Annotated in this window: 54 protein-coding genes (1 of these 54 running past the window's edge); 18 read left to right on the top strand and 36 right to left on the bottom strand. The window is 66.5% G+C overall.

Features of this window, described 5'->3' with window-relative positions:
• The 3 genes in view from EAH76_RS22345 to EAH76_RS22335 are tightly spaced (each overlapping or abutting the next) and all read right to left on the bottom strand, a layout consistent with a single transcriptional unit that may run on beyond the window.
• Positions 1–885: the 5' portion of a tartrate dehydrogenase gene (locus tag EAH76_RS22345; RefSeq protein ID WP_140852472.1), read on the bottom strand. 192 nt of this gene lie to the left of the window's left edge; the window shows 885 of its 1,077 coding nt (coding positions 1–885); its start codon is at positions 883–885; its stop codon lies off the left edge, out of view.
• Positions 882–2,354 carry an NAD-dependent succinate-semialdehyde dehydrogenase gene (locus EAH76_RS22340; RefSeq protein WP_140852471.1) on the bottom strand — a complete coding sequence of 491 codons (1,473 nt, stop codon included), beginning with the start codon at positions 2,352–2,354 and terminating at the stop codon, positions 882–884. The genes EAH76_RS22345 and EAH76_RS22340 overlap by 4 nt, the downstream gene beginning before the upstream one ends.
• Entirely contained in the window at positions 2,354–3,211 is an 858-nt protein-coding gene (locus EAH76_RS22335; protein WP_140852470.1) for a GNAT family N-acetyltransferase, read from the bottom strand. The genes EAH76_RS22340 and EAH76_RS22335 overlap by 1 nt, the downstream gene beginning before the upstream one ends.
• Before the next feature lie 327 nt (positions 3,212–3,538).
• Between EAH76_RS22335 and EAH76_RS22330 the strand changes: the two genes are divergently transcribed.
• Genes EAH76_RS22330 through EAH76_RS22315 form a run of 4 tightly spaced genes read left to right on the top strand, consistent with a single transcriptional unit; the run spans position 3,539 to position 8,665 of the window.
• Positions 3,539–5,116, top strand: coding sequence for an ABC transporter substrate-binding protein (locus EAH76_RS22330; RefSeq protein WP_241659845.1), 1,578 nt, complete (start codon positions 3,539–3,541; stop codon positions 5,114–5,116).
• A complete protein-coding gene (locus EAH76_RS22325) occupies positions 5,113–6,075 on the top strand; it encodes an ABC transporter permease (RefSeq protein ID WP_140852469.1) in 963 nt (320 codons plus the stop codon). Before EAH76_RS22330 ends, EAH76_RS22325 begins: the two co-directional genes overlap by 4 nt.
• A complete protein-coding gene (locus EAH76_RS22320) occupies positions 6,072–6,875 on the top strand; it encodes an ABC transporter permease (protein WP_140852468.1) in 804 nt (267 codons plus the stop codon). The genes EAH76_RS22325 and EAH76_RS22320 overlap by 4 nt, the downstream gene beginning before the upstream one ends.
• On the top strand, positions 6,872–8,665 hold the full coding sequence (locus tag EAH76_RS22315) for an ABC transporter ATP-binding protein (RefSeq protein ID WP_140852467.1): 1,794 nt from the start codon (positions 6,872–6,874) through the stop codon (positions 8,663–8,665). Before EAH76_RS22320 ends, EAH76_RS22315 begins: the two co-directional genes overlap by 4 nt.
• A 36-nt stretch (positions 8,666–8,701) precedes the next feature.
• Here EAH76_RS22315 and EAH76_RS22310 read toward each other — a convergent pair whose 3' ends face one another.
• Positions 8,702–9,409, bottom strand: a complete 708-nt coding sequence (locus EAH76_RS22310; RefSeq protein WP_241659853.1) for a cupin domain-containing protein — start codon at positions 9,407–9,409, stop codon at positions 8,702–8,704.
• 298 nt (positions 9,410–9,707) lie between these two features.
• Here EAH76_RS22310 and EAH76_RS22305 point away from each other — a divergent pair, with 298 nt between their 5' ends.
• The gene (locus EAH76_RS22305; protein ID WP_140852465.1) at positions 9,708–11,030 is read left to right on the top strand and encodes an NAD(P)/FAD-dependent oxidoreductase; all 1,323 of its coding nucleotides are present in this window, start codon (positions 9,708–9,710) and stop codon (positions 11,028–11,030) included.
• Between the two features lie 27 nt (positions 11,031–11,057).
• On the opposite strand, the gene EAH76_RS22300 is transcribed toward EAH76_RS22305, so the two are convergent.
• The 12 genes from EAH76_RS22300 to EAH76_RS22245 all read right to left on the bottom strand — a co-directional run bounded on the left by EAH76_RS22300 (position 11,058) and on the right by EAH76_RS22245 (position 19,993).
• On the bottom strand, positions 11,058–11,486 hold the full coding sequence (locus EAH76_RS22300) for a RidA family protein (RefSeq protein ID WP_347233119.1): 429 nt from the start codon (positions 11,484–11,486) through the stop codon (positions 11,058–11,060).
• Positions 11,462–12,631 (bottom strand): alanine racemase, encoded by a 1,170-nt coding sequence (locus tag EAH76_RS22295; RefSeq protein WP_140852464.1) that lies wholly within the window; start codon positions 12,629–12,631, stop codon positions 11,462–11,464. Before EAH76_RS22295 ends, EAH76_RS22300 begins: the two co-directional genes overlap by 25 nt.
• Positions 12,632–12,657: 26 nt before the next feature.
• Positions 12,658–13,347 (bottom strand): haloacid dehalogenase type II, encoded by a 690-nt coding sequence (locus EAH76_RS22290; RefSeq protein ID WP_140852463.1) that lies wholly within the window; start codon positions 13,345–13,347, stop codon positions 12,658–12,660.
• 76 nt (positions 13,348–13,423) lie between these two features.
• Complete coding sequence (locus tag EAH76_RS22285; protein ID WP_140852462.1) at positions 13,424–14,029, bottom strand: hypothetical protein; 606 nt, start codon at positions 14,027–14,029, stop codon at positions 13,424–13,426.
• On the bottom strand, positions 14,026–14,733 hold the full coding sequence (locus EAH76_RS22280) for a HupE/UreJ family protein (protein ID WP_140852461.1): 708 nt from the start codon (positions 14,731–14,733) through the stop codon (positions 14,026–14,028). The genes EAH76_RS22285 and EAH76_RS22280 overlap by 4 nt, the downstream gene beginning before the upstream one ends.
• Before the next feature lie 47 nt (positions 14,734–14,780).
• Positions 14,781–15,158 carry a hypothetical protein gene (locus EAH76_RS22275; RefSeq protein WP_140852460.1) on the bottom strand — a complete coding sequence of 126 codons (378 nt, stop codon included), beginning with the start codon at positions 15,156–15,158 and terminating at the stop codon, positions 14,781–14,783.
• Positions 15,159–15,189: 31 nt separating this feature from the next.
• A complete protein-coding gene (locus EAH76_RS22270; RefSeq protein WP_140852530.1) occupies positions 15,190–15,924 on the bottom strand; it encodes a DUF4198 domain-containing protein in 735 nt (244 codons plus the stop codon).
• 155 nt (positions 15,925–16,079) lie between these two features.
• Entirely contained in the window at positions 16,080–17,000 is a 921-nt protein-coding gene (locus EAH76_RS22265; RefSeq protein WP_140852459.1) for a copper resistance protein B, read from the bottom strand.
• Positions 16,997–18,685 (bottom strand): copper resistance system multicopper oxidase, encoded by a 1,689-nt coding sequence (locus EAH76_RS22260; protein ID WP_170208059.1) that lies wholly within the window; start codon positions 18,683–18,685, stop codon positions 16,997–16,999. The genes EAH76_RS22265 and EAH76_RS22260 overlap by 4 nt, the downstream gene beginning before the upstream one ends.
• 41 nt (positions 18,686–18,726) lie before the next feature.
• The gene (locus EAH76_RS22255; RefSeq protein ID WP_431358013.1) at positions 18,727–19,290 is read right to left on the bottom strand and encodes an RNA polymerase sigma factor; all 564 of its coding nucleotides are present in this window, start codon (positions 19,288–19,290) and stop codon (positions 18,727–18,729) included.
• Positions 19,287–19,727, bottom strand: a complete 441-nt coding sequence (locus tag EAH76_RS22250) for a periplasmic heavy metal sensor (protein ID WP_140852458.1) — start codon at positions 19,725–19,727, stop codon at positions 19,287–19,289. The genes EAH76_RS22255 and EAH76_RS22250 overlap by 4 nt, the downstream gene beginning before the upstream one ends.
• On the bottom strand, positions 19,724–19,993 hold the full coding sequence (locus tag EAH76_RS22245; RefSeq protein ID WP_140852457.1) for a hypothetical protein: 270 nt from the start codon (positions 19,991–19,993) through the stop codon (positions 19,724–19,726). Before EAH76_RS22245 ends, EAH76_RS22250 begins: the two co-directional genes overlap by 4 nt.
• Positions 19,994–20,128: 135 nt before the next feature.
• Between EAH76_RS22245 and copC the strand changes: the two genes are divergently transcribed.
• Positions 20,129–20,500: a copper homeostasis periplasmic binding protein CopC gene (copC, locus tag EAH76_RS22240; protein WP_140852456.1), complete on the top strand. Its 372-nt coding sequence runs from the start codon at positions 20,129–20,131 to the stop codon at positions 20,498–20,500.
• Between the two features lie 3 nt (positions 20,501–20,503).
• Positions 20,504–21,400, top strand: coding sequence for a copper homeostasis membrane protein CopD (copD, locus tag EAH76_RS22235; RefSeq protein ID WP_140852455.1), 897 nt, complete (start codon positions 20,504–20,506; stop codon positions 21,398–21,400).
• Positions 21,401–21,555: 155 nt separating this feature from the next.
• Here the strand turns inward: copD and EAH76_RS22230 are convergent, their stop codons facing one another.
• From EAH76_RS22230 to EAH76_RS22210, 5 genes are read right to left on the bottom strand one after another with little or no spacing between them, the layout of a single operon-like run.
• Positions 21,556–24,783, bottom strand: a complete 3,228-nt coding sequence (locus tag EAH76_RS22230; RefSeq protein ID WP_140852454.1) for an efflux RND transporter permease subunit — start codon at positions 24,781–24,783, stop codon at positions 21,556–21,558.
• Positions 24,780–25,940 carry an efflux RND transporter periplasmic adaptor subunit gene (locus tag EAH76_RS22225; RefSeq protein ID WP_140852453.1) on the bottom strand — a complete coding sequence of 387 codons (1,161 nt, stop codon included), beginning with the start codon at positions 25,938–25,940 and terminating at the stop codon, positions 24,780–24,782. Before EAH76_RS22225 ends, EAH76_RS22230 begins: the two co-directional genes overlap by 4 nt.
• Positions 25,937–27,196: a TolC family protein gene (locus tag EAH76_RS22220; protein WP_140852452.1), complete on the bottom strand. Its 1,260-nt coding sequence runs from the start codon at positions 27,194–27,196 to the stop codon at positions 25,937–25,939. Before EAH76_RS22220 ends, EAH76_RS22225 begins: the two co-directional genes overlap by 4 nt.
• Positions 27,197–27,248: 52 nt before the next feature.
• A complete protein-coding gene (locus EAH76_RS22215; protein ID WP_140852451.1) occupies positions 27,249–27,590 on the bottom strand; it encodes a hypothetical protein in 342 nt (113 codons plus the stop codon).
• Positions 27,591–27,631: 41 nt separating this feature from the next.
• Positions 27,632–28,963 (bottom strand): MFS transporter, encoded by a 1,332-nt coding sequence (locus EAH76_RS22210; RefSeq protein WP_431358012.1) that lies wholly within the window; start codon positions 28,961–28,963, stop codon positions 27,632–27,634.
• Between the two features lie 81 nt (positions 28,964–29,044).
• Here EAH76_RS22210 and EAH76_RS22205 point away from each other — a divergent pair, with 81 nt between their 5' ends.
• A complete protein-coding gene (locus tag EAH76_RS22205) occupies positions 29,045–29,314 on the top strand; it encodes a metal-sensing transcriptional repressor (RefSeq protein ID WP_140852450.1) in 270 nt (89 codons plus the stop codon).
• A 20-nt stretch (positions 29,315–29,334) separates the two neighbouring features.
• Here the strand turns inward: EAH76_RS22205 and EAH76_RS22200 are convergent, their stop codons facing one another.
• The gene (locus tag EAH76_RS22200) at positions 29,335–29,457 is read right to left on the bottom strand and encodes a hypothetical protein (RefSeq protein WP_140852449.1); all 123 of its coding nucleotides are present in this window, start codon (positions 29,455–29,457) and stop codon (positions 29,335–29,337) included.
• A gap of 82 nt (positions 29,458–29,539) precedes the next feature.
• Entirely contained in the window at positions 29,540–31,213 is a 1,674-nt protein-coding gene (locus EAH76_RS22195; protein WP_140852448.1) for an amidohydrolase, read from the bottom strand.
• Between the two features lie 212 nt (positions 31,214–31,425).
• Here EAH76_RS22195 and EAH76_RS22190 point away from each other — a divergent pair, with 212 nt between their 5' ends.
• The 5 genes from EAH76_RS22190 (at position 31,426) to EAH76_RS22170 (ending at position 39,117) form a co-directional block, all read left to right on the top strand.
• A complete protein-coding gene (locus EAH76_RS22190; protein ID WP_140852447.1) occupies positions 31,426–32,013 on the top strand; it encodes an FMN-binding negative transcriptional regulator in 588 nt (195 codons plus the stop codon).
• 64 nt (positions 32,014–32,077) lie between these two features.
• A complete protein-coding gene (locus EAH76_RS22185; protein WP_140852446.1) occupies positions 32,078–33,553 on the top strand; it encodes a PLP-dependent aminotransferase family protein in 1,476 nt (491 codons plus the stop codon).
• 187 nt (positions 33,554–33,740) lie between these two features.
• Positions 33,741–36,008, top strand: a complete 2,268-nt coding sequence (locus EAH76_RS22180) for a TonB-dependent receptor (protein WP_140852445.1) — start codon at positions 33,741–33,743, stop codon at positions 36,006–36,008.
• 81 nt (positions 36,009–36,089) lie between these two features.
• Positions 36,090–38,138: a S9 family peptidase gene (locus EAH76_RS22175; protein WP_140852444.1), complete on the top strand. Its 2,049-nt coding sequence runs from the start codon at positions 36,090–36,092 to the stop codon at positions 38,136–38,138.
• Position 38,139: 1 nt separating this feature from the next.
• Positions 38,140–39,117: an alpha/beta hydrolase fold domain-containing protein gene (locus EAH76_RS22170; RefSeq protein WP_206667921.1), complete on the top strand. Its 978-nt coding sequence runs from the start codon at positions 38,140–38,142 to the stop codon at positions 39,115–39,117.
• Here EAH76_RS22170 and EAH76_RS22165 read toward each other — a convergent pair.
• On the bottom strand, positions 39,106–40,293 hold the full coding sequence (locus tag EAH76_RS22165) for a PepSY-associated TM helix domain-containing protein (RefSeq protein WP_140852442.1): 1,188 nt from the start codon (positions 40,291–40,293) through the stop codon (positions 39,106–39,108). The two genes, EAH76_RS22170 and EAH76_RS22165, sit on opposite strands and share 12 nt — an antisense overlap.
• A gap of 243 nt (positions 40,294–40,536) precedes the next feature.
• On the opposite strand from EAH76_RS22165, the gene EAH76_RS22160 reads away from it, so the two are divergent.
• The 3 genes from EAH76_RS22160 (at position 40,537) to EAH76_RS22150 (ending at position 44,992) form a co-directional block, all read left to right on the top strand.
• Positions 40,537–41,706, top strand: coding sequence for an aminotransferase class I/II-fold pyridoxal phosphate-dependent enzyme (locus tag EAH76_RS22160; protein ID WP_140852441.1), 1,170 nt, complete (start codon positions 40,537–40,539; stop codon positions 41,704–41,706).
• Between the two features lie 183 nt (positions 41,707–41,889).
• Positions 41,890–43,605, top strand: coding sequence for a DUF1800 domain-containing protein (locus EAH76_RS22155; RefSeq protein ID WP_140852440.1), 1,716 nt, complete (start codon positions 41,890–41,892; stop codon positions 43,603–43,605).
• A gap of 1 nt (position 43,606) precedes the next feature.
• Positions 43,607–44,992 carry a DUF1501 domain-containing protein gene (locus EAH76_RS22150; protein ID WP_140852439.1) on the top strand — a complete coding sequence of 462 codons (1,386 nt, stop codon included), beginning with the start codon at positions 43,607–43,609 and terminating at the stop codon, positions 44,990–44,992.
• Between the two features lie 212 nt (positions 44,993–45,204).
• On the opposite strand, the gene EAH76_RS22145 is transcribed toward EAH76_RS22150, so the two are convergent.
• The 12 genes from EAH76_RS22145 to EAH76_RS22095 all read right to left on the bottom strand — a co-directional run bounded on the left by EAH76_RS22145 (position 45,205) and on the right by EAH76_RS22095 (position 55,842).
• Positions 45,205–45,567, bottom strand: coding sequence for a TetR/AcrR family transcriptional regulator C-terminal domain-containing protein (locus EAH76_RS22145; protein ID WP_241659844.1), 363 nt, complete (start codon positions 45,565–45,567; stop codon positions 45,205–45,207).
• Positions 45,568–46,234: 667 nt separating this feature from the next.
• Positions 46,235–46,852, bottom strand: a complete 618-nt coding sequence (gene prfH / locus EAH76_RS22140; RefSeq protein WP_140852438.1) for a peptide chain release factor H — start codon at positions 46,850–46,852, stop codon at positions 46,235–46,237.
• Entirely contained in the window at positions 46,849–47,955 is a 1,107-nt protein-coding gene (locus EAH76_RS22135; RefSeq protein ID WP_140852437.1) for an RNA ligase RtcB family protein, read from the bottom strand. Before EAH76_RS22135 ends, prfH begins: the two co-directional genes overlap by 4 nt.
• Positions 47,952–48,455, bottom strand: a complete 504-nt coding sequence (locus EAH76_RS22130; RefSeq protein WP_194151061.1) for a hypothetical protein — start codon at positions 48,453–48,455, stop codon at positions 47,952–47,954. The genes EAH76_RS22135 and EAH76_RS22130 overlap by 4 nt, the downstream gene beginning before the upstream one ends.
• Before the next feature lie 525 nt (positions 48,456–48,980).
• Complete coding sequence (gene speD / locus EAH76_RS22125; RefSeq protein WP_140852436.1) at positions 48,981–49,382, bottom strand: adenosylmethionine decarboxylase; 402 nt, start codon at positions 49,380–49,382, stop codon at positions 48,981–48,983.
• An 8-nt stretch (positions 49,383–49,390) separates the two neighbouring features.
• Complete coding sequence (locus EAH76_RS22120; RefSeq protein ID WP_140852435.1) at positions 49,391–51,013, bottom strand: flavin monoamine oxidase family protein; 1,623 nt, start codon at positions 51,011–51,013, stop codon at positions 49,391–49,393.
• Positions 51,010–52,548 carry a polyamine aminopropyltransferase gene (locus tag EAH76_RS22115; RefSeq protein ID WP_140852434.1) on the bottom strand — a complete coding sequence of 513 codons (1,539 nt, stop codon included), beginning with the start codon at positions 52,546–52,548 and terminating at the stop codon, positions 51,010–51,012. The genes EAH76_RS22120 and EAH76_RS22115 overlap by 4 nt, the downstream gene beginning before the upstream one ends.
• Positions 52,541–52,750 (bottom strand): DUF350 domain-containing protein, encoded by a 210-nt coding sequence (locus EAH76_RS22110; RefSeq protein ID WP_140852433.1) that lies wholly within the window; start codon positions 52,748–52,750, stop codon positions 52,541–52,543. Before EAH76_RS22110 ends, EAH76_RS22115 begins: the two co-directional genes overlap by 8 nt.
• A gap of 12 nt (positions 52,751–52,762) precedes the next feature.
• Positions 52,763–52,909 (bottom strand): hypothetical protein, encoded by a 147-nt coding sequence (locus EAH76_RS24225; protein ID WP_170208058.1) that lies wholly within the window; start codon positions 52,907–52,909, stop codon positions 52,763–52,765.
• A gap of 11 nt (positions 52,910–52,920) precedes the next feature.
• Positions 52,921–54,192 (bottom strand): DUF4178 domain-containing protein, encoded by a 1,272-nt coding sequence (locus EAH76_RS22105; protein ID WP_140852432.1) that lies wholly within the window; start codon positions 54,190–54,192, stop codon positions 52,921–52,923.
• Positions 54,189–54,860, bottom strand: a complete 672-nt coding sequence (locus EAH76_RS22100) for a DUF4178 domain-containing protein (RefSeq protein ID WP_140852431.1) — start codon at positions 54,858–54,860, stop codon at positions 54,189–54,191. Before EAH76_RS22100 ends, EAH76_RS22105 begins: the two co-directional genes overlap by 4 nt.
• A 7-nt stretch (positions 54,861–54,867) precedes the next feature.
• On the bottom strand, positions 54,868–55,842 hold the full coding sequence (locus tag EAH76_RS22095) for an SPFH domain-containing protein (protein ID WP_140852430.1): 975 nt from the start codon (positions 55,840–55,842) through the stop codon (positions 54,868–54,870).
• A gap of 195 nt (positions 55,843–56,037) precedes the next feature.
• Between EAH76_RS22095 and EAH76_RS22090 the strand changes: the two genes are divergently transcribed.
• Positions 56,038–57,216, top strand: coding sequence for a hypothetical protein (locus tag EAH76_RS22090; RefSeq protein ID WP_140852429.1), 1,179 nt, complete (start codon positions 56,038–56,040; stop codon positions 57,214–57,216).
• A 244-nt stretch (positions 57,217–57,460) separates the two neighbouring features.
• A partial coding sequence (locus tag EAH76_RS22085; RefSeq protein ID WP_170208057.1) for a transposase occupies positions 57,461–57,671 on the top strand: 211 nt, incomplete at its 3' end.

Raw genomic sequence — 57,671 nt, 5'->3', positions numbered from 1 at the left:
GCCCTGCCCGGCGATGTCGGGCGCGGAGCCGTGAACGGGCTCGAACAGCGACGGCACCGAGCGATCGGGGTTGATGTTGCCGCACGGCGCGATGCCGATCGTGCCGGTGCAGGCCGGGCCGAGATCGGACAGGATATCGCCGAACAGATTGGAGGCGACCACCACGTCGAACCGATCGGGGTTCATCACGAATTGCGCGGTCAGAATGTCGATATGATATTTGTCGGTGCGGATTTCGGGATAGTGCCGCGCCATCTCCTCGACGCGCCCGTCCCACCACGGCATCGTGATGGTGATGCCGTTCGACTTGGTCGCCGACGTGAGGTGCCGCTTGGGCCGCTTCTGAGCGAGGTCGAACGCATAGCGCAGGATGCGGTCGGTGCCGTGGCGGGTCATCACGGTTTCCTGCAGCACGATCTCGCGATCGCTGCCGGGGAAGGAAATGCCGCCGATCGCCGAATATTCGCCCTCGGTATTCTCGCGCACGATCATCATGTCGATATCGCCGGCCTTGCGGCCCGCCAGCGGCGAGGGAACGCCGGGCATCAGGCGCGCCGGACGCAGATTGACGTAGAGATCATATTCGCGGCGGAACTGGATCAGCGATTCCCACAAGGAGATGTGATCGGGGACGATGTCGGGCCAGCCGACCGCGCCGAAGAAGATCGCATCGACATCGCCGATCCGCGCCTTCCAATCCTCGGGCATCATGCGGCCATGCTGCGCGTAATAGTCACAGCAGGCGAAATCGTGCCATTGCTGCTCGACCGTGAAGCCATAGGCCTTGCCAGCCGCCTCGAGCGCGCGAACGCCCTCGGGCATCACTTCCTTGCCGATGCCGTCGCCGGGAATGACGGCGATCTTGTAGGTGCGCGGCGCGGTCATGCAAAACCCTTCAATCCGGCCCAATGAAAGGCCTTCGTCTCGAGATATTCCTCGATCCCCTCACGTCCGCCTTCGCGGCCGAGGCCGGAGAGCTTGACGCCGCCGAACGGCGCCATCTCCATCGCGATCGCGCCGGTGTTGAGCCCGACCATCCCGAATTCGAGCGCCTCGCCCACGCGCCAGGCGCGGTGGAGATCGTTGGTGTAGAAGTAGCTCGCAAGGCCGAACGGCGTCGCATTGGCGAGCGCGACCGCATCCTCCTCGCGCTCGAAGCGGAAGATCGGCGCGACCGGGCCGAACGTCTCTTCCTGCGCGAGCCGCATGTCCATCGTCGCATCGGTCAACAAGACCGGCGTCGCGAAGCCGGCACCCGCAAACGGATTGGCCGAGCCCGCCACCGCGGCACCGTGGGCGAGCGCATCCGCGACATGGGCAGCGACCTTTTCCACCGCCGCCGTGTTGATGAGCGGCCCGATCGTGGTGCCTGCCGCGCGCCCGTCGCCGACCCGCAAGCCGCGCACCGCCTCAGCCAGACGCGCGACGAAACGATCGTGGATGCCATCCTGCACGAAGATGCGGTTGGCGCAGACGCAGGTCTGCCCGGCGTTGCGGAACTTGCTCGCCATCGCCCCTGCCACCGCCGCGTCGAGATCGGCATCGTCGAACACGATGAACGGCGCGTTCCCGCCCAGTTCGAGGCTGAGGCGCTTCAGCGTGTCCGCCGATTGGCGCATCAGCAGCGCGCCGATCCGGGTCGATCCGGTGAACGACAGTTTCCGCACGACCGGGCTCGCGGTCAGCGCGCCGCCAATGCCTTCGGGCGGGCCGGTGACGATGTTGATGACCCCCGCCGGCACCCCCGCCCGCTCCGCCAACACGCCGAGCGCGAGCGCGGTGAACGGTGTGAGGTCGGACGGCTTGATGACGACGGTGCAACCCGCCGCGAGCGCAGGCGCGATCTTGCGGGTGATCATCGCTGCCGGGAAATTCCACGGCGTGATGATCCCGCACACGCCGACCGGCTCCTTCAGCGCCAGCACGCGCCGGTCGCGCGTCGGTGCCGGCATGTCGTGGCCGGAGACGCGACGCCCTTCGCCGGCGAACCATTTGATGAACGAGGCGGCATAGCGCACCTCGCCCTCGGCCTCGGCGATCGGCTTGCCTTGTTCGGCGGTCATGATGCGGCCGAGATCGGCGGTCGCGGCGAGCACGAGATCATGCCAGCGCTCGAGCAGCACCGCCCGATCGTCGGCGGTACGGTTGCGCCAGGCGGGGAAGGCGGCCGCGGCGGCGGCGATCGCCTCCTCGGTTTCCGCCGCGCCGCAGGCGGGCACCGTGCCGACGACCGCGCCGGTCGCGGGGTCGAAAACCTCGATCACCTCGCCATCGGTGGCCGAACGCAGCACGCCGCCGATCAGCGCGCGCTCGACGAACAGCGTGCTGTCCGTCAGGTCTGGGATACCCGCCATCAGCCGAGCGACTGACTGACGATCGCGAACGATCGGCTGCTGCCATGCCCGACCGGCGCGGTGCCGCGCACCATCGTCACGACACGGCCCACGCGGACGAGGCCGAGGTTTTCGAGCCAATCGCCCAGCCCCACATCGCCGGGGATATCGAGGCGGGTGAATTCTCCGCTGCGCGCGCCGAGCCACTGCGCGATCAAGGCCTTCGCGCGGTGCAAGTCCGGCGCGACCACCGGCCCGATCACATAGCCCCGCCCGAAGCGGCGAAACACGGCGACGCCAGTGATCGCGCCATCATGGTCCAGCACGATGCCGAGTCCCTTGCCGAACACCGCCTCCATCACCGCATCGCGTTCGAGGCCGGTCGCCTGTTCGACCAGTTCGGTGACCCGCTGTTCGTCCGCCACGCCAAGCGGGCGGATGCGCTCGCCCGCGTCGAGCGGCAACAGCGGCACCTGAAACGCGGCGCCCTGATGCTGGAGGATTTCGGCAACACCGTTGAAGCCGAGCTTGCGATAGAGCGGCAGACCTTCGTCGGTTGCGTTCAGCAGGACGTTGCGATCGCCGATCTGGTCGAGCACGGTTTCGGTGATGATCCGCCCCAGCCCCGCGCCGCGACACGTCCGCGCGACGATCACGGAGCCCAGCGTCGCGTATCGCTCACCGCAGGGCCACCACATCGCCGAGGCGACGATCTCGCCTCCCATTACGGCGACGGTGCCGGTGCCGAGCTCTAGCATGCCGGCAAGATCCTGCTGGCGGTGCGGCCATTGCTCGGCCTTCGAAAGCGCCTGGACGGCGGCGATGTCCTCGGCCGTCATCGCCCGCAACTGGAGCCGGTTATCCGGCAGGGTAGCCATCGATCAATCTCCCTGCGGCACAGCGAAGGTGCACCGCGCGATGCTCCATTTTCTATCCGATGCGGCAAAGCATTCGCTGCCGCGCGCGGCTGAAGAGCGATTGCAATCCTTCGGAATTTCCACGCGATCCGCAATATCCTGCCGCCCCGCACGGTCCGGTCGCTTGCCCGGCATTGCAGATCATCCAGCCCGCGATACCGCAGCGCGCCTTCGCACGGAATGCGGCATTGGCTTCGCGAATCCGCAGCATCCGCCGCGCAGCCGCGTCGATAGACGCGAAAATTTCGTTCCAGGCTGTCATTGTCGTGACATGGAACGCAAACGCGCATGATTGGCACGCTCGCACCGCACGGGGTCGCACCGGACGGGATGGCGCACGGCATCGATCGCCGCGGGCTGCTGCGCGTGGCGGGTGCCGGCGTATTGAGTGCCGGTCTGGCCGGATGCGGCCTGCCCGTCGCGCGCACGCCGATCAAGGGCGGCCGACTGCGCGTGGCGACGGCGACCAGCTCGACGGCGGATACGCTCGATCCGGCGAAGCAGGGCATCGCGACCGATTATTGCCGCGGCGCGATGTTCTACGACGGCCTGACCGTCATCGACGAGCATTCGCGCCCGCAAATGGCGCTCGCCGAGGCGATCGAGACGCGGGACGCGCGCGAATGGACGATCAAGCTGCGCCCCGGCGTGCGCTTCCATGACGGCACGGCGCTGACCGCACGCGATGTCGTCTATTCGCTGAGGCGACACCTCGACCCGGCGGTCGGCTCCAAGGCCCGTGTGTTCGCGCAGCAGATGACCGAGGTCCGTGCGATCGGCACCGATCAGGTGCGGATCACGCTCAGCGGGCCCAATGCCGATCTGCCGATCATCCTCGCCATTCCGCACTTTCTGATCGTCCGGGCAGACACCACCGACTTCCGCCTGGCGAACGGCACCGGGCCGTTCCGCTGCCGCGAATTCGATCCGGGCATCCGCTCCGTCGGCGTCCGCAACGACGACTATTGGGGCACCCACGCGCATCTCGGCGAGGTCGAGATCTTTTCGATCGCGGACGACAGCGCGCGCGTGAACGCGTTGATGTCGGGCGATATCGATCTCATCAACGAGATCAATCCGCGGATCATCAATCAGTTGAAGCGCGCCGGCTTCGGCGTGCTCGAAAGCCCCTCGGGCGGCTATACCGATCTCGTCATCCGGGTCGATCAAGGTCATGGCCGCCACCCGGATTTCGTCACGGCGATGAAGCTGCTGATGAACCGCGAAACCATGCGCGACGCGATCTTCCGCGGCTATGCCAAGATCGCCAACGACCAGCCGATTCCCCCCTCGAGCCCGTACTTCAATCCCACGGTGCCCAAACGTCCGTTCGATCCGGAGCGCGCCGGCTTCCTGTTCCGCAAAGCCGGTCTGGCAGGGGCGACGATCCCGATCGTCACCTCGACCGCCGCCAACAAGTCCGACGACATCGCGGTGGTGATGCAGGATGCCGCGCGCCACGCCGGGATAAAGTTCGACATTCGCCGCGTACCCGCCGACGGCTATTGGACATCGAGCTGGATGAAAGTCCCGGTCGGCTTCGGCAACGTCAACGCCCGGCCGACCCCCGACATCATCTTCACGCAGTTCTTCTCGTCCACCGCGCCGTGGAACGAATCCGGGTGGAAGGACGCGCGGTTCGATCGGCTCCTGCTGCTCGCGCGTGGCGACACCGACGAAAGCCGCCGGCGCCAGATCTACGGCGAGATGCAGCAGATGGTCCACGATCATTCGGGCATCGGCATTCCGTTGTTCGTCAGTTCGCTCGACGCGTATGGCCCCAAGGTCCGCGGCCTGCGGCCGATGCCGGGCGCGGGGCTGATGGGCTATCGCTTCGCGTCGCACGTCTGGCTGGACGGCGCATGACCGCCTCGCTCTGGGTGACGCGCCTGATCGCGGGCCGCATCGCTTCGGCGGTGTTCACCCTGTTCCTCGTCTCGCTCGCCGTTTTCGCGGTATCGCTGCTGATGGGCGGCGACGCGGCCGAGGCGATCCTGGGGCAGAGCGCGACGCCCGAGGCGCTGGCCGGTCTGCGCGCGAGCATGCATCTCGATCAGCCGGCCCCACAACGCTATCTCGGCTGGCTGATCGGCCTGCTGCACGGCGATCCCGGCACCTCGCTGGTAACCGGGCGACCGATCGGCGGGATGATCGCCCCGCGTCTCGCCAATTCGCTGCTCCTCGCCGGATTGACGGCGCTGGTGTCGGTGCCGGTCGCGCTCACCCTCGGTATCCTCGCCGCGGTGAAGCGCGGCGGCACGTTCGACCGCGTCGTCGGTATCGCCACCATCGGCATCGTCTCGGTCCCCGAATTCCTCATCGCGACCGTCGCGGTCCTGATCTTTGCGGTGACGCTCCACTGGTTGCCGGCCCTCTCCTCGCTGCGCGACGTCGATTCGATCTATGAGCTACTGCGCGTGTTCGCGCTGCCGGTGATGAGCCTCGCCTGCGTGACGGTCGCGCAGATGATCCGCATGACGCGTGCCGCGGTGTGCGATGCGCTGACCAGCAGTTACGTCGAGGCGGCACGGCTGAAAGGCGTCCCGCCGCGCCGCCTGGTGCTCGGCCACGCGCTGCCGAACGCGATCGGCCCGATCGCCAACGCCGTCGCGCTCAGCCTGTCGGCGCTGCTCGGCGGCGTGATCGTGATCGAGGTGATCTTCAACTATCCCGGCGTCGCCCGCCTCATGGTGGATGCGGTCGCGACGCGGGACATGCCCTTGGTGCAGACCGTCGCCATGATTTTCAGTGCTTCCTATCTGGTCCTCGTGACGACCGCCGACATCGTGGCGATCCTCGCCAATCCGCGGTTGCGCCACCAATGAGGCGCCCCCGCATCGCGCTCGCGGTCGGCGCGACCCTCGTCGGTGCCGCTTTGCTGTCGGCGCTGGTCGGGCCGTTGCTGGCGCCGCACTCGATCGGCGCGGTGGTCGATCTCGACGTGTTCAGCCCGAGCAGCGCCGCCTTCCCGCTCGGGACCGATTATCTCGGTCGCGATGTGCTCAGCCGCGTGCTGACGGCGACGCGCTACACCGTCTTCATCTCGTTCGTCGCGACGATGATCGCGGCGTCGGTCGGCATCTTCTTCGGCTTGGCGGCGGCGAGCGGCAGCTGGCTCGACATGGTGCTGAGCCGCCTGTTCGATATCGTGATCGCGATCCCCAGCCTGATGTTCGGGCTGGTCGTCATCACCTCGCTCGGCGCGTCGATCCCGGTGCTGATCGGCACGCTGGCGGTGGTGTACACGCCGGGCGCGTTCCGCACCGCGCGCGCGCTGGCGCTCAACGTCGCCGCGCTCGATTTCATCACGGTCGCGCGGTCGCGCGGCGAAGGGCTCAGCTATATCGTGCTGCGCGAGATCCTGCCGAATCTGATCGGGCCGCTCGCCGCCGATTTCGGGCTGCGCTTCGTGTTCGTCGCGCTGCTGCTCAGCGGGCTGAGCTTTCTCGGGCTCGGCGTGCAGCCGCCCTATGCCGATCTCGGCGCGCTGGTGCGCGAGAATATCGCGGGTCTCGGCTTCGGCGCGCCGGCGGTGCTGTTTCCGGCCCTCGCGCTGGCGTCGCTGACGGTCGGGCTGAACCTCACGATCGACACGCTCACCGGCGGACGAAAGGCGACACGATGACCGCTCTGGTGCGCCTGTCCGGCCTGCAGATCGCCGCCTGTAAGGACGGCGGCGTAACATCGATCGTCCGCGATATCGACCTTTGCGTAGAGGCCGGCGAAGTGCTCGCGCTGATCGGCGAGTCCGGGTCCGGCAAGACGACCATCGCGCTGGCGCTGCTCGGCTACGCCCGGCCCGGGTGCCGGATCACCGGCGGCGAGATCGAGGTCGCCGGGCACCGCATCGATCGCATGGACGAGGCGGCCTTGCGCACCCTGCGCGGCCGCGTCGTCGCCTATGTCGCGCAAAGTGCCGCAGCGGCGTTCAACCCGATGCTGACGATCATGCGCCAGGTGATCGAGCCGGCGCTGGTCCACGGTCTGATGGACCGCGCCGCCGCCGAGACCAAGGCGCGCGGACTGTTCCGCGCGCTCGCCCTGCCCGACCCCGATACGGTGGGCGATCGCTATCCGCACCAGGTCTCGGGTGGACAGCTCCAGCGTCTGATGGCGGCGATGGCGCTCATCACCGATCCGGCGCTGGTGATCTTCGACGAACCGACCACCGCGCTCGACGTCACCACCCAGATCGAGGTGCTGAAGGCGTTCAAGACGGTGGTGCGCGATCTCGGCACGACCGCCGTCTATGTCAGTCACGACCTCGCCGTGGTCGCGCAGATCGCCGACCGGATCTGTGTGCTGCGCGGCGGCACCGTGCAGGAACAGGGCAAAGCGGACCAGATCCTGCACGCGCCCGCGCACGCCTACAGCCGCGCGCTGGTCGGCGCCGCCGCGCCGCGCGTTCCGGCCGAACCGATCGCCATGCCCCCGCCAGCACCCGGTGAGGCGCCGCTGCTCGAACTGCGCGATATCGTTGCCGGCTATGGCGGTCTGGATGCCAACGGACGGCCCAAGGCGTGTATTCTCGACAAGGTCAGCCTGACCATCCGACGCGGCCGCACGCTTGGCGTGATCGGTGAATCGGGCAGCGGGAAGAGCACGCTCGCGCGCGTCGTCGCCGGACTGCACTCGGCCGCGCAAGGCTATGTCAATCTGAACGGCGTTCCGCTCGCATCGCGCATCGCGGATCGCAGCCGCGAGGATCTGCGCCGCGTTCAGCTCGTCTTCCAGAATGCCGACACCGCGCTCAATCCGGCGATGCGCGTCGGGCAGACGGTCGGGCGTCCGCTCACCTTCTTCCACGGGCTTCGCGGACGCACGCGCGCGGCGGAAGTGGCGCGGCTATTCGATCTGGTGCGGCTCCCCGCCGCGATCGCCGATCGGTTACCGGGCGAATTGTCCGGTGGCCAGAAGCAGCGCGTCAACCTCGCCCGCGCGCTCGCCGCGCGGCCCGATCTGCTGCTGTGCGACGAAGTGACCTCGGCGCTCGATCCGGTCGTCGCAGAGGCGGTGCTCGACCTGTTGGTCGATCTGCGGCGCGAGCTCGGCGTCGCCTATATGTTCATCACCCACGATATCGAGCGGGTGCGCGCCATCGCCGACGATGTGATGGTGCTCTACGGCGGGTGTCAGATGGAACTCGCCGATGCGCGGGCGCTGGGATCGGGGCCGCACCATCCCTATTCGCGGCTGCTGATGGCGTCGGTGCCGCATCTGAAAGCCGGCTGGCTGGAGACGACGATGGATCCGTTCGCGCCGGTGCCCGGCCAGGCTGGTGCCACGGCCGATGGCTGCCGCTTCTTCAGCCGCTGCGCGCTGGCGATGCCGGGCACCTGCGACTTGGTGCGCCCCGCATCGCTGGTGGCGGACGACCGGCTGATCGCCTGCCACCGCGAGCTTGCCGAGCTGTAGCGATCCGGGGCGGCGCCCGCCGCCCCACCCCGCCGGTCAGGCTGCCGGCTTGTAGTACGCGTAGATCTTGGCGACCTTCACCTGGCTGTCCCAACTGCATTCGGCGCCCTGCTCGATGATGAAGGTATCGCCCTTGTGGAACGTCGCGGCGCGACCGGCCTTGTCGACGAAGCTTACGCTGCCTTCGAGCAGGTGCATCAGCTCACTATGGTGGAAGAAGATCGGCACGCGCTGATAGGGGGTCGAATCCCAGATCCCGCACTTGAACACCGCATCCGCCGACACGAACAGATTGTTCGACCGGCACGCCGGCACGTCGCTCAGCAGCACGTCGAGCGCGGGCGGATTGGAGGGCGAAAGCGGCGCATCGTTGGGGATCGCGACGATGCCCGGCGCCATGCCGGCATTGCCGCCAGGGTAGCGCATGGCGAGCAGGGTCGCCGGCGCGTCGGTCCGCCAGCCGAAGCTGGTGCCGCGCGGTGCGCCGCAGCTTTCGCCTTCCGCCAGCGTGAGATCCGCGCCCATGCTTTCGAACACGACCGCGCCCGACAGCGCGAACAGCCAGGTGTCGCCGCGCGCCTCGGTGGCGGTGCCGTGTCCGGCGGGCAGATCGATGAAAAACACCTCGCATTCGCCAGCGCTAACCGCCACCGGGCGCACCGCGTCGAACGGGTCTGTGCCGTCGAGCGCGGCGCCCGCCCCGGCAAGCGCCCGCAGATCGATGAAGGTCGGGCAATCGGTCATGGTGTTCACGGTTGGATTTCCTCTAGGGCGGGATGGCGCGGCAGCGCCGACCCGCCGATCATCGTCGATTGCGCGCGGCATTCGCCCTCGAAGATCACGCGGGCGCAAGCCGAAGACGCGTAGCGGCGACGAAGCGACGGTAGATGCTGCCGCCGGACAGGAGATTCCGCGACGTTCCGATTTCCCGCCGTCGCATGCTTCAAGTAGGGCGCAGTTCAGCGCAATCTTTCGTGGCAAACCTGCGAATACCAACCTCCACCTATCAGCGCCGACCCTTCGACCCGAGAAAGTTGCTGCCATGTCCCCAGTCGCAGACCGTATCCCCAGCGACGATCGCCTGCCCGAAGCCGTCGACGTGGTCGTCATCGGCGGCGGCATCGTCGGCTCGGCGGCCGCTTACTATCTGGCCAAGCGCGGCCTTTCGGTGGCCTTGCTCGAAAAGGGCTATGTCGGCTGCGAGCAGTCGAGCCGCAACTGGGGCTGGTGCCGCCAGCAGAACCGCGACCCACGCGAGATGCCGCTGTCGGTGCTGGCGATGAACCTGTGGGATCAGCTCGCCGCCGAGATCGGCCGCGATCTGGGTTTCCGGCGCAGCGGGCTGGTCTATACGACCGACGATCCCGCGGTTCTCGCCGGCTGGGAATCGTGGCTGCCGGTTGCGCGCGAGTTCGGCGTCAACACGCGCATGCTGAACGCCGCCGAGGCCACCGATCGCATCCCGGCAACGCGCCGCACCTGGATTGGCGGGATCCATTCGATCGACGACGGCAAAGCCGAGCCGGCCCTCGCCGCGCCGGGCCTGGCGTTCGGCGCCCGCCAACATGGGGCGACGATCCACCAGGGCTGCGCCGCGCGCCGGCTGGAGACTTCGAACGGCCGTATCGTCGGCGTCCACACCGAGCAGGGCTATATCCGCACCGATGCCGTGCTGTGTGCCGCCGGCGCCTGGGCATCGCGCTTCCTGCGGCCCCACGGCGTGAGCTTTCCGCAGGCGGCGGTGCGCCAGACCGCGCTACGCACCAAGCCAACGGTCAACGTCGGCGAGGTGCTCTATTCGTCGGATTTCGCGATGACGCGACGGCTCGACGGCAGCTACACGCTCGCGATCAGCGGCCGCGCCACGCTGGAGTTGACGCCGCAGGGGATACGCTATGCCCGCGAATTCATGCCGCAGTTCATCCAGCGGCTGAAGGCGGTGCAGATGGGGGTCGGCGCCTCGTTTTTCTCCGGCCCCGAATCGCTGTCCGCGCTGCTGACCGACAACGATCGCCTGTTCGAACAAAACCGCGTGCTCGATCCCAAACCCTCCGCCAAGATGGTGCGCAACATCATGGCGAATGTGACAGCCGCGTTCCCGCAATTGGCCGGGCTGGAGATCGACCATGCCTGGGGCGCGTTCGTCGATTGCACGCCCGATGCCGTGCCGGTGATCTCGGCCACGGGGACGATCGACGGCGTGTTTCTCGCAGCGGGATGTTCGGGCCACGGCTTCGGCGTGGGGCCTGGGATCGGGTATCTGGCCGCGCAGCTCATCACCGGGGATACGCCGAGCGTCGACCCCACCCACTTCAAACTGGCGCGACTGACCGACGGATCGAAGGTGAAGGTCGGCTCACTCTGAGGCCTGCGCGAAGCAGATACGGGCGGCTCAGCGTGTCGGCTGAGCCGCGATGGCCTCGATCTCGACGAGATAGCCGTAATGCAGTTCGGGCACCGGCACCACCGCGCGGGCAGGCTTCGCCGTGCCCATCACGCTCGCATAGACGCCGTTGAACTTGGGCCAATTGTCGACCCCGACGATATAGGCGGTCAGCTTGATGACGTGCTCGGGTCCGCAGCCGGAGGCGGCGAGCACGCGCAGCACATTGTCCAGCGCGGCCCGTGCCTGGGCCTCGAACGGCTGGTCGGCGGTATGCGTGCCGTCCGCCAGCGCCCCGAGCTGCCCCGAGACATACACGAGGCCGCCATGGCACATGCCCGCGCTGTAATGGCCCGCCGGTGGCGGTGCGTCCGGCACCACCACGGGCTGCGGCAACAGGCTCTCGTTCATCGTCACCACCCGCGCATCCGTTGCCACTGCGCGACGATCGTCGGATCGTCGCCTTCGATCACCTGATACGCCTCATGCTGCGCGCCGGTGGCGCATGCGTGGTTGGGCAGGATGCGAACCCGCGACCCGATCGGCAGATCGGGAAGCGCCGCCGCGCTTCCCGCGCGCACCGCGAGAATGCCGTGTTCCTGGCTCGCCTGTTCGACGATCAGGTCGGGATAGGGCGTGCCCGCCAGATCGCACACTATGCCATACCCCTGATCGACCGCCTGGCCGCCGGTGCCGCGATCACGCGACATCGCCATCCAGCCGGCATCGACCAGAATCCAGCCCTTTTCGGGTTTGGTGCCGATCACGGTCGCAAGCACCGACACCGCGATATCCTCAATGCGGCAGACGCCGATGCCGTGCATCACCAGATCGAAGACCGTATAGACACCGGCCCGCACCTCGGTAACGCCATCGAGATTACGCGCGAAATGCGCGGTCGGGGTCGAGCCGACACTGACGATCGGGCAATCGAACCCGGCGGCGCGCAACGCTTCGGCCGCCGCGACGGCGGCGGCGCGTTCGCCTTCGGCAGCTGCCGCCAGCGCATCGGGATCGTTCAGCGCGTACGACTCGCCCGCATGGGTGAGCACCCCCGCCAGCGGCACGCCCGCGTCGCGCAACGCCTGCGCGACCGCGATCAGCGCGGGATCGTCCGGCGTCAGCCCACCACGATGGCCGTCGCAATCGATCTCGATGAACGCCGCCGGTCCGGTGCCCGCCGCGCCGAGCGCTTGGGCTTGCGCGACCGTGTCCAGCGTCACCTTGAGATCGACGCCCTCGGCAACGAGCCGGATCGCGCGCGCCGCCTTGCTGGGGTCGAGCCCGACCGCATAGGTGATATCGGTGAAGCCACCCTCCCGCGCGAAATATTCCGCCTCGGCCAGGGTCGAGACGGTAATCGGGCCGGGCGCGTCCGGATACAGCCGACGCGCCGAACCGATCGTCTTGGTGGTCTTGAGATGCGGGCGCGGCGTAACGCCATGCGCCGCAAGCAGCCCGGCGAGCCGCGCGATGTTGCGGTCCATCTTCGTGACGTCGAGCAGCAGCGCCGGCGTTGGCAGCGTGGCCAGGGTCAGCCGCGTATCGTGCGTTGGTCTGTCGAGTTCGGCGAGCACGGTCATTCCTTCATCCTCATCACGCTGGCAGCCTAGAGCCCGACGACGCCCGGCAGGCACCCGATATGCGGGATTTCGATATCGCGATAAAACGCATTCGACGGCTCGTGCCCGCGCCCGACGAACACGCGGCAGCCAAAGCCAAGATCGCTCGCGGTGTTCTGATCATACCGGAAGCTCGACGAGACATGCATCATCACCTCCGGCCCGCAACCGAGCATGTCGAACATATATTCAAACGCCTGCATGCGCGGCTTGTACGCCTGCGCGCTCTCGGCGGTGTAGACCGCGTGGAACGGCGCGCCGAGCATAGCGACATTGTGCGGGATCTGATCGTTCATCGCGTTCGACAGGATGACGAGCGGAATCTTGTCGCCGATCTTGGCGAGGCCGCCCGGCACATCGACATGCGGCCCCCAGGTCGGCACCGCGTCATACAAAGCATCCCCGTCGGCCTCGCGATACTCCACCCCGAACGCCTTGGCGGTGCGCGCCACGGCACTGCGCAGCAGCTCACGATACGGCTGCCACGGGCCGAGCGCCTCGTCGAGGCGATAGCAGGAGAACAGGTGGCACATCCGGTCCATCGATTCGGCAGGAATACGGTCGGCGAAGAACGCGCGCGCCATTTCGGCCATGTGGAAGCGGATCAGCGTGCCGTAGCAATCGAAGCTGATATATTTCGGGGTGAAGCTCGGCGTCTGCGACGTCAGGGAGGTCATCGGATGTCTCGTCCTTTGGCGCGGCGGGATGCCGGCGCGCGGCGTTCATGGGAAATGGCGGCACGCCGCCACGAAATTATTCGACCGGCGGCTGGATCAGCTTTGCGTAGAAACCGCTGGTGTGCAGCGTGATCGTCACCGGACTGTCGGTCTGGTTTCGCCAGTACCAGCCGTGGATGCCGTTGAACGGCGCGGTGAAAGTGCCCTGCGCCGCGGTCAGCCCCTTCTGCTTCCAATAGGTCGTAAAGTCGGACGCGGTGAGCGAGGCTTCGCCGTGCATGTCCATCTTGATCGGGCCGGTCGATTTCCAGGTGAAATTGTAGGAATCGCCGGTGCGCATCTCGGCCTTGATCTCGGCGCCGGAATGCGGCGCGAGCGTCAGCGTGCGTTCGTCGCTGCGGAACGGCGTCGCGCGGATGATGCTGTCGCGCGTCTGCTCGGGCACCTTGAACGCAGTCGCGGTCGCAGCCACGGGTGGCGCTGCCTCGGGGGCATCATCGGCATCGCCGCCGCCGCTCAGTGCGGTAAGGCCGATCGCCTTGCCGACCCCGGTCGGATCGATGCCGAATTCGGCGGGCAGCACGAACAGCGTCAGAATCGCGGCCCCCGCGATCAGCGCGGCGGCCGAGGCGCGGGCGAGCGTCGCGCCATCGGCGCGGTACGGAAGAGCGGTAGGGGTCACGCTGCTTTCTCCATGGCGAAGCCGGCGAGCTGATAGCCGACCAGCACGATGCCGGCGGTCATCAGCAGGGTGTTGGCGACGACGACGCTTCGGGTGAAACTGCGGCTGCGCCGCCAGAACGTCATCACGATGAGGATCAGGCTGAGCGCCAGGAACTGCCCCATCTCGACACCGACGTTGAAGCTGACGAGATTGGCGAACAGCCCGTCGCGCGACAGCGTCAGATCCTGGAGCTTGGTGGCAAGGCCGAAGCCGTGAAAGAAGCCGAAGATCAGCACCGCCGCCTTCTGGTTCGGCTCGAACCCCAGCACCGTCTTGAACGCGCCGAGATTGTCGAACGCCTTGTACACCACCGAAAAGCCGATGATCGCATCGACGATGAACGGATTTGCGTGGATGTTGGCAAGCACGCCGAGCAAGAGCGTGGTGCTGTGGCCGACCGCGAACAAGGTGACATATTTGCCGACGTCCTTGAGCCGGTACAGAAAGAAGATCACCCCGAACAGAAACAACAGATGGTCGTAGCCCGTCACCATGTGCTTGGCGCCGAGATAGATGTACGGGATGATGTGCATCCCCGGATGGGCTTTGATATAGGCCTTGTCGCTCTCGGCGACCCCGTGCGCCCAGGCGGCGTCCGCCAGGAGCGCGGTCGCGAGGATCACCGTGACGGCGATCGCGCAGGCCTTGAATGTCGGTCGCATCGAACGCCCCCGATCCCTGCGGCCAGGCACCGCCCGACCGCACCCGATCATTTGATGATGAAGGTGCCGCCGAGATGCGCCTGGCTGGTCTTGTCGACCACCATCACGCCGACCTTGGCACCGGGTTTCACCCCCAGCGCGGGGCCGTCGAACCGGTTGCCCGCCGCCGGCTTCAGATCAATGTTGCGCGTCTGGCCGGCGACGTTGACGGTCAGCTTGGCGGTCATCGCGGTCGCGGTGACGGGCTCGTCGTCGTCGATGACATAGAGCTGCGTCGAGCCGGGCTTGGCGACCAGTTCGAACAGCGTCTCGCCGCTCATCGCGACGATGCCGCCATGCTGCGGCTTGGTAAGCCCGTGCGCGATGGCGGGACCGGTGGCGAGAAGCGCGGCAATGGACAGTGCGCCGGGAAGCAGGATCTTCATGCTCATGGTCTCCGTGGTTCGAGGTCAGCGGTCATTCGGGCAGATGCGGCAACACGAAGCTGAGTGTCGCGCTGTTTTCGATATGATCGTATCGCTTGGGATTGTCGGTCGGGCCGTTGAACACCGCCTCCAGCACGTTGAGGCCCTGATTGCGGACCTCCATCGTCACCAGCCCCTGCGCATCGGTGCGAACGGGGGTCTGGTCGGGATCGTTGACCAGATCGTTCCTGACCGTCGCGCCGGCGATGGGCTTGCCCATGAACAGCACGCGATAGGTCGCCTTCTGGCCATGCTGTTGCGGGATCGCGCCGACCGGCACGATCTGCAGCACCTGATCAGGCAGCGCGGGAATCGGCTTATCAAGCGGCCCCAGGATGCCGACCGAATATTTGTAGTTCTTCTCGGACAGGGTCGCCTCGGGCATTTCGTCGCGACCCTTCTTTTCGAACTCGCCGGTACCGACGCGCGACCAAATGCCGTTGAAGAAGACGGTCGAAAGGAGCGTCGGCTGCTGCTCGGTATCGACCACCACGATCGGGCCGGCAATGCGCGGCGTCGCCTTGATCGGCTGGTAATTGGCGTCGTAGCCGGTCATTTTCTCGATCTGGTTGAAGCGCTTGACCGTATCGAGATCGTCGGCGCCGACGCCGTAGATCAGCGCGGTCTGCTTGGCGCGCTGCGCGAACCAGACGGCATGGGCGGACAGCGGGGCGGTCGCGACGCTCGCGAGCACGGCGGTCGTTATCAGGGCGGTCAGTTTGCGCATCACGATGGTCTCCAACACGAAAGCGCCCGTCGGGCTCGCCGCCAGACTAAGCGGCGATCGCGCGAAGAATACGTCTTTCTTGGGGGTCACCCCGGCACGGACAGACCGCGAAGCAGGTTCGTGCAGCAGGATATTCCGAGCCCGCCCCGATGCGCCTAGAACCAGGCGCGCACCCCCAGCACCAGCGCCGGGCCGTCCGCGGACTCGCCCCGGGCGCGCGCGTAACGGGCCGTGCCGCCCGCCTTTTTGTCCCAGGAGACACCGACATAGGGCGCAAACTCGCGCTGCACTTCGTAGCGCACCCGCAGCCCCAGTTCGGCGTCGGTCAGGCCGCTGCCGAGCTGCTGGGACGCCACCGTTCGCGCCGAAAAGTTCAGTTCGGCGCGCGGTTGCAGCACAAGACGCTGCGTGATGCGTTGGTCGTACCAGGCTTCCGCGCGCGCCAGCACGTCGCCGCGACTGGACAGGAAGGCGCGGACCTCGGTCTCGAACTGATAGGGCGCCAGCCCCTCGATACCGACCGTCGCATAGGTGCGGCGCGGCCCCGCGCCGAGATCCTGCCGCACGCCGCCCTGCAGGTCGAAATACGGGCCGATCGCGCGCGAATAGAGCGCCTGCACTTCGGCCGACTCCACCGCGCGGCCGAAGCTGCCCTCGCCCTCGCTCTTGACGACGAGGCGGTTGATATCGCCGCCCCACCAGCCCTCGCCGTCCCAGCGGAAGCCATCGCGGCCTTTGCGGATCTGCGCTTCGGCAAGGTTGAAGACGATCTGGTGGAGCCGCATGCCGCCATGTTCATGCTGCAGCATCATCCGCGACGGCATCATCGCGTCGGGGCCCCAGACGGCATCGGCGGCATGATCCGCCGGTGGTGGCGGTGCCGGCCGCGGGCTATCGGACAGCGGCAGATCGGCGGTTTCGTCAGCGGCAGGCGATGCAGGGGACGCGGGAGACGCAGGCGCGGGCGCGGGCGCGGGGGTATGCTGGTGCCCCGACATGTCCATGCCCGGCATCATCTGCGCCTGCGCCGAACCGGCGCACAGCAGCGCGGCGAGCGCGATGATCCGCACGCTCATGCCGCCACCTCCGGCCGCACGCTGACGACGCGCATCATGCCCGCGTGCATGTGATAGAGCATGTGGCAGTGGAACGCCCAGTCGCCGATCGCGTCGGCGGTGAGGTCGAAGGTGACGGTGCCGCCGGGCTGGACATTGACGGTGTGCTTGCGCGGCGCGTGATCGCCGTGCCCCGTCACCAGTTCGAAGAAATGGCCGTGCAGATGGATCGGATGGTTCATCATCGTGTCGTTGATCAGCGTGATGCGGACCCGCTCGCCCGCGCGGAACGGAATCGGCTCGCCGACCTCGGACAATTTCTTGCCGTCGAACGCCCACATATAGCGCTCCATATTGCCGGTGAGGTGGATCTGCAGCGCGCGTTCGGGCGGGCGGTGATCGGGATTGGGCTCGAGCGCGGCGAGATCCTTGTAGACCAGCACCTTGTGCCCGGCGTCGCCAAGGCCCTGCCCCGGCTCGCCGGTGCGGTCGGCCGGCATCGGCGAGATCGTCTGCACGCCCGGGCCGAGCGGCAAGCTAGGCGCGTTGCGGGGGTCACGCATGCCCATGTGCATCGACGACATGTCCATCGTCTCGGGGTCCATAGCGGACATATCCATGCCCATGTCCTTCATCGTCGCGATCGGACGCTTGCGCAGCGGCGGGGCGATGGCGACCATTCCGGCGCGCGGGGCGAGCGTCGCGAACGCCATGCCCGACCGGTCGATCGCCTCGGCGACGATACCGTAGGCGCGGTCGTCGGCGGGGGTGACGATCACGTCATAGGTCTCGGCATTGGCGATCTGGATCTCCTCGACCGCGACCGGGCGCACCGGCACACCGTCCGCGGCGACCACGCTCAGCGTCATGCCGGGGATGCGCACGTTGAAGATCGTCATCGCCGACGCGTTGATGAAGCGCAGCCGCACGCGCTCGCCGGGGCGGAACAACGCGGTCCAGGGCTCGAGCGGGCCGTGGCCGTTGACGAGGAAAGTGTAGGTCGATCCGGTCACGTCCGAAATATCGGTCGGGTCCATGCGCATGCCGCCCCAGGTGCGCCGGTCGGCCGCTGTCTGGTCGTGGCCAGCGAGCAGCCCGGCGAGCGTCTGCTTCTGATAGTTGAAATAGCCGCCCTGCTGCTTGAGCTTCTGGAAGATCGCATGCGGATGCAGCGCGCTGTGGTCCGACAGGACGATGACATGCTCGCGATCATAGCCGATCGGATCGGCACCCGCGGGATCGACCACGATCGGGCCGTAATGGCCGATCTGCTCCTGCAGACCGGAATGGCTGTGATACCAATATGTGCCGGACTGCCGCAGCGGGAAGTGATAGGTGAAGCGCGACCCCGCCTTGATGCCTGGAAAGCTCACGCCGGGCACGCCGTCCATCTGGAACGGCACCAGCAGCCCGTGCCAGTGGATCGACGTATCCTCGTCGGGCAGATCGTTGATGACGGTGAGGCGCACGTCCTGCCCCTCGCGCAGCCGCAGCAGCGGGCCCGGCACGGTGCCGTTGATGCCGATCGCATGCGTGTTGCGCCCGCCCACCCGCAGCATGGTGTGGGCGACGCGCAGCGTGATGTCGGTGCCGCTCAGCGTCGGCAACCCCGGCGAAACCGGCGCGGCCCATGCCGGGAGCCAGCTCGCCGCCAATCCGACGCCCGCGCCGCGCAGCACGTCCCGCCGCCGCATGCTCATCATCATCCCAATCCTTCCGTTACGCACCCTCTACGCACGCCAGCGCATCATCCCTCATCGCCGAGCATCGCGGCGAGCTGCGCCCGCGCCCGGTACAGCCGCGTCTCGACCGCCTTGGGGGTGATCGACAGGATCTCCGCGGTCTCCGCCTGGCTCAGCCCCTCAACGGTGCGCAACAGCAAGGTCTCGCGCAGCGGCGCCGGCAAGCGCGCGATCGCCCGCCACGCCAGATCGAGCCGCTGCCGCGCGGCGAGCGCCGCATCGGCCAAGGGCGCATCGTCGGCGACCATCTCGGTCGCGTCGAGGCCCAGCCCGAGGAAACGGCGCAGCCGGCGGCGGCGATGCCAGTCGCGGCTGCGATTAATCGCGATCCGCGCGAGCCACGGCCGCAGCGGCCGCGCCGGATCGAAGCGGTGCAGATGCCGATAAGCGCTGGCGAACACCTCCTGCACGATGTCGAGCGCTTCCTCCGGGTCGCCGGTCAACCCGCGCACGAGGCGATAGAGCGGCTCGCGATGGCGCCGCATGATCTCGCGAAACGCCGCGTCGCGACGCGCCGGCGGCATGCCGACCAGCGCGCCGTCGTCAAGGTTCGCGAGATCGTTCGTCACCGTTCGGTCGGGGTCAGGCTCTTCGCCACCGCCGCGTCGAACCGCGCCGCCTGATCGGGCCGGAGCAGCTTGCGCATGGCAAAGACGTGCGCCAGCGTTTCCTTCTGGAGCGTGCCCATCGCCATGTGCGAGGCGGTCACCGCGGCATCGACCCGCGGCCCGTAGCCATGTTCCACCGCGATCGCGGCGGCGAGCCGGGCGTTGTCGGCGCGCATCTCCGCCTCGAGCGCCTTGCGCCGCGCCGCATAGCGCTGCTCCAGCGTTTCAAGCTGCGCCGTCTGTGCCGCATCGAGATCGAGCTGATGGTGGAGCAGGCGGTGCAGCCCGCTCCCGTCGTTATGCGGCGCCGGCCAGATCAACCGCCCCACCCCGACCCCCGCGACCGCCGCCGCGAAGGCGAGGATCATCGCGGCGACGAGCCACCCGCCCCGCCTCATTCGGAAGCGCCGACCAGCAGGCTCGACGGCGCGAGCGCGGTGGTGCCCAGCGACGCGCCGTCGCCACCGCCGCGCGCAGCCGGCAGAGCGGCGCTCGCCACGCCCGCTAGGCTCGCCGCGCAGACCACCGCGGCCAGCCCGTTGCGGCCCGTCCGGCGCATCCGCGCCTCGCTGCGGATGGTCGCGAACACACCCTCTTCCAGCCCGTCGAGCGCCACTGGCGGCGGCGACGCGGCGAGTGCGTGCAGAATATCATCGATCGGCATTGCAACCTCCTGCCCCATCATACGCACAGCGGCGCGCGTCCCCTCGCGAAAAAATGTGAGGGGTGCCGACGTGCGCTGCGTATCGCCACCGTAGCCAGACCCCACCGTAGCCAGACCAACGTGAAGGATATCCGCATGCGCCGCCTTTCCGCCATCCTCCTCCCCGCCCTGCTCGTTTCGGCACCGGCGTTCGCGCACCCCAAGCTGCTGTCGAGCACCCCGGCCGCCGACGCGGTCGTCGCACCGGTCGATCGGATCGAACTCAAATTCTCCGAAAAGCTCCTCGCGCCGATGGCCGGGGCCGAGCTGATGATGACCGAAATGCCCGGCATGACGATGCACGCGCCGATGAAGATGAAGCTCACCACCACCGTCGGCGCGACGGGCGACAGCCTGATCGCGACGCTGCCCAAGCCGCTGCCCAAGGGCGGCTATACCTTCACCTATCATGTCGTCTCCACCGACACGCACCGCATCGAGGGCAGCTATCGCTTCAAGGTGCAGTAAGGCGTGACGATCGATCCGGCACTGTGGTCGCGCTTCGCGATCTACCTCGATGTGCTGCCGCTGTTCGGATTGAATGCGTTCGCGCTCTACGGCCTGACGCCGCGCGATCGGCTCGCTCCCACGGGGCGAGCCGTGCGCTGGTGGCTGGCGGCGCTTGCCCTCGCCGGCCTGCCGCTGACGGCGTGGGCGTTCCTCGCGCTGGTCGCGGCGATGGCGGGCACGTCGATCGGCATGGTCGATCGCGATCTGATCGGCCAGATCGCCACCGGCACCGCCGTCGGCATCGCTTTCCAGGTCCGGATCGCGGCCTTGCTGGTGTGCGCACTGGCGACGCTGCTGCCGGCCCGACACGCCGGCTTTGTCGTCGGCACGCTCGCGGCCGGTGTGGCGGTCGCGACGCTGGCCTGGACCGGCCACGGCACGATGGACGACGGTGCTGCCGGATGGGTGCATCTGGCGGCGGATATCGCGCATCTGCTCGCCGCCGGAACATGGGCGGGTGCGCTGCTCGGCTTCCTCCTGCTCGTGCTGCGGAGCTGGCAAAGCGAAACGCCGCGCCAGCAAGCGGCCTATGCGCTCCGCAGGTTCGCGCGCATCGGCACCGCGACCGTCGCGGTGCTGGTCGCATCCGGGGCGGCAAGCGGTTGGTTCCTGCTGATCCGCTCGGGCAGCGGGGTGCTGCCGCTCGATACCTATCGCACGTTGCTGCTTGCGAAGCTGACCGCGTTCGTGGCGATGCTGCTGCTTGCGGCCCTGAATCGCTTTCGCCTCACGCCGCGCCTCGCGACTGGCGCGGGGACACAAGCCGCGATCCGGATCAGCCTGCTCGCCGAAACGGGCCTCGCCATCGTCATCCTGCTGCTGGTGGCCTGGCTCGGTCTGATCTCGCCGTCGCGATAATGCCGCTTCAGCGCCGACCGGACGCTCACGTGTTGCCGCAGCAGGCAACCAACATCACCCGCGGGTTCGCGAAAGCACAATAATCGTGGTCACGACGCGGAAGGCTACCGCCCCGAAAGCCGCCCAGCGGCGTCCGGAGCGGCTTACCCCAAGGATCAGGCCCGCACGGTGCTCGACAACACGCGCGCTTCCACCCTGCGGCCTGCGATCCGCGACACCCAGGCCGTGATCGCCGGCAGCACCAGCAGCGTCAGCGCGGTCGACGTGATGAGACCGCCGATAACGACGGTCGCCAACGGCCGCTGCACCTCCGTGCCGGTGGCCAGGGCCATCGGCACGAACCCCAGGCTGGCCACCAACGCGGTCATCAGCACCGGACGTACGCGCTCCATCGCACCATCCGCGATAGCCTGGTCATCGTCCTCGCCGTCGTCGCGATGATTCCGGATCGCGCTCATCATCACGAGCCCGTTGAGGACCGCCACGCCCGACAGCGCGATGAACCCGACCGCGGCGGTGATCGAGAACGGGATACCGCGCAGCAGCAGCGCGAACACCCCGCCTGCCAATGCCATAGGCACCGCGCTGAACACGATCAGCGCGGGCATGAAACCACCCAGCGCGAGATAGAGCAGCGCATAGATGGCGAGGAAGCAGATCGGCACGACGATCATCAGCCGCAGCCGCGCCGATGGCAGGCTCTCGAACGTGCCGCCCCACGCAGTGTACATACCCGACGGCAGCTGCATCTGGCCGATCTTCGCCTGCGCCTCCCCGACGAAACCACCGAGGTCGCGGCCCCGCACATTGACCTGGACGATCACCATGCGCTTGCCGTTCTCGCGGCTGATCTGGTTCAGCCCCTCGGTGTAGCTGAACCGGGCAACCTCGCGCAGCGGGATCGAGCGCGCCACCTGACCATCGGCGGCCGGCAGCATGACGGGGATCGATCCCAGCGCATCGACATCGTCGCGCTGCGCGTCAGGCAGACGGACCACCACCGAAAAGCGCCGATCGCCCTCGAACAGCAACCCCGCCTCGCGACCGCCGAGCGCGGCGGCAACGGTATTCGCGACCTCCTCGACGCTGAGCCCGTATCGGCCGACCGCCTGCCGATCGATCTTTACGTCGAAGGTCGGCGCGCCGTCGGTCTGCTCCGCACTCACATCTGCCGCACCGGGGATGGCGCGGACCGTGGCTGCGATGCGCTGTGCCTGCTCGGTCATCTGGTCGAGATCATCGCCATAGAGCTTGATCGCGACATCGGACCGGACGCCCGCGATCAACTCGTTGAAGCGCATCTGGATCGGCTGCTGGATCTCCGTCCGGTTGCCGATCAGCGGCTTCATCCGCTCTTCGATACGGCGAAGGATGTCGGCCTTGCTATGGACCTCGGTCGGCCATTCGCTCTCGGGCTTGGGGATGACATAGGTATCGGACGCATTGGGCGGCATCGGATCGGTGCCGAGATCGGCATTGCCGTTCTTGGAAAAAACCAAAGCCACCTCGGGAAGCGTCTTCAGCGCATTCTCGATCTGCAGCTGCATCTGGGTCGACTGGTCGATCGAAGCGGAAGGCACGCGGAAGTTGGTGACCGTGATGTCCTTCTCGTCGAGCTGCGGCATGAACTCCTCGCCGAGCAGCGTAAAGCACAGCACAGCCGCGACGAAGACGCCGACCCCACCCAGAATGAAGGGCATCGGGCGACGGATTGCCGTGGCGAGCGCCGGGGCATATTTCGCTTTGAACCAGCGGATCGGCCGCACTTCGGTTTCGCTGACACGCCCGGTGATGACGATGGCGAGCATCGCGGGCACGAAGGTCAGCGACAGGATGAACGCGGAGGCGAGCGCGACCATCAGCGTCACCGCCATCGGCGAGAAGGTCTTGCCCTCGACGCCCTGAAAGGTGAGCAGCGGCACGAAGACGAGGAAGATGATGAGCTGGCCGAACACGGTCGGTCGGATCATCTCCTTCGCCGAGGCGATCGTCACCTCGACCCGCTCCGGAAGCGTGAGCAGTCGGTCTTCCGTGTGCTGCCGCTCGGCGAGATGCCGCAGCGCATTCTCGACGATGATCACCGCGCCATCGACGATCAGGCCGAAGTCGAGTGCGCCCAGACTCATCAGATTGCCCGAGACATGCAGCCCGTTCATGCCGGCCGCGGTCATCAGCATGGTGATCGGGATCACGGCTGCGGTGATGAGCACGGCGCGGACGTTGCCGAGTAGCAGGAACAGCACAACGATCACGAGAAGTGCGCCTTCGATCAGGTTCTTCTCGACCGTCGCGATCGTGGCATTGACCAGCTTCGACCGGTTATAGACCGCTTCGGCGAACACGTCGGGCGGGAGCGCCTTGTTGATCTGCCCCAGTTTCTCCCCGACGCTGGTCGCGACGATCCGGCTGTTCTCACCGACGAGCATCAGCACGGTCGAGATGACCGCCTCCGCGCCCATCCGGCTGCCGGAGCCGGTACGGACGGCACCGCCGATCACGACCTGGCCGACGTCCTTCACCCGCACGGGCACGCCGTTGCGGGTTGCGACGACGGCGTCCTGGATGTCCTCGATCGATTTCAGGCGGGCGTCGGCGCGCACCAGGAAGCTCTCGCCCGCGCGCCGGACATAGTTGGATCCGGCGGACAGATTGGCGCGTTCGAGCGCATCGGCGAGCGCGGTGATCGAGAGGCCATAAGCGGCCAGCGCATTGAGGTTGGGTTCGATCAGATATTGTTTGACGAAGCCGCCGTTGGAATCGACGCCGGCGACGCCCTTCACGGTTCGCATCTGCGGCCGGATGATCCAGTCCTGCACGGTGCGCAGATAGGCCGCCTTGGCCAGTTCGGTGGTCAGCCGCTCGCCCTCGGGCGTGAGATAGCTGCCGTCCGACTGCCAACCGGGCTTGCCGTCGACGATCTTCACGCCCTTGCCATCGGGATGCCGGAAGGCGACCGAGTAGAAGAAGATCTCGCCAAGACCGGTGCTGAGCGGGGCAAGGTTGGGCTGGACGCCGACCGGCAGGCTGTCGCGCGCCTGGGCGAGGCGCTCGGTCACCTGCGCACGGGCGAAATAGATATCGGTCGCGTCGGTGAAGACGGCCGTTACCTGGCTGAAGCCGTTGCGCGAGAACGACCGGGTGATCTCGAGGCCGGGGATGCCGGCCAGTGCCGTCTCTACCGGAAACGTGACCTGTTTCTCGATATCGACCGGCCCGAGCGTCGGTGCGAACGTGCTGATCTGCACTTGGCGGTTGGTGACGTCGGGAACGGCATCGATCGGCAGTTTGGTGATCTGCCACGCACCGAAGCCGATGACGAGCAGCGTGAGGAAGGCGACCAGCCAGCGCAGATGCACCGAGGTCGAAAGGATGCGTTCGATCATTCGCCGCCTCCCGCATTCTTCTCCAGCTCGGCCTTGAGCAGGAAGGCGTTGACCGTCGCGATCGGCGTGCCAGCCGCGAGGCCCTCGGCGACGGCGACCATGCCGCCCGACCGACTGCCGATCCGGATCGGTCGCGCTTTGAAGCCGGCCTTAGTGCGGACGAAGACGACGCTCTGTTGTCCCAGCGTCTCGACCGCATCCTGGGGCACCATGATGCCGATCCGCGCCGCGCCTGCGGTCGCAAGAATGCGCGCCTGGACGAGCTGCCCGGGCGACAGGGTGCTGGTGCCCGCGGTCGGTGTCACGACGATCGTCGCAGCGCGGGATTGCGGATCGACGACGCCCGTCGCCGCGCGGACCCGCGCCTCAATCGTCTGACCCTCGTTGGTGGTCAGCATTACCCGGTCGCCCGTACGGATGCGGCCGGCATCTGCGGGCGGCACGCTGGCGGTGATCTGGAGGCGGCGCGGATCGGCCACGCGGAACAGCTCGGTCTCGGCCGCCACGAACTGCCCGAGATTGGCAGCCGCGCGCGTCACCCGCCCCGACACGGGGCTGACGACCGCGACGGAACGACCATCGCGCGATACGCGGGCGGCGCCCGCCGCGGCAGTCGCGCGACGGGCATCGGCCTGCGCGACGGCCAGGCTCGCCTGTGCGGACTCGAAGTCGGCGCGCGGGCTGACACCCTGGTTGAGCAGCGTGCGTTCGCGGGCAAGCTGCCGTGCGGCGAGCGTGACGCGCGCCGATGCCGCCTCGCGGTCGGCCGCGATCTGCGAGGCATCGCGGCTTTCGACCAGCGCCAGCGTCTGCCCGGCGCGGACGGGATCGCCGATCCGCGACAGGATGCGCGTGACGGTGCCCGGCGCTCGGGCGGTCAGCACCGCCTCGGCATCCGGCATCGCCTCGACCGTGGCGGATGCGAGGATGGCGGCGTCGACTTGGCCGGTCTCGGCCGGGGCGACCGTGATCTGCGACGTCGCGACCGCCTGCGGCGTCATCGTCACGGTGTCGACGGGCGCGGCCGGTGATGCCGCGGCGGCCGTGGACGCGGGCGCGGGCGAGGATTGGGTGAGCCGCGCGGCGCCGAAGCCGAGCGCAGCTGCGGCGACCAGCCCGATCGCGGCGCCGGTGTAGAGGCGATTTTTATCGGTCATTGGACCGGTTCTCCGGTGATGGTGAGGCCCTGAAGGCGGGCGAGACTGGCGCGGGCGTCGAGCCGCGCGATGGCGGCATCGAGAATGACGCCACGGGCAGCGCCGAGGTTGTGGCGCGCGGCGAGCAATTCGATCAGCGGGGACTTGCCCGCCTCATAGGCGATCCGTGCAAGCCGATATCCCTCGCCCGCGGTCCGCATCGCGCGGTCGGCCGCTGCCGCGCGGCGATCGGCGGCCTCGACAAACGCCAATGCGGCGTGGGTGCCAGCTTCGGCATCGAGCCGGGCCATAGCGGCCCGCGCCTCGGCGCCTTGCAGGTCCGCACGCGCCGCGGCGATGTTGCCGCGATTGCGGTCGAACACCGGCAGCGGAACCGAGACGCCGGCGACGACCGCCGGTCCGCTTGCGACGCGAAGCTGGCGCACGCCGAGCTGCGCGGTGATGTTCGGGATCGCGAGGCGCTGTTGCACCGTCACCGCCCGTGCCGCGGCCTCCCGTTCAGCTTCCGCGACACGCACCGTCGTCGCCTGCAGGGGATCGATCGGCCCCGTCGCCGGACGGGCATCGAGACGATCGAGCAGCGATTCCGCAACGCCGGTGAACGGCGTCGACACGCCGGCCAGCGCTGACAAACGGGCGAGTGCCGCGGTGTTCTGCGCGCGCGCCGTCTCGAGATCCGCTTCGAGCGTATTGAGCTCGGTTTCGGCCTGCACCTGTCGCAGGCGTGCTTCCTTGCCGGCGCCGACGAGCGCGCGAGCGACCTTCAGGTCGGACGTTGCCTCCTCCACCTCGTCCTCGGCAAGACCGATCCGGCGATCGGCGATCTCCGCGCTGGCATAGGCCCGCGCCAGCTCGGCCGTATAGGCGAGGCGTCCGTCATGGGTACGCGCCTCTGCCGCGACGATACCGGCGTCGCCGGCAGCGATCCGCGCCGCCCGCTTGCCGCCCAGCTCGATCGGTTGATCGATCTGGAACGTCGTCTGCTCCTGATCACGCGCGTTGCCCGACAGGTCGCCCGCAAAATTCTCGGCGTACACGGTGATCGATGGGTTGGGGCGCGCACGCGCCTGCTCGGCGATGCCACGCGCGCGCGCGACATCGGCATTGAGGATGGCGACACGGGGCACGTCGCGCGTCTGCTGCAGAAGCTGCGCGAAGGGTGGCGCGGTCTGCGCCCACGCTGCGCCCGCTGGGCACAGCACCGCGAGCGTGCCGGCGAGCGCACACGCGCGTCGCCGACGATAATGGCCGGTCATAAGGTGGTCCTTTGCGGTAGAGTGAGGTGTCGGCGACGAACGCCGGCGATCCTCAGCCCCGCGGCGGCCGCAACAGCGCAGCCGGGTCGATCCCGCTCCGAAAATTCGCCTCGGGCGCCGACCAGCTCCGATCGGCGACCACGATCACGATCAGCGTCGCGAACGGTTCTGCGATCGTCACCCACTGCCCTAGCGTATGGGCGAGCAGGTGGATCGGGGCGTCGGGATCGGTCGGTTGCGATGGGGCGTGGTCATGCTCGACTGCGGCGACATGCATGGCATCGTCGTCATGGACCATCGCAGTGTGCCACCCCGACACAGCCATCATCCCGAACACAGCGACGACCGCCAGAACGGCGCCGAGAAATACAGAGCGGGAACGACGGATAGCCATCGCGCCAAGCCTAGGCGGCACGCCAGGTCGCGGCAAGCGCGTCACGTGGTTGGCCACTTCGGATGGCGCCGATCGATGACATAGGCATGATCCCCCTCCGCATGGTCGCGCAGATGGGGATCGTCGGCGGCAAGGTCGCCATGCGCATGCGCGATGACGTCGGGATCGTGCGCCGGCCACAGGAACAGCGCCGCTACGACGCCGATCGCGGCGACCACCGCCATACCCGCGAATGCAGCGGCCATCCCGACGTGCGCGCCGAGTTGGCCTACCAAGGGATAGCAGATCAGCCAGCAGACATGGCTGAGCGCGAACTGCGCCGCGAACAGCGCGGGTCGGTCGTCGGCGTTCGCGGAGCGGCGCAGCAGCCGTCCCGCCGGCGTGACGCTCGCCGAATAGGCAATGCCCAGGACCAGCCATCCGACCAACAGGACATGCCAATATGCCGGCCCCAGCGTCATCACCATGGTGATCGCCGCAAGCGCAGCGAGCGCGAGCGTGAGAACAACTGCGGCGACCATCATCACCGTGCGGTCGGCAATGCGGTCGAGAATCTGCGGCAGGGTGAGCGCCGCGGTGATCGAACCGCCCCCGAAGGCGGCGAGCGTGACGGCGACGTCGCGCTGGTTGAACCCCATGCCCCGCACGATGACGACGGTGTTGACGATCACCATCGCGCTCGCCGCGGCGGACGCCAGGGTCAGCGCCAGCAATCCGCGCAGCCGCGGCGTCCCGAGATAGATGCGCGTGCCCCGCGTCGTCTTGTCGTAGATACCGCTCTGATCCGCGATGGGCGCCGGCCTGGGCAATACCGTCGAGACGACGAGCAGCGCCGAGGCCACGAAACCGATTGCCGTTCCCGAGAACAGCCAGTGATAGCTTATCAGTGTGAGCAGCCCCGCTGCCAGGATCGGACTGGTCAGGCTCTCCATGTCGTAGGCGAGGCGCGAAAGCGACAAAGCGTGCGTGTAATCGCGTTCCTCCGGCAGAACCTCGGGGATCGTCGCCTGGAAGGTCGGCGTGAACGCGGCCGACGCCGATTGCAGGACGAAGATCAGGACATAGACCTCCCAGACCTGGTTGACGAACGGCAGGCAGAGCGCGACCGCGGCACGGATCGCGTCCATGCTGACGAGCAATGCGCGTCGCGGCACCCGATTGGCGAACGCGCCGGCGATCGGCGCGACGCCGATATACGCGACCATCTTGATCGCAAGTGCCGTGCCCAGCACCGCGCCCGCATTCCCGCCCGCAATGTCATACGCCAGCAGACCGAGCGCCACGGTTGCAAGGCCGGTCCCGATCAGCGCGATGATCTGCGCGAGGAACAAATGGCGATAGGTTCGATTGGCGAGGACGCTCAGCATCTTCATTCCATATCCCCCAGGGGGGATAGAGTCTATCCCCCCTGGGGGATACTCGACAGATATGGCGCGCAGGGTCTAAAGGGCGATATGGCCCATCATGCTCACACCACGCATCCAGCGATCATCAAGCGGCTGAACCGGGCTGCCGGTCATCTGCGCAGCATCGTGGGGATGATCGAGGACGAGCGGCCCTGCGTCGATATCGCGCAGCAGCTTCAGGCGGTCGAGAATGCCATCGCCAGCGCCAAGCGCGCGCTCATCAACGACCATATCGATCATTGTCTGGTCCATGCCGAGGACGGCGACGGGCCACAGCACGCGATCGATCAGTTTCGGGCGATCTCCAAATATTGGTAGGATGCGAACTTGCAGGCGCGCTACAATTTGACGGCCCTCCGTTGCCAAAGGCGGATTGCGCCTCTGTTGGTGCTGACGACGAAATTACACTGCATAGCCCGATATCCCCGTTCGCGGGCATGGCCGAGCGAATGTTCGCACATACGACTTGCAATCCCGCTTCCCGAAGCCGCCGGAAGTGCAGACGTGACGACCACCGCCCCCCGCGCGCGACCGTAAAGCCACCTATCGAGAAAAGCGCTCTCTCCCGCCGACGATCGTGCGCAACACCCCGACTGCCTTGATCGACTCGACCGGCACCCGCAGCAGGTTCGCGTCGAGAACCGTCAGATCGGCGAGATAGCCCGGCTTTATCTGCCCAACCACGCCGTCTTGGAAACCCGCATAGGCGTTGTTGACAGTGTAAGCGGTCAGCGCTTGCTCGACGGTGGTCTTTTGCGCCGGTAGCCAGCCCGCCGGGTTCTTGCCGTCGATCGTCTCGCGCGTCGTCGCGGCATAGATGCCCTCGAGCGCATCGAGCGGGCCGACCGGCCAATCCGACCCGAATGTCACCGTCGCGCCGCTGTCGATCAGCGATCGGAACGCATAGGTCCCGCGCAAGCGCGCCGCACCGATCCGGTCGACCGCCCAACGCCCGTCGTCGATCGCATGGAACGGCTGAACCGAAGCGATCACCTTCTGCGCCGCGAAGCGTGGGATCGCGGCGGCGGAGAGGTGCTGCGCATGCTCGATCCGGAAGCGCCGGTCGCGCGCGCCATTGGCCCGCGTCACTTCGGCGTAGAGGTCGAGCACATCGTCATTGGCGAGATCGCCGATCGCGTGCGTCGTGACGTGCAGCCCGGCCTTGTCGGCGCCGGTAACGAATGCGGTGAGATCCGCCGAACTGGTGACGCGCACCCCGCGCTGGTCGGGCGCATCGCTATACGGCTCGCGGAACACCGCGGTGCGCGAGCCGAGCGAGCCGTCGGCCAGCGCCTTGACCGCGCCCCAGCGCACCCATTGATCGCCGCGCCCCTCGGCCGCGACGATCGCCGCCATCTTCTCCCAATCGCGGATCGGCACGAAGCAATAGAAGCGCAGGTCGGTCTCGCCCTTGGTGCGCAGGCTGCGCGCGGTCTCGTAGGTCGTCCAGTCGAACGGCTCGGGCGTGTGGACCTGGGTGAAGCCGCGCGACAGGCCGTGCGCGATGCCGTCGCGCATCGTCGCTTCGCGCTCGGCCATCGTCGGAACCGGGAAGACGCGCTCGGCGAGCGTCTTGGCATTGTCCTTGAGGATCCCGGTCGGCTCGCCCTTGGCGTCGCGGACGATCACCCCGCCGGCAATGTCGGGCGTGTCGCGCGTGATGCCGGCTGCCTTCAGGGCCGCGCTGTTGAGCAGATACATGTGGAGATCGGTGCGCGGAATCGCGACCGGCGTGTCGCCTGTCGCGGCATCGATCCAGCCGCGCGTCGGCAATTGCCCGCCGAGCCGTTGTTCGTCCCAGCTCCCGCCGAGGATCCACTTGCCCGGCCGCGCCTGCGCCGCCTTGCCGAGCCGCGCCGCGAAATCGTCGATCGTGGGTGCGGAGAGCAGATCGGGTTGCGACAGCGTCGCCGAGCCGATCATGAAATGCGTATGATTGTCGATGAAGCCCGGCGTGACGAACGCGCCCTTGAGATCGATCACCTTAGTCCTCCGCCCGATCGCCGCCTTCACCGCCGCGGCGCCGACCGCGACGATACGATCGCCGACCAGCCCGATCGCATCGCTCAGCGGATTCGACCGTTCGCCCGTCCAGACGGTCGCATTGACATAGGCGACATCGAGCACGCGCTCGATCGCCAGCGCGCGCCCGACCGAGAGCCAGGCGAGCGCGCCTGCCGTTGCCCCGCCTGCCAACACCGTGCGCCGATCGATCATTGCCGTTCCTCCAACCACGCCGCAGCGTTGCACAGCGCATCCGCGGCTGGACCCGCCAGTTTGTCGAAGCGCGTGGAGCCAAGCTGCATAACGCACTGGCCCTTACCGATTCTCCGTGTTGGCGCTTGCGACCCGCGCGGCGCTGCGCACACTGGCCGCGACATGGGGGCCAGCGTGATCCAGATCTGTAGCGATAGGGCAGCCGCCCGCCAATGACCGGCCTGTTCGACCGTTTCGACGCACAAGACGTGCGTGACTTGCTCGCGGCCTATCCGCTCGCCTGGGTCATCGCGCCCGGCACCGGCGAGCAAAGCCTGCTGCCGTTGCTCGGCGAATATGACGCTGACGGGCGGCTGACGCATCTGCTCGGCCATATGGGGCGCTCCAATCCGCTCCACGCCCATCTGACAAGCGATCCGACCGCGACGATCCTTGTCAACGGGCCGCACGGCTATGTCTCGCCCGACCATGCCGGGCGGCGCAACTGGGGCCCGACCTGGAATTACGCGCAGGTTGCGATCACCGCCGAGATCGCCTTCCTGCCCGACGAAAGCGCGCACGCGCTCGACGCGCTGACGCAGGCGATGGAGGGCGATCGCTGGTCGGCAAGCGAGCTCGGCCCGCGCTATCACGGCATGGCTGCGGCGATCATCGCCTTTCGGGCGCGCGTCACGACGCTCACCGGGCGCTTCAAGCTCGGGCAGGACGAACCCGACGACACCTTCGCCGAAATCCTGCGGACGCATCCCGATGCCGCGCTGGTGACATGGATGCGGCGCTTCGGTCGCGGGCGCGGCTGATCGGGGATTGCCGCGCCGGCCTGGCCCCCTATGATCCCCGATTATCGAGGGGGAAGACGGGCCAATGCTGCGACCATGGAAAATCACGCTCGGCCGCATCGACCCCGCGCTCAAGACCCCGCTCTATCTCCAGATCGTCCGCGCGATCATCCATGAGATCGAACGTGGCCGCCTGCCGCCGCAAGCCTTTCTGCCGAGCAGCCGCGAGCTGGCGACGATCCTCGGCGTCAACCGCAAGACCGTGGTGCTCGCCTATGAGGATCTGATCGCGCAGGGCTGGCTGATGTCTGACGGGACGCGCGGCACCGTCGTCGCGGCGCTGATCACCGATCTGCGCAAGCCCCCTGCCCGCCCCGCGCTGCCGAGCGGGACGAGCGAACCCGAATATCGCTTTCGCGCGCCGCCCGAGCGGCCGCTCGCGCTGCCGGGCGGTACGGGCTTGAAGCTCGATGAAGGCGCGCCCGACGGGCGGTTGTTCCCGGCCGACATCCTGTCGCGCGCCTATCGCACCGCGATCCAGCGCGCGAGCCGCGATAACCGTCTGCAATATCGCGATCCGCGCGGATCCCCGCGGCTCCGCGAGGCGATCGCGGCGATGCTGCGCGGCGAGCGTGGCCTCGCCGTCACGCCCGACGATATCTGCATCACGCGCGGCAGCCAGAACAGCATCTACCTCGCCGCGCGCACCCTGCTGAACCCGGGCGACACCGTGCTGGTCGAGGCGCTGACCTATGAGCCGGCGGTCGCCGCCTTCACCGATCTCGGCGCCAAGGTGGTACCGGTCGGGCTCGACGCGTTCGGCGCCGATGTCGAGGAGATCGAGCGCGCCTGCCGCGCGCACCGTGTCCGCGCGATCTTCCTGACGCCGCATCACCAATTCCCGACCACCGTAGCGCTGCGTCCCGAGCGGCGGCTGCGCGTGCTCGAGCTCGCGCGGCAGTTCGGCTTCGCGGTGATCGAGGACGATTACGACCATGAATTCCACTTCGAATCGCAGCCGCTGCTGCCGATGGCGAGCTATGCGCCCGACCGCGTGATCTATGTCGGATCGCTGTCGAAGCTGCTGCTGCCGACGTTGCGGATCGGCTATATCGCTGCACCGCGGAGCTTCATCGACGCGGTCGCGCATGGCGTCTCGCTGACCGACGGGATGGGCAACACGCTGACCGAAGACGCGGCCGCCGATTTGATCGACGAAGGCGAACTGCGGCGGCACGCGCGTCGCACGACGCAAATCTATGCCAAGCGGCGCAGCGCGTTCGACCATGCGCTGTCGGCAACCTTCGGCGCAGCCGCGACCTATCGTGTCCCCGATGGCGGGCTCGCTTTCTGGGTCCGCTTCGAAGAGCAAGGCGTGCTCGACCGGATCGAGGCCGCCGCGCCGTCGCACGGATTGCGGCTCGCGCACTCCGCGTCCTTCGTCACCCGCGACGATGCGCCACGCGGCCTGCGGCTCGGTTTTGCCAGTCTGACCGAAGCGGAAGCGCAGCGCGCGCTGACCTCGCTCGCCGCCGCGGGCGGGATCGTGGCCCCGGCCTAGTCCGGCCAATTGCGCTTGGTCCCTACGGCATCGCAAGACTGGATGTTTTTGCGGAGCCAATCTGGCCGGACGTTACGGTTCGAGGACAGTCAGGACGGTCGAAACGATCGCAGACGTCCCCGCAGGAAGGTTCGACATCGCGATCGGGGCCTTTTGGGTTCGGTCGCCGCACAAGGGGACGCGGCACATGGCTAGACACTTTCTCGGTACGACGGCGCTGGCAGGCGCAACGCTTCTGGCGATCGGCGCAACGCCCGCGCTGGCACAGGACGCGACCAACACCACTTCTGCAGCGCCGGTCGCGGCCGAGCCCGTCACCAGCAGCTCGGACGACATCGTCGTCACCGCGACCAAGCGGAAGGAAAATCTGCGCGACGTCGCGATGCCGATCAGCGCGGTGACCGGCGAACAGCTCGCCAAGGCGAATGCCAACAGCCTCTCGGATTATATCGTGCGGCTGCCCGGCGTGGTGTTCAACGATTACCAGCCCGGCGTCTCCGAAGTCGTGATCCGCGGTATCGCCGCAACGACCTATCACGAGCAGGGCCAGACGACCGTCGGCTACTATCTCAACGAGATCCCGCTGGTCGAACCCGGTTTCCCGATCGGCATTCCCGATGTCGACACGTTCGACCTCGACCGGGTCGAGGTGCTGCGCGGGCCGCAGGGGACGCTGTTCGGATCGTCGACGCTCGGCGGGTTGGTCAATTACGTCGTCAAGACCGCCGATACGCACAAAATCGAAGCCGCCGGCGAGGGGCTCGTCAGCTCGACCGAGAACTCGCACGGCGACGTCAATTACGCCGCGAAGCTGATGCTGAACGTGCCGATCATCAAGGATACGCTCGCAGTGCGCGTAATGGCGCTGCAGCGCTACGATGCCGGCTATCTCGACAATACCGGCACCGGCGACAAGGGCAGCAACGACTTCCGCACGCGTGGCCTGCGCGGATCAATCGTGCTGACGCCGGCGGTGGGGACCAAGCTGACCTATCTCGGCGTCTACCAGGAATCGAAGCTGTCGGATCAGACCTATCTGACCTCGCCGACGAAGCTCGAGCGCTTCTCGGGCCGCAACGAGCCGCAGAGCACGAGCTTCCAGCTACATTCGCTGCGGCTCGACCAGGATCTCGGTTTCGCCAATCTTACCGTGTTCGGCTCGGTCAACGAGAAGAAGAACACGACCGTCTTCTCCTACCCCTACGCCTATGTCACCGGCGTCACCACCGGCCAGGCCGCGGCCTATTCGCTCGGCGAGGCGCGCGCCAATATCAAACAGGTCGAGGCACGGCTCGCCTCGTCGGGCAACGGCCCGGTCCGCTGGCTGGTCGGCGCGAGCTACATGACCGCCAAGAAGTATAGCTACGACCAGATTTTCCAGCAGGGTGCCGCCGCCTATATCAATGCCAACCGCGCGCAGTTCGGCGGCTATAGCGGCGCGCAGCTGACCCCGAACGATCGGCTTTACGGCTATATTTCCGACACGTTCAACAAGGACCTCGGCATCTTCGGCGAGCTCTCATGGCGCCCGGTCGACCAGTTCGAAGTCACCGTCGGCGGGCGCTATTACGATACGCAGGCAAAGGCGACCGTCACCAACCAGGCAGGTGCGCTCGGCGGCTATCCCGGCGGCTACACCCCGGTCGGATCGACCGGTCGCGTCAACCGCACGGAAAACGGCTTCACCCCCAAGGCGACGATCTCGTTCCGTCCCGTCCCCGGCTTCCTCGCCTATATGACCTATTCGAAGGGCTTCCGCGTCGGCGGGATCAACCCCAATGCCGGGCTGCTCGCGACGATCCCCGCTTCGTATGACAGCGACAAGGTCGACAATTACGAGGCGGGCGTGAAGTTCGGCCTGTTCGCCAACCGCCTCCTGATCGACGCGACGGTCTTCACGATCGACTGGAAGAACATCCAGGCGCGGCTGTTCGGCCCGGCGCCGTCTTATTATTCGTACGTTACCAACGCCGGCAGCGCGAATATCGGCGGCGTCGAGTTTTCGGGTACGCTCAAGCTGACGCGCGCGCTGACCTTCAGCTCGAACGTGACCTATCAGGAGGCGAAGCTGACCGCCTTCCTGCCCGATACCTTCGCGCTGAACGGCGGCTATGCCTCGGGCACGACGCTGCCGGGCTCGTCGAAATGGTCGGTCGCCAACAATCTCGTGCTCGACCTGCCCGACAAGGCCCTCGCGCCGACCTTCGAGATCGCGCACCGCTACATCTCGTCGGCGCCGGTCGCGTTCGGCAACACCAATACGCGCGGAAATTTCAGCCAGTTCGATGCGCGCGCCTCGGTGACCGTGATGGAGAAGGTGCGGTTGCTCGGCTTCGTCAACAACATCTTCGACAAGCGCGGTATCCTCAACGCCCCCTTCACCGACCAGGCGGCGCCGGCCTATTCGATCATCCGGCCACGCACCTACGGCCTTCGCGTAGACGTCGGCTTCTAGCAGACGGGCGGGAGGCGCCGGGCTTGCCCCGGCGCCTCCCCTGCCGCACCGTCGTTTGACCAGACAGGACTTCATCAGACCATGCCGCTGGCTCATCGCTCGTTTCCGGTCCTCGCGCTCCTCGCCGCGCTGGCGCTCGCATCCCCCGCGTCGATCCGTGCCGCCCCGATCACCGCCGACGCTGGCGGCCCGATCGCACCGGCCGACATCATGGCGTTGCGCGACATGCGTGACGTCGAGCTGTCGCCCGACGGCAAGACCATCCTGTTCACCGTCCAGGCGCAGATCGCGACCTTCAACCCCGAGCAGCGCACGATCTATAGCGTGCCGAGCGACGGCCGCGCGCCTGCGCGGCGCTTCGTCACCAGCGCCGGCGCCGACGACACGCCGCGCTGGTCGCCCGACGGGCGGGCGGTCGCATTCGTGTCGGACCGCAAGAACCCGCTGGCGAGCGCCAGCCCGACGGGACTCGCCTTCAACTCCGATCTCGACCCCGCCGATCGCATCAGCGTTTCGCCACGCCAGCTCTGGCTGATCGCGCGCGACGGCGGCGAGGCGCTGCCGCTCACCGCTTTGCCGAGCGACATCGGCGGCTTCGCCTGGTCGCCCGACGGCCGGCAGATCGCCTTCCTCACAAGCGATCCCGACAGCGCGAGCGAGAAAGCCGACCGCGCCGCCAAGCGCGACTGGGTCGAGATGGACACGACCCGCCACACGACCCGGCTGTGGATCCTCGACCTCGCCAGCCACGCCGCGCGCCGCGTCTCGCCGGCGAACGTCAACGTCGCCGATTTCGCGTGGAGCCCCGACGGCAAGCGGATGGCGGTGCGCATGGTCGACAGCGGCGCGATCAACGACTTATTCTACCACGCGCGCGTTGCCTTGCTCGATCTCGCCACCGGCGCGATCGGCAAGCCGCTGATCGACCATGCCGCCGATGCCCCCGCCTGGTCGCCCGATGGCAATACGCTGCTCGCGCCAGTGATCCGCACGCCGGGCTTTATCGGCCTCGGCGTGCGGCTCTACGACCTGCGGACCGACACGCTCACCGCACTGGCCGACGATCATCCCGGGCTGTTCACGCAAGCGCGCTGGGCCCCCGATGGCCGCTCGATCCTCGCTCTGTCGTTCGAGCAGACGCGGTCGCGCCTGGTGCGGATCGCGCGCGACGGGCGCGTCACGCGCCTTGCCGCGCTCGACGGCGAGGCATCCGACCTGACGCTCAGCCGGGACGGCCGCCGCATAGCGGTCGCGCTGTCGAGCCCCGACCGCCCCGCCGACGTCTGGACGATCGACGGCGGCACCGCGCACCCGATCACCACGATCAACCCGCAGGTCGCCGCGTGGAAGCTCGGCCAGGTCCGCCAGGTCGGCTGGACCAACAGCAGAGACGGCAAGCCGGTCTACGGCGTACTCGTCACCCCGCCGGGCTATGTCGCGGGAACGCCGATCAAGACCGTCGTCCAAGTGCATGGCGGCCCCGAATGGGCGTGGTGGTCGGGCTGGCTCGGGAGCTGGCACGAATGGGCGCAAATGCTCGCGACGCATGGCTATGCCGTGCTGCTCCCCAATCCGCGCGGCTCGGACGGCCAAGGCACCGCCTTCGCGCGTGCGGTCGGCAATGACTGGGGCGGGATGGACTATCAGGACGTGCTCGATGGCGTCGACATGCTCGTCGCGCAGAAGATCGCCGATCCCGCGCGGCTCGGTATCGGCGGGTGGAGCTATGGCGGCTTCATGGCGGCGTGGGCGGTGACGCATGGCGATCGCTTCAAGGCGGCGGTGGTCGGCGCCGGCCCGACCGACATGGCCGCGATGGCGCGGATCACCGACACGCCCGATTTCACGACCGGCTATTTCGGCGAGCCGTCGGCGCATCTCGCCGAGCTCGATCGCACCTCGTCCGTCCGCTTGCTCGAGCGCGTCACCACGCCGGTGCTGGTGCTCCACGGCGAACAGGATACCCGCGTTCCCGTCACGCTCGGGCTCGAATTCTATCGCGGGCTCAAGCTCCTTGGCAAACCCGCCGAGATGGTGCGCTACCCGCGCGAGCCGCACTGGTTCCATGAAGTCGAGCATCAGGCCGACATCCAGCGCCGCGTGCTCGCCTGGTTCGACGGACATCTCTGACGTGCCGGGACCGATCGACGCGGAGATCGCCGATTTCATCGCGACGGTGAATGCCGATTGGCAGCGTTATCCACCGCTCGATACGCTCTCCTTTCCGGAAGCGCGGGCGGTGGCCGAACAGGTCCGCCGCCGCTGGACCGAAGGCGGCCCCGTCATGGCCGAACGGCGCGACGTCGAGATCGAGACAAACGCCGGCCACGTCGGCGTTCGGATCCACCGGCCCGCGGGCGTAGCCGAGACCGGCGCCCCTGCCCTGCTCTATCTCCACGGCGGGGGCTTCGTCTTCTTCAGCCTCGACACGCATGACCGGCTGATGCGCGAATATGCCGCGCGCGGGCAGTTCGTCGTGATCGGAATCGATTATCCGCTTTCGCCCGAAGCGCGATACCCGCGCGCACTCGACCAGATCGTCGCCCTGATTGGCTGGATCGGCGTGCAGGGCGCGACCCTCGGGATCGACCCGGCGCGCGTGGCGATCGGCGGCGATTCGGCGGGCGCCAATCTCGCGCTGGCGGCCTGCCTGCGGTTGCGCGATGCCGAGGGGAACGTTCCGCTGCGCGCCATCCTGTCGAACTACGGCGCCTTTTCAGGCGCATGTTCGGACGCAGCAGAAGCGGCGCATGGCGGCCGCGGCGCGGTGCTGACCCAGGCCGAGATGGTCACCTTCTTCGATCACTACCTCGCCGACCCGGCGCAGGCGCGCGATCCCTATGCCTGCCCGCTGGCGGCGAGCGACCTCAGTGGATTGCCGCCGATCTGCCTGATCATCCCCGAACGCGACGTGCTGACCGAACAGAGTCTCGCCATCGCCGACCGTATCCGGGCCGCCGACGGGACCGTGACGGCCATGGTCTATCACGGCGCGACGCACAGTTTCCTCGAAGCGATGGAGATTTCTGCGCTTGCCCGCGCTGCGCTGCAGGATGGCGCACGCTGGGTGGCGCAACACCTCCAGCTCCCGCCTCCGTCAGCGCGCTGACGCCGCGCGTGCCGCACGGCGCGCTTTCACCCGCATCGGCCGCCGCTTGAGCCAGAGATAGAGGCCGGTCCCGATCATCTCGAGCGTCGCCAGGCCGAGCAATACGACGATCGCGATCCCGAACCACCCGGCGACCTGCCCGGTATGCAGCGGATAGAGCGCGCGGCTGAGCATCCTGCCGCCGCTGTCGAAATAGGGGTCGTCCCGATCGACGATGGGCCCGCGCTGCGCATCGACGTAAAGCGTGATCGGGCCGAGCCGATGATAGTTCTCGAAGCCGTCGTCGGTGAACATCACGCCATAGACGTCGTAGGTCGGGACGAAACTGACCTTCGCCGGGCGCCAGCCCAGCCCTTGCGCGCGCGCCGCGGTCGCCGCGATCGCGAGCGCGGCGGGCCCGTCGATCTGCGGTGCAGCCGCCGTCGCCGCAGGACGCGCCGGGCGATCGAACAGCGACGGCCGCGCCGGCGAGAGCGTTTGTAAGATCGGGGTGAACGCCTCCTCGAAGAAGTTCATCGCCACCGAGGTGAAAGCGAGGATGCTGACGCCGACGAGCAGCCACAGCCCGCTCGCGCGGTGCAGGTCGAGCAAGAGGCGCGGCAGCGGACTGCTGCGACGCATCTGCCACATCCGCTTCCACTGCTTCCAGAACGCACCTTTGACCGGCAGAGTCAGATAGATGCCGACAAGGTTGCCGACCAACCAGCCGAGCGCAGCCAGACCCATCACCCACCGACCGACCGTCCCCAACAGCAAGGTGGAATGGAACGCGAAGATGCCTTCGACGAGGTGGCGTCGGTCGAAGCCCGGGCCGGTCTGCCGAACGCCGCGAATATGCCCGTCGGACGAATCGAGGAAGACCTGGTCATAGCCGAGCGCGGCCGCCCCGGGCCGCGCGGCGACGCCCACCAAGACGGTCGATCTCGCGCCTAGCTGGGTGGGGAAGCTCAGGACGATCAAATCGGGCCGGTTCTTGCTCAAGTGTCGCACGGCAAGAAGCGGATCGATCCTCTGCGTCGGACCGGCAAAAAGATCGCTATTGAGCGCCGCATCCAGCGGGCGGGCGAAGCTCAGGATCACGCCGCTCACCGTCGCAGCAATCAGGAACAGCAGGATTGCGAGCCCGAGATAGCGATGCACCGTGATCCAAAGCTGGCGTCGCTCGATACCTGTCACAACGGGCCCTTCTTGCTATCGCGCCCACCGTAATGGCGAATGCGGGATGCGATCTATCCAAGCTACGCCAATCAATGCCGAAGCTGGCCCCCAAACGGATAGGGCTTCGACACGCCGGTCGTCGGCCTAGCTCGAAAAGCGTCCTGGAACCCGACTTTTGGTCCATCCCTTATACGTCAGACAGGCGGCGACCGCCGCCATCTTTAGGTTGCGCCGTCCGGCCAAGCTTCGTAGCGGATCGGCGTGGTAGCAAAGATCGAACCGTTCCACGCAATCGCGATCAGTCGCATTGCGCATCGTCTGGCCGTCGAGGGCAGATCGATCATTCACATGGAATTCGGTCAACCTTCGACCGGGGCGCCAGGCGCTGCGATAGCCGACGCTCATAGAGTGCTGGACGAGGACGGCATGGGCTATTGGGAGAGCCCGAAGCTGAAGGAACGGATCGCCCGGCACTACCGGGACAGCTACGACGTTCACGTCGATCCCGAGCAGATCATCCTGACGTGCGGCGCCTCCCCCGCGTTCGTGCTGGCGCTTTCCTGCCTGTTCGAGCCAGGTGCGCGCGTCGCGCTCGCACGGCCGGGCTATGTCGCCTACCGCAACACGCTGAAGGCGCTCTATCTCGACCCAGTCGAGATCGCCTGCGGCCCGGCCGAACGCTACCAGATCAGCGCCGCTTCGATCGAGGCGCTGGAAGACGCGCCCGATGGCCTGATCCTGGCAAGCCCCGCCAATCCAACCGGCACGATCATTGACCCCGGTGAGATGACGGCCATCGCCCAGGTTTGCCGGCGGCGCGGCATCCGCGTCATCTCGGATGAGATCTATCACGGGCTAAGCTATGTCGGTCCGGCGCGCTGCCTGCTGCAAGACATGGACGACGCTTTGATCGTCAACAGCTTCTCCAAATATTTCAGCATGGCGGGCTGGCGTCTGGGCTGGCTCGTGGTGCCCGCCAACCTGATCGATGCCGCACGGGCGCGCATGGGCAACCTGTTCCTGACGCCGCCGTCGCTCGCGCAACATGCCGGCCTGATCGCGATGGACTCCCGCGACGAGCTTGAGCGACACGTTGCCGTCTATGCACGCAATCGCGATCTGCTGCTGCGCGCGCTGCCTGGCTTCGGCCTGAGCGAGATCGCCCCGCCAGACGGTGCCTTCTACATCTATGCCGACATCGGTCATCTGACCGACGACAGCCTTGGCTTTTGCGAAGACCTGCTCCGGGACACGGGCGTCGCCACCGCCCCCGGGATCGACTTCGACCCGGTCGATGGACACCGCTTCATTCGGTTCAGCTTCGCGGTTTCAAGCGATCTGATTACTGAGGCCATCTCGCGCATGACCCCGTGGTTTCAAGCGAGAAGACGACCGCTATCCGAGCCGACGTCCGCTTCACACGCGTCATAGCACGGTGGCCGCCGTCAAGCGGACATCCCTTCATCGCGCGTGTCACGGCTCTCGTCCGGGAAAGCGCGCGTGACTTGCGCTCGACAACCACCGTTAGACGTATGGTCCATTCCTCTGACCGCGTGGCCCTTGCGCAACCGAGCGTTAAAGGCAAAAAGCGTGGACGTGGCGGGGGTCATCTGAATGAGTATTTCGAGTGTGGTGTCGGTGCGACACCCGGATGACGATCGCAACGCGGATTTCGACACCGATTTGGTTGCGATCGATGGATCCGCGCTGCTCAAGACGATCAGTGCCCTAACCCCTGCAGTCGCATTGGCGGCATGTGGCGGCGGGGATGGCAGCTCGTCCAGCAGCACGCCGCCCCCGACCGTCGTGACGCAGGCGATCACGCCGGTCCAGGCGAGCCGCTTTCTGGCGCAAGCGACGATGGGCGCAACGCGCGCCATGGTCACCGATGTCGTGTCGACCGGTTTCAGTGGCTGGTTGACCGCGCAGTTCGCGAAAGCGCGGACGACGACGCATTGGGACTGGCTGGTCGCGAACGGCTACAATGCCGCGGCCAACGTCAACAGCCAGACCGGCTTCGATCCGACGATCTGGCGTGGGATGATCTCCGACCCCGACCAGTTGCGCCAGCGCGTCGGGATGGCGCTGCTCGATATCCTGGTGGTCGGCATCGACGGGGTGAACCTCAACTGGAAGGCCTTCGCGGCGGCGGCCTATGTCGACGTGCTGCTCGACAACGCCTTTACCAATTATCGCCAGATCATCGGCGCGATCACCACCAACGCGGCGATGGGATCGTTCCTCACCTTCCTGGGGAATCGCAAGGCCAATGCGGCCACGGGATCGCAGCCTGACGAGAATTACGCACGCGAACTGATGCAGCTGTTCACGCTCGGGCTCTACCAGCTCAACATGGACGGCAGCGTCAAGACCGCGGGCGGCACCCCGCTCGAGACCTATACGCAAGCCGACGTCTCGGGCCTCGCCCGCGTCTTCACCGGCCTCTCGCTCTCCTCGACCAGCACCACCACGCCCGATGTATACCGGGTACCGCTGGGGATGAACGCCTCGATCAACGAGACCGGGAGCGCGAGCTTCCTCGGCACCAGCGTGTCGGGCGGCGGAATGGCGGCGGTCAACACCGCGCTCGACACGATCTTCGCGCATGCCAACGTGCCGCCCTTCGTGTCGAAGCAGCTCATCCAGCGATTGGTCACGAGCAATCCCTCACCGGCCTATGTCGGGCGCGTGGCAGCGGTGTTCGCCGACAATGGCAAGGGCGTGCGCGGCGACATGCAAGCGGTGCTGCGCGCGATCCTGCTCGATAGCGAAGCGCGCGACGATTCCACGCTGACCACCACCTCGGCCGGCAAATTGCGCGAGCCGGTCCTGCGACTGACGGGCTGGGCGCGCGCCTATACAGTGACATCGCCTTCCGCCGCCTGGGCGATCGGCGACACGTCGAGCACGACCACGCGGCTCGGCCAGTCGATGGGGCGCAGCCAGACGGTCTTCAACTGGTTCCGCCCCGGCTACACGCCGCCCGACACCGCGATCGCCACCGCAGGGCTCGTCGCGCCCGAATTTCAGATCACCAACGAACAGTCCGTCGTCGCGTACGTCAATTTCATGCAGACCTTGGTCGCCAACGGGATCGGCGACGTGAAGGCCGACTATACCGACATCCTGACCAAGGCATCGGATAGCGCAGCGCTGGTCGACGAGGTCAACACGGTCCTTGCCGCGGGGCAATTGTCCACGTCTACCGTCGCTTCGATCAAAAGCGCGGTGGACAGCATCGCGGCAACCGCGACCAACGGGCCGACCGTACGCGTCCAGATCGCGATCCTCCTGACGCTTGCGTCGCCCGATTATCTGACGGTGAAGTGACATGAGCGTTTTCGATCACGATCAATCGCGCCGCGCGTTCCTTCGACGCTCCGCGCAAATGGGCCTCGCCGGCGTCGCAGCGCCCTTCGTGACCAGCCTCGGGGCGATCGGCGAGGCGGCAGCAGCGACCGCCAGCGATTACAAGGCGCTGGTCTGCATCTTCCTGTATGGCGGCAACGATTATGCCAACACGCTGCCGCCGTACGACGCGGCGAGCTATGCGCTTTACCAGGCGCAGCGCTCGAACATCGCGCTTGCCCGCGATGCGCTGGCGGCGACGGCGCTCAGCCCGACCAACAGTCTCGGCGGGCGGCAATATGCGATGGCGCCGACAATGGCCTCGCTGCTTCCGGTGTTCAACGCCGGCAAGATGGCGGTCGCGCTCAACGTCGGCACGCTCGTCCAGCCGACCACCAAGGCGCAGTACAGCGCCGCCTCGGTCCGGCTGCCGCCCAAATTGTTCAGCCACAACGACCAGCAAAGCTATTTCCAGGCATCGAGCCCCGAAGGCGCGACCTCGGGCTGGGGTGGGCGGATCGGCGACCTGTTCGAAAGCAGCAACGGCAACGCGACGCTCACCTGCATCAACGCCAGCGGCAACGCGGTGTATCTCGCCGGCAAACAGGCGATTCAATATGCGATCGGCACCGGTGGCCCGACCGCACTGATCAACAATGCGACGAGCCTCTACGGCTCGACCACCGCCGCCGCGACGCTGCGCACGCTGATGACCGCCCCCTCTGGCAACATCCTCGCCAACGAACATGGCAAGGTCAGCGCGCGGGCGCTCAGCCTCTACAGCCAGGTTTCGAGCGCGCTTGCGAGCGCGCCGGCGGCGAGCTTCCCGCTCTTTCCGACGACCAACCCGCTCGCGCTGCAATTGCGCATCGTCGCGCAGATGATCTCGGTCTCGCAAGCGCTGAGTACCAAACGGCAGGTGTTCTTCGTTTCGCTCGGCGGCTTCGACATGCACCAAAACCTCGCCACCGCGCACCCGACGCAGATCGGGCTCGTCGCCGATGCGATGCGCGCGTTCTACGATACGACGGTCGCGCTTGGCGTGTCGAACCAGGTGACCGCCTTCACCGCGAGCGATTTCGGCCGCACGCTCGTGTCGAACACCAGCGGTGCCGACCATGGCTGGGGCTCGATGCACTTCGTCATGGGCGGTGCGGTCAACGGCAAGAAGATCTACGGCACGCCGCCCGCGATCGGCAACGGCACCCCCGACGATGTCGGGCAAGGTCGGCTGCTGCCGACGATCTCGGTCGATCAATATGCGTCCACACTGGCGAGCTGGTTCGGCGTGTCGAACGGCGACATGACGACGGTGTTGCCGAACATGGGCAATTACAATCCGTCGTCCTGGAATTTGGGTTTCATCTGAATCCCGGCACGGAGCGCGTAGCAGCCGTGGAGTAATTTCGAAGCGGACGGGGGCCAGTTGACCCAGACCCACACCTTGGCGGGGCATTTTCGGATCCCCGACACCTCAGTCATTCATGCACGCGGAAGGTAATGCGGCACGCCCCTTCCTGCCCGACCGCACGACGACGTTCTGACAAGGACGGGACATCAGAAGAAACCGATCGAGCCCGTCTAAGACGCGTAGGATGGATCTAACCGCCCCGCGCGCGTGAGCAGATCGATTGCATCGTCGATGCGCAGCGCGGCGGCCGCATCCAGTTGCTCGCGATCGTCACCAATCAGTGCGCGCATCTGGTGGGGGACGAACACCATGTCGATGAACCGACCCGCAAGATCCGATGCTTGCGCGATCTGGTTGGGCGCAGCGTCGGCCCCGGCAATGGCCCGAGCGACGCACGCAATGCCGCCATCGCGACCGATCCGATCGACCAAACGGGCGAGGTCGGGCATCCGGTGCGCGGTGGTGACGACGACGCGCATCAGCGCGACCGCCTCGGGCGTCAAGGCATGGTCGAGCAAGCTATGGCCTACCACGGTTCACGCGTGATCGCGCCGCCCGACTGTGCCCCATTCTTCGGGCAGCCATCCAAGCGGCAGCGCATTGGCGCTTTCGAGATACTGGTCATTGATGCTGAGCAGGTCGCTGTGCGGCATGGACGCCTTCTTCGCCGGCTTGGGTCGCGGCAATAAAACCCGACGTCGAACGTCCGCACTCAGGAAGCTGACCGATCGAGTCATGAGCCCCGCTGGCGAACACCGGGCGCTCGTCAGATTCGCCGACACCGTGACCTGCATTAGCCCGAAGCTTGGTTTGCACCTTGCAATCTTGGTTTCCTGATGTGGTTCGTGTTCGCTGCCCAATCTATCTCACCATTGCCCTCACCTGCCGCGAGACCAATGGCTGGAAGCGCCCCCCTGTCATGATTGGCTCGTTGTTCGCGCCCGCATGATATGATTGATGTGGCGTGAGAGCCTCTTGCAAGTCTCTAGGCCAAGCGAGGATATCGCCTTCCGTGTATGAATCGTCGGGTTGTGCGATTATTGCCGCCTGAACATCCTTCCGGATGGCTGAGCAGCCTGCCCCATGACGGTCGTTCCCAGCAAAACGAGTGCTATGACGGAAGCGTTGATACTCATGACGTCCCCTTCCTCGGTCATGAGATCAAACCGCCACGAGAGCAGAGCGACGGCATCAAGGTAGCTATCGAATCGTAAAGCGCTCGCCTTCGTAGATCCGAATCGCGTTGCCCCGCTCCATCTCTCTATGCTGCTCCCACAAAGCGCGCTCGCCGCCAGCCTCACGGACGCGCCGCCGCTCGTCCAACACCAGCGCGAGTTTCAGTCGGGCAATCTTCTTGTTGGCAAATTGCGAGCGCTGATCCTGCGAAAGCGTTGCAAGCCCGGTAGGCCGATGCGTTGCGCGAACGGCACTATCCGTCGTGTTGACATGCTGACCGCCCGGTCCCGATGCGCGCAGCGTTTGATAGGAGATGTCCTCGTCGCGCAGCTCAGGAACCTCCTCGGCCGAAGGAAACTGTTTTACCCCAACGAACCAGTTGCGGCGCTTGTGCAGCGGGCGAAACGGGCTCGTCCCGATCCAACGCACCGTACCGATGCGCATGCCAGCGAACGCTTCAGCATCCTCGCCCGAAACGCGCAAAAGCACTGACGCGGCGACTCCGGCGATAGGCTCAACGGGCGCGCAAGCCAGCCCTACCGCCGCTGCTTCGCGGCAAAACGCGCGTGCGAGTTCGGCGACCACCCATTCGCATTCCTTAGGCCCCTGTCCGGATGACAGATGCAGCAGAATCTCGGTCATGGGCGCCTCGTCTTGTAGGTCAGCAAAGGGCGCAGGGTCGCGACCGGATCAACCAGCCCCGCTTGTTCCAGATCGCGTACGACCTGATGAATGTCCTTATAGGCCTGCGGCGCCTCCTCGTAGATCAGATCTCGATCCTCGCAGATAACCCGGCTGCCAAGGCTGGTTCGCTCCAAATCGCTGATGCTGAAGCGGCGGACGAGCTTGTCCCGGGCTTCGCTGCGGCTCCACTTACGACCCGCACCGTGCGCAAGCGACTGGAGCGCCAAATCGCCCGGATCATCGCGCGGCCGGACGAGATAGGTCATATCCCCTCGCGAGCCGGGTATCACAATGAGCCCTTTGTCCGCCGGCGCAGCCCCCTTGCGATGAAGCCAGCCGGCCCGATGCGACGTCACGCTGTTGTGGCAGATGTCGAGCAACCGCTCCCCGGTGGTGCCGAGCCGATCGAAGAAGCGTTCGGCGATCACCGCACGATTGAGCGTTGCCCAGCGCATCGCCTGATCATGCTCGACCAGATAGTCCACGCACGCCTCCTCACCTGCGACGAGCCCCGTAACGTTGTGACGGACCATGTGCCGCTCGAGAATTGCATGGCCGAGCCCACGCGAACCGCTGTGCACCATCAGATAGACCGCAGCCGGATCCAAACCCAATCCGGCGAAGGCGACCGCGTCCATTGCAGTGTCGATCCGCAGCACTTCGGCGAAGTGATTGCCGCCCCCAATTGTGCCGAGGGCATTGCCCAACAGGTTCGATGGCAAGCCTGCTTCATCTAGTCGGCCGGCATGATCGCCCGACCAGGGTGATTCGAGACCTCGCAGCTTGCGTTCCGCCGCATCGAGGCGGAACTTGCGGAGCGGCAAGGCACAGCGCCAGAGCGCCATGCCGCATCCGATGTCGCTGCCGACGAGGTGCGGATAGACATGCGTCCGCGACCAGAACGCCGCGCCGACCGCGATCCCGCGGCCGGCGTGGAGATCCGGCAGGCCGACGACCCTATCAATCCCTTCGAGCTGCGCCGTGTGATGGAGCTGGTCGATCGCGGCCTGCTCAATCCAGCTTTCGGGCGAGGCGATGATGCGGATGCTGGCTTCGCTCATCGTGCCGCATCCTTCCACCCGAGGTGCCGTTTGCCTGGCAAAACCCTATGTCCGTGATCGCGCCAGAACCAGACGCGATCCTTGAGGATGCCGTCGTCGGGATCGGCGTAGAACTCCGGACCACCGCAGTTACGACGATCGGGACGCAAGACCTCGCCCTCCCGCAGCAGTTCACCGTGGCGTCCGCGCGCGATGCCGAACAACACGAAATCGCGCAGATGCTGGCGGACATGCATCTTGACCGTGCTGCCAGTGTCGAGGCTGACGCAGATTTCGCTGAACACGTCGTCCCAGCGTCGACCCACGCGCCGCTGAAGAAAGCGGACGAGCGGCGCCAGATTCTCGCTCAGCGACTTCGTATAGGCCGCCTGTTCGCGGGCATGGCGCTTCAGGCCAATATAGGTGTGCGGAGCCTTGTCCTTCTTGAGCTTTACGGGTGGGGCGTGGCCAGCACCCCAGCGGGGGCGCTCGACGATCACTTTGAACATGTCAGCGCGCATGGTTGCTCTCCTCGAAAGGGAAGATGCCAGCGGGCCGACGCGTAATGATAGGATTGAACAGCAGCGCGGCCGATCGGCCACGGAATAGGGTCAGGCGACCGCAGTCACCCGCAAGGGACGTGCCCATGAGAAATGTTCCTGAACTCGGAAATAGAGAGTGGCGATAAGTGCGATCGCGGTTCGCATGTGCTCACTCCTTTCCTAATTCAGAGAAACAACGCTGCCGTGCCTAGATCAAATGCTTAGCGTAAGCAACCGCGATCGACCGCGGAACTGGATCGCAATAGTGCCGCCCACTAGGGCAACAGCCATGACCGACGACATTCGCCTCTCGAAACGCTGTCACTGTGGGTCAGGCGCAAACGAGGCGCAGCTCGCTTGACGCTCGACGCGCAGGGCTGGGCCGATGTCGATGCGATGCTTGTAGCCATGGTTCGGAACAGCGTGGTTCATCGTCCGATTGTGAATCCCTTATCGCGCAAAAACCCGGTCAGATGGATTTACGACGACCAATCTCCATACGCTCTACGCCGACGGGCAGGCAGTGGCTCGCGCCAATCCGGCCGATCCCCGCAGACCCGCGCTGCCAAATCCCCGTGCGACCGACTGAACGGTATGCCGTCCGGCCTGAAACCCGCTGACCAGCGTCGCCGTCGTCGCCGGCAAGTCGTGATCCTGACCACACAGGAAGATGTCGACCGCGGCGTAGTGGTGCTCCGGCCAGGTATGAATACTGATGTGCGATTCCGCGAGCAGCGCTACCGCCGTGATCCCCAGCCCCTCGCCAAATCCGTGCAGCCGGAAGTCGAGCAGGGTCGCCCCGGCGCGCTCCACTGCTGCCCGCAGCGTGTGCTCGACCAGCGCGGCGTCGGCGAGGCCGATACAGTCGAACAGATCGACAAGCAGATGAGTGCCGGTAAAATCCATGGCCAAGCCTAAGTGAGTGCGTCGGCATAAGAAATGCCGAATTGTGCCATCGCTGCCTGTGCCGCGACCGTGCCGCGATAGTGCGCTTCCTCGAACAACGAGAGCCCGCTCAGATCGGAATGGGCGAAATACAGCGGCGGCTGCGGCGCTCCTGCGCGCTCGCGCGCACCGCTCCAGAAGAAGTTCGGGCCAGGTCGGATCATCGCATGCCCCCAGCGCCACACATCGATGCGCCGGATCGCACCGGCCAAATCGGGGTTCATGCCCAGCAGATCATCGCGCACCATGTGCTGCCATTCCTCCAGTGAGCGGTCGAGCATTAGGCGGCGCGCCTCTGCAGGCGGCATGTCTGACAGCGGGAGATACCAGGTCAGCACGCTTGCGCCCGGCACGCTGGCGAGCGACTGGTGCGTCGCGACGACATATCCGAGCGAGTGGCTGTTCCACGCCACATTGTCCCAGGCCAGTGCGGTGCCCTCGCCCGCGGGAGGCCGATCAACCGTTACATTGGCGACGATCCAGGGAGCGTAGTCGAAATGACCGTCTTCGAGCGTACCCTCAGGCACGACGTGACGCGCCACGAAATGCGGCATCGCCAGGATTGCGGCCTTCGCCTCGAGACGCACACCGATACCCCGTGCGACATCCAGGCTGTCGATGACAACCCCACTATTGGCGGGCGCGACGCGGTGAACGATGCGTCCGCAGTCGAGATGCGCTTTCAACCGCGCGCCCATTCGTCCGACCAGATAGCCATTGCCCTCGGGCCAGGTCAGCACGGCATCGCGATCGGCATTGGCGGCGGTACCGCGGCGACCCGCGAAATAATGCACCCCGGCCCAGGCCGAGACCTGATCGGGCTCGGTGCCGTAATCGTCGCGGCACGCGTAGCGGACATGGCCGCGCAGCACCGGCGAATGCCAGCCTCGCGCATCGAGCCATTGCGTGAAGCTGAGCTTGTCGAGCGCCAGCAGGTCAGGATCGCGCGCGCTCAGTGCCATCGGGATCGCGAAAGCCGGGCGCCCCGCGCTATCGCGGCGCGTGCGGAAGACCTCCATCGCCGCGAAGAACGCGGTCACGTCGTGCCGATCCTGCGGCGTCAGACCGACATCGGGCACCAGCCCGTCGCGCCATTTCCCGAGATACAGCAGCCGCTCGTCGGGATCGGCAACGATGGCGTACGGATCGAACACGGGCTTGCCACCCTGCCAGCCGGTCAGGATGCCGAGCTGCTCCAGCAGCCGCAAAATGCCCTTTGCCTCGGGATTGGGGATCGGCAGATAATGTGCGCCGAGCGGATAGGCGGAGACGGCATTGCGGCCCGAGCGGGCGTTGCCGCCGCTATGGTCCTCCAGCTCGAGCAATCGGAAGTCGGTGACGCCCGCATTGGCGAGCGCCCACGCCGCCGAAAGCCCCGCCACGCCGCCGCCGACGATTGCGATGTCGGTCCGCTGCGTCTCGGTCGGCGCGGGAAAGTTGCCGCCGCGCAGGCGATGTCCCCGCGCGAAGTCAGCCCCGCCGAGCGTGCCCGGGATCGCCGCCTCGCCGGCGTCGAGCGCCAATGCGCCGACACCCAATGCCGCGGCACCCGCGACGCTTCCCGCAAGCACCGTGCGACGCGAGACGGTCATCCTTCGTAGACCGCCCATTCTGCCTCGAACTCACGTACCAGTGCCTGGTTGTCGAGCCGGTTCACCGGGACGGGGCGCCGCGCCATGTCGGGCGGGAAGGCAAACGCCAACGCGTCGGTCTGCGGGGTGAGGAAGCGCAAGCCGTGCGGCAGCGGACCGGGACGCGGTACCGCCCCATTGGTGGCGAGCACGAAGCCCCATTCGCCAAAACTTGGCACATAGACGTGATACCCGCGCGTGGTGAGGCCCGCCGCCTCGAGCGTCGTCGCCACCGTCCAATAGGCGCGCGGTGCGACGAGCGGCGACGTGCTTTGAACGCTGATCATCGCGCCGGGCGCGAGCGCGCGGACGAGTTCGCGGTAGAAGCTGACCGTATAGAGCTTGCCGATTGCGAAGTTGGTGGGATCGGGAAAATCGACCAGTACCGCGTCGAACTGCCGTCGGTTGGCGCGCAGCCACAGGAATGCGTCGGCATTGAGGACGCGCACCTTGGGCGATAGCAATGATCCGTGATTAAGCGGCGTAAGCAGCGCGCTGCGGCTGAAGAGCGCTGTCATCGCCGGATCGAGATCGACCAGCGTGACAGAGCGCACCTCGGGATATTTGAGGATCTCGCGCACCGCCAGGCCATCGCCGCCGCCGAGCACCAGCACGTCGCGCGGATGGGCGACGCGCGACATCAGCGGGTGTACCAGCGCCTCGTGATAGCGATACTCGTCGCGCGACGAGAATTGCAGATTGCCGTTGAGATAGAGCCGCAGATCATCGCCCTGCTTTGTCAGCACGATGCGTTGATACGGCGTCGAAGCGGCATAGATCACCGGTTCGCCGTAAACGCCGACCTCGGCCGCGCGCTGCAACCGCTCCGCCGCGACGAACCCCGCCGCCAGCGCTACCGCCACGCCGATCCCAACCCATAATTCGACGCGCAGCCGCAGGTCGCGCCCGAGCATCACGATCAACGCGATCGCCACACCGACATTGGCGAGGCCGAACAGGAAGCCGGTGCGGATCATGCCGAGATGCGGCACCAGCAGCAGCGGGAACAGCAGCGAGGCAGCGAGCGCCCCGACATAATCGAAGGTCAGTACCTTCGAGACGAGATCGCCGAATTCGAGCCGGTCCTTGAGGATCCGCATCAGCAACGGGATCTCGAGGCCGACCAGCGCGCCGATCATTAAGACCAGCCCGTACAGCGGCAGCCGGAAATCGCTCACCCGGTCGAACAGCAGGAACAGCACCGCCGCAGACCCGCCGCCGATCGCCGCGATCAGGACCTCGACGCGGACGAACACCGCGATCTCTGCCGTCGTCACGTAGCGCGAGCACCACGAGCCAACCCCCATCGCGAACAGATAGGTACCGATTACGATCGAAAACTGCGTCACGCTGTCGCCGAGCAGATAGCTCGCGAGCGTGCCGGCCAGCAGTTCGTAGATCAGCCCACAGGTCGCAACGACAAATGCAGACGCGAGCAGCGCCAGCCCCAGTCGTTTTTCCTTCAAGTCAGCCGAAGTCTGCGCATCGTCAGCCATGAATGGCCGCGGCAATGATGATCGCGAGCGCGATCGCGATCGAGCCGGCGAAGATCGCCAGCGCGATATTCTGGTTGCGGCAGATCTCGCCCCACAGATCGACAGGCGTGATCTTGTCCCACAGCCAGAAGCCGAAGCCGAAGATGAACAGGCCGATCCCGGCATAGAGGAGCGTGGCGAGCAGGACGGTGAGCGATAGCATCGTGTGGTCTCCCTATTTGTGCGTCGGGCCATAGGCAGTGTGCACGAAGGCGCGCTGCCCGCCTTGCGCGAACGGCGAGAAGCCCGACCGGATCGTGGTCACAAAACCACCGATCACCGCCAGGCAGAACAGCGCGTACAGGATCGAACTCTTGCTCATCTCGTCGTTCCTTATGTCACTGGCGCGGTACGCCGCTGTTCGAACCTCAGATGCAGGGCCCAGAGAATTGCCGGCCAGAGCAGGATCGCCAGCAGCGCCAGTAGCATGTTGCCGGCGAAGACACCGCCCGTGGTGAGGACGATGCTGACGGGCTGCACATCGGCCGTCCCCCAGGCACTCGCCGGGGACTGACCCGGCCCGACCCAGCGATGACCGGTCAGCTCGATGACCAGATCATACCGCCCCGGTGGCACGTTGGAGAGCGTCGCGCGGTTGCGGCGATCGCCCTCGCTCCACGCTCCGTCGCTGTCGGTGCCAGTGTAATGCTCGACCAGCACGTAGCCGCCATAGCTCTGGTCGGTGACGGCGTTGACCAGCGACAGATCGACGTCGACCCAGCCATTGTCGATCCCGTCGGCCCGCGCAGCGATCGTCACGGCCGTGCCGGCGGGATTCGTCAGCGTGATGCCCTTGATCACCTGGCTCGTCATCGGCGCGTCGATCGTCGTGGTGAAATCGGCAGCGGCGAGCTGATGGGTATTGCTGCCGATCGCGGCGATGAAGAGCAAGGTCAGCGCCGCCACCGTACCGATAATGATCGCGTCGATCAGCCGCGAGTGCCAGGGCGACGGCTCGTGCGGCGCGGGGGCTCCCGCGTTACCACGCTTGTCGATGCCAAAAGCGCGTTCCACCACGCCCCGATCGAGCAGCTCGAGCAGCGTCCAGGTCCGCTCCTCGTCATTCTCCTCGCACGATAGCATCTTACCGGGCAGGACATAATCGGTGACGCGGACCTGCTCGCCCACCGCGACTCGCCAATAAAATTCGCCAACCACGAAGCGCACCCACGTTTTGTAGGGCGTCCCAAACCGGCGATAAGTTTCGCTCGCATATTGCAGACCATCGACGGCAGATTCGGGCAAACGATCGAGCAACCATCCGAGACTGAACCGTCGCCCATCGTCGAGCAGGAAGGCATAGCCAAGATACGGGTTGAACAGCAGATATTCCGACCAGCCGCTTTCGCCGTCGCTGCGTTCGAGATAGCCGACCACCTCCCACTGCTCGCCATCGAGCGCGCCGCGCGTGCCGAGCGGGATCTCGGGGCGGGTCATCGCCGCGCTCGCTGCCGCGATGACCCGCACCTCGGGGTCGGCAGCGTCAAGGGTCGTGCCGCAATGCTCGCACACCAGGCTGACGGTGTAGCCAGCGGCACGCAGCGCAATCGTGCCGCCGCACGCCGGACACGTCAGCGCACGCACCGTGGCAGCGGTCTCGGTCACGCGGCGAAATTCGGCATTGGCCAGTCTTCGAACGCGCGCATATTGGTCGCCCGCAGGCCTGCGAGGTCGACGAACGCGCCGACATAGACCGACACCTGGCCGCGATCCTTCTGCACGCTCGCGCACCGGCCGTCCGACGCCTGCAAGTCGAGACTTTTCATCGCGAGGCCGGCGGGGGCACTGAACGGCAACTCGCCCTCGCTCGCGACACAGGTGGCTTGCTTGATATCGGTCACGATGTAGCGCACCCGGTCGATCGTCGCGTCCATGCCGAGCGCAATCGGCGAGTCATCACGCAGTGCGCGCACCACGCCGGTACGACCGGCGGCATGATCGAGCGCGCGCAGCGCCATATAGCGTCCCATCGCCTCACCCAGCCAGCCGGTCGAGCCGTCGGCGAACAGCATCAGCCACTCGTTCCAACCGCCATCCGCCCAACGCCAGCGCACCCGACCGATCAGCTCGAACGGCGTCTCCGTCCACATCCCCCGCGTGCCGATCTGCAGCGGACTTACATCGGCGGGCACTTCGGCAATCTTGCCCATAGCCTGCAACACTTCGCCGCTGCGGACCAGGGAACTGCGGCAATAGTCGCATACCCTCACCGGCAGATCGGCCGAGCGAAAGCGCACGGCCGCGCCGCAATTGGGGCAGTCTGCGTTGATCACCGACACCTTAGACGATCTTGGCGAGCAGCGCGGATTTCTTGGCGTCGAACTCTGCCTGCGTGATGGCGCCCGCGGTCATCAGCCGGTGAAGCTTCTCGATCTGCGCATATGGGTCTTCGCCCGGCACTTGCTGGCCGAATGCAGCACCCATGCCCTGCCCGATCGCCATGCCAGCTGCGGCTCCCGCGCCAATTCCGGCTACTCCGCCAGACTGTGCCGCGGCGGTGTCGATCGCTTCGGCGGTCTGGAAACGGACATAGCGATCTAGGTAGCCCATCACGCGCATCGAGCTGGCTTTGTCGAGATGCTCCTGCACTGCGTCGGGCAACGACAGGCTCTCGACGAAGAAGCTGCAGCATGTGAGGCCCCAAGCCGCGAACGCCGGATCGACGGCGGCGCGCAACCGCGCCGATAGCGCCGCCTGATCGCCGGCAAGATCGACGAACGCGGTTTCGCCCTGACCGAGTCCGGACGCGAGCGCCGTCGCGATCACCCCCCGCAGCTGCGGTTCGATGTCCGCAACGCTCAAGCGCTCCAGCGTGCCCATCAGCTTGGCAGCGAACACCGGGACATTGTCGACGCGGAACGAGTAGCTGCCGAAGGCGCGTATCCGCAGCGGACCGAAGTCCTTGTCGCGCACGGTTATCGGCTGCGCCGTACCCCATTTGAGGCCCGCCTGTTCCTTCGAGCTGAAAAAATAGACGTCGGCCTTGAACGGCGAGACGAAGCCCTTGTCCCAATTCTGCAACGCGGTGAGCACCGGCAGGTTCGCAGTTTCCAGGGTATAGCGTCCCGGTTTGAACGCGTCGGCGATCTCGCCCTCATTGTAGAAGAATGCCGTCTGGCCCTCGCGAACCGTCAGTTGCGCCCCGTTCTTTATCTCGCGCGCTTCCATCGGATACCGCAGGGCCAACTCGCCGGGCGCCTCAACCCAATCGATGACATCGACGAACTGTTTGGACAGAAAATCCAGCAAACCCATCAGCCTTCTCCCTGACGGCATTCATAGTTCAGCTCGGCACCGGCGCAAATGGGCAAAGCGCCAAATGCACTATTGGGTGTGGCGACCGCTTAGTCGACCATCCGCAGCGCCTCCCGAGCTACGCTTGGCAATGAAGATCGCAGGGATTGCGGAACGCCGATCGAACGATACATTGTATCCTGAAGGACAGGCGTGATGAGGATACTTCGCACTCTGGGTTTGCTGATTCTGGCAACGACAGTGGTCGCGTTTACGCCCGAACCATCGTGCGCAGACAGCTGGGCCCTGCCAACGACCGCCTCTTACTCGTCTTGCGGCGGCCACGCGCGCCTTGTCGTCACTCCGCGCGACCTCTCCAGCCAACTGGGCTATTTCGTGGACAAAGTCGGGAACGTCGAACCCGCCGGGCAAAAGAATGGTGGAACGCGGGCTGCGAAAGCACGGCTGGAGCGTCTGATAGACAGGCGCTGGCGAGTCATGTGGGAACGGCAGATACCAAACGATGCTGCGCCCGTCTCTGCAATTGTTCGAGATGACGGCGCATATGCCGTCACCTTCGATGACTGGCATGGCCTCGGCTATGGGCGAAATGCGGCGGTGATTTATAGTGCCACGGGCACCTTGGTCCGGAGGCTCTCTCTCTCCGACATTGTCCCCGAGACTTACATCGAGGCGCTGCCCCATTCGGTTAGTTCCATCCAGTGGCGCGGCGAGCCACGCTTTTCGACCGACGGCCAGCGGGTGCTCGTCCCGAATGCCATTCCCTCAGACGACTTTGCGGCCAAGACCGCCCATGTTGATTTCGCCGTAGACGTCGCAGATGGCCGGGTTTCGGCGATTGATCCGGCGGCTTGGGAAGCCGCGCTTGCAACAGGACGAACAGTTCTCGCTGCTCAGACGGCAGAAGAAGCGGCAACCAAGAGTGCATTTTTTGCGCCATTGCTGGGCCCGAGGGTCAACGGCGAGCGCGAGTGGCATGACTATCTTCGCGAAGCCGTCAGCCGCCTCAAGCGAGACAAACATACGCCCTCCACTACCGTTTTGCGCGCTCCGGACGCAGAGGACTATGCGGTGTCCGAAACATGGGTTCGCGATGCCGTGAGCGAAAGCCATGCGGATAATGTCGCGTTGGCGTCGCTGTCGCCGACAAACCTCGTGGCAGTTCTTGCGAAGGTCACATCCAAGCTGCCCGTCCGATCATTATCGAAGACAACCGTCTTCATAGCGTTGTCCGATCAGTATTGGCCGGGCGCAGTAGCAGCAATGCGCAAAACAGGCGCGCGACTGGTCCAGCTAGATCCGACCAAGCCGATACTGCAACGTCCGGAGCGAATTGGGAGACGGTACCCCGCTTCAAATGAGCGAGAGTTCTAGTTCATTTTGCAGCTTTGATCGGCACTCGACAAGAGCGGCGGGCGCAGCCGCGGATTGTGGAAGACGCCATTGCCGAGCTCTATCGCGCGGGGTCGCGCACCGCCAGTTCGCTGTACGGTCGGTTAGGGGTGCTTGGGTGTAGAAGCGTTGGCGGATCGTACCCCTCCGGTGTGGACCGCCTTGCCGGGAACGGGTGATCGGCTGACGTAGCACTGGTGCAAGCGACGGTGTTAGCGATGGTGCGATGAGTCAGATCACGATTATTTCAGGCGCGGAGCGGCGCCGGGTTTGGACGGACGATCAGAAGCGGGCGCTGGTGGCGGCGGCCTGCGAGCCGGGAGCGAGCGTGGCGGAGATCGCGCGGCGTGCCGACCTGCGGCCGAGCCAGCTTTATCGATGGCGACGCGATCTTGCCGAGCCGGTGTCGCCGGGCTTCGCGGCGGTGACGGTCGGCG

Source organism: Sphingomonas glacialis, assembly GCF_006439055.1.
GTDB lineage: Bacteria > Pseudomonadota > Alphaproteobacteria > Sphingomonadales > Sphingomonadaceae > Sphingomonas > Sphingomonas glacialis_A.
This window is presented reverse-complemented; position numbering and strand designations above follow the sequence as displayed.

Coding starts and splice junctions, on each gene's coding strand:
- EAH76_RS22305 (WP_140852465.1), top strand. CDS start 9,708: ATGTCCCCAGTCGCAGACCGTATCCCCAGCGACGATCGCCTGCCCGAA.
- EAH76_RS22290 (WP_140852463.1), bottom strand. CDS start 13,347: ATGACCTCCCTGACGTCGCAGACGCCGAGCTTCACCCCGAAATATATC.
- EAH76_RS22310 (WP_241659853.1), bottom strand. CDS start 9,409: ATGACCGATTGCCCGACCTTCATCGATCTGCGGGCGCTTGCCGGGGCG.
- EAH76_RS22280 (WP_140852461.1), bottom strand. CDS start 14,733: ATGCGACCGACATTCAAGGCCTGCGCGATCGCCGTCACGGTGATCCTC.
- EAH76_RS22275 (WP_140852460.1), bottom strand. CDS start 15,158: ATGAAGATCCTGCTTCCCGGCGCACTGTCCATTGCCGCGCTTCTCGCC.
- EAH76_RS22150 (WP_140852439.1), top strand. CDS start 43,607: ATGAGCGTTTTCGATCACGATCAATCGCGCCGCGCGTTCCTTCGACGC.
- EAH76_RS22320 (WP_140852468.1), top strand. CDS start 6,072: ATGAGGCGCCCCCGCATCGCGCTCGCGGTCGGCGCGACCCTCGTCGGT.
- EAH76_RS22230 (WP_140852454.1), bottom strand. CDS start 24,783: ATGATCGAACGCATCCTTTCGACCTCGGTGCATCTGCGCTGGCTGGTC.
- EAH76_RS22315 (WP_140852467.1), top strand. CDS start 6,872: ATGACCGCTCTGGTGCGCCTGTCCGGCCTGCAGATCGCCGCCTGTAAG.
- EAH76_RS22225 (WP_140852453.1), bottom strand. CDS start 25,940: ATGACCGATAAAAATCGCCTCTACACCGGCGCCGCGATCGGGCTGGTC.
- EAH76_RS22135 (WP_140852437.1), bottom strand. CDS start 47,955: ATGAGCGAAGCCAGCATCCGCATCATCGCCTCGCCCGAAAGCTGGATT.
- prfH (WP_140852438.1), bottom strand. CDS start 46,852: ATGACCGAGATTCTGCTGCATCTGTCATCCGGACAGGGGCCTAAGGAA.
- EAH76_RS22335 (WP_140852470.1), bottom strand. CDS start 3,211: ATGGCTACCCTGCCGGATAACCGGCTCCAGTTGCGGGCGATGACGGCC.
- EAH76_RS22155 (WP_140852440.1), top strand. CDS start 41,890: ATGAGTATTTCGAGTGTGGTGTCGGTGCGACACCCGGATGACGATCGC.
- EAH76_RS22110 (WP_140852433.1), bottom strand. CDS start 52,750: ATGCTATCGCTCACCGTCCTGCTCGCCACGCTCCTCTATGCCGGGATC.
- EAH76_RS22250 (WP_140852458.1), bottom strand. CDS start 19,727: ATGAGGCGGGGCGGGTGGCTCGTCGCCGCGATGATCCTCGCCTTCGCG.
- EAH76_RS22215 (WP_140852451.1), bottom strand. CDS start 27,590: ATGGCTATCCGTCGTTCCCGCTCTGTATTTCTCGGCGCCGTTCTGGCG.
- EAH76_RS22340 (WP_140852471.1), bottom strand. CDS start 2,354: ATGGCGGGTATCCCAGACCTGACGGACAGCACGCTGTTCGTCGAGCGC.
- EAH76_RS22210 (WP_431358012.1), bottom strand. CDS start 28,963: ATGAAGATGCTGAGCGTCCTCGCCAATCGAACCTATCGCCATTTGTTC.
- EAH76_RS22295 (WP_140852464.1), bottom strand. CDS start 12,631: ATGACCGTGCTCGCCGAACTCGACAGACCAACGCACGATACGCGGCTG.
- EAH76_RS22270 (WP_140852530.1), bottom strand. CDS start 15,924: ATGCGCAAACTGACCGCCCTGATAACGACCGCCGTGCTCGCGAGCGTC.
- EAH76_RS22205 (WP_140852450.1), top strand. CDS start 29,045: ATGGCCCATCATGCTCACACCACGCATCCAGCGATCATCAAGCGGCTG.
- EAH76_RS22330 (WP_241659845.1), top strand. CDS start 3,539: ATGATTGGCACGCTCGCACCGCACGGGGTCGCACCGGACGGGATGGCG.
- EAH76_RS22195 (WP_140852448.1), bottom strand. CDS start 31,213: ATGATCGATCGGCGCACGGTGTTGGCAGGCGGGGCAACGGCAGGCGCG.
- EAH76_RS22200 (WP_140852449.1), bottom strand. CDS start 29,457: ATGTGCGAACATTCGCTCGGCCATGCCCGCGAACGGGGATATCGGGCT.
- EAH76_RS22120 (WP_140852435.1), bottom strand. CDS start 51,013: ATGACCGTCTCGCGTCGCACGGTGCTTGCGGGAAGCGTCGCGGGTGCC.
- EAH76_RS22090 (WP_140852429.1), top strand. CDS start 56,038: ATGAGGATACTTCGCACTCTGGGTTTGCTGATTCTGGCAACGACAGTG.
- EAH76_RS22220 (WP_140852452.1), bottom strand. CDS start 27,196: ATGACCGGCCATTATCGTCGGCGACGCGCGTGTGCGCTCGCCGGCACG.
- EAH76_RS22260 (WP_170208059.1), bottom strand. CDS start 18,685: ATGATGATGAGCATGCGGCGGCGGGACGTGCTGCGCGGCGCGGGCGTC.
- copC (WP_140852456.1), top strand. CDS start 20,129: ATGCGCCGCCTTTCCGCCATCCTCCTCCCCGCCCTGCTCGTTTCGGCA.
- EAH76_RS22095 (WP_140852430.1), bottom strand. CDS start 55,842: ATGGGTTTGCTGGATTTTCTGTCCAAACAGTTCGTCGATGTCATCGAT.
- speD (WP_140852436.1), bottom strand. CDS start 49,382: ATGGATTTTACCGGCACTCATCTGCTTGTCGATCTGTTCGACTGTATC.
- EAH76_RS22115 (WP_140852434.1), bottom strand. CDS start 52,548: ATGGCTGACGATGCGCAGACTTCGGCTGACTTGAAGGAAAAACGACTG.
- EAH76_RS22190 (WP_140852447.1), top strand. CDS start 31,426: ATGACCGGCCTGTTCGACCGTTTCGACGCACAAGACGTGCGTGACTTG.
- EAH76_RS22130 (WP_194151061.1), bottom strand. CDS start 48,455: ATGCGCGCTGACATGTTCAAAGTGATCGTCGAGCGCCCCCGCTGGGGT.
- EAH76_RS22175 (WP_140852444.1), top strand. CDS start 36,090: ATGCCGCTGGCTCATCGCTCGTTTCCGGTCCTCGCGCTCCTCGCCGCG.
- EAH76_RS22180 (WP_140852445.1), top strand. CDS start 33,741: ATGGCTAGACACTTTCTCGGTACGACGGCGCTGGCAGGCGCAACGCTT.
- EAH76_RS22265 (WP_140852459.1), bottom strand. CDS start 17,000: ATGAGCGTGCGGATCATCGCGCTCGCCGCGCTGCTGTGCGCCGGTTCG.
- EAH76_RS24225 (WP_170208058.1), bottom strand. CDS start 52,909: ATGAGCAAGAGTTCGATCCTGTACGCGCTGTTCTGCCTGGCGGTGATC.
- EAH76_RS22245 (WP_140852457.1), bottom strand. CDS start 19,993: ATGCCGATCGATGATATTCTGCACGCACTCGCCGCGTCGCCGCCGCCA.
- EAH76_RS22325 (WP_140852469.1), top strand. CDS start 5,113: ATGACCGCCTCGCTCTGGGTGACGCGCCTGATCGCGGGCCGCATCGCT.
- EAH76_RS22185 (WP_140852446.1), top strand. CDS start 32,078: ATGCTGCGACCATGGAAAATCACGCTCGGCCGCATCGACCCCGCGCTC.